This is a genomic window from Streptomyces sp. NPDC039465 (assembly GCF_055639315.1).
Genome location: NZ_JBVKAP010000009.1, coordinates 168394 through 226064 on the forward strand (window position 1 = coordinate 168394; position 57671 = coordinate 226064).

The 57671-nt window shown below is 73.8% G+C and carries 34 protein-coding genes (2 of these 34 only partly in view); 14 read left to right on the forward strand and 20 right to left on the reverse strand.

The annotated features are described in order from the left end of the window. A protein-coding gene (locus ACZ7LT_RS27535; RefSeq protein WP_019884204.1) for a phage tail protein crosses the window boundary here: on the reverse strand, positions 1-33 show its 5' portion. The gene continues 411 nt to the left of window position 1, outside the view; only the first 33 of its 444 coding nucleotides appear in the window; it begins with the start codon at positions 31-33; its stop codon lies off the left edge, out of view. Positions 34-94: 61 nt separating this feature from the next. After that, positions 95-1690, reverse strand: coding sequence for a phage tail sheath subtilisin-like domain-containing protein (locus ACZ7LT_RS27540; RefSeq protein ID WP_471238799.1), 1596 nt, complete (start codon positions 1688-1690; stop codon positions 95-97). Between the two features lie 245 nt (positions 1691-1935). Between ACZ7LT_RS27540 and ACZ7LT_RS27545 the strand changes: the two genes are divergently transcribed. Both ACZ7LT_RS27545 and ACZ7LT_RS27550 read left to right on the forward strand, forming a co-directional pair. Then, a complete protein-coding gene (locus ACZ7LT_RS27545) occupies positions 1936-3345 on the forward strand; it encodes an eCIS core domain-containing protein (protein ID WP_471238800.1) in 1410 nt (469 codons plus the stop codon). 142 nt (positions 3346-3487) lie between these two features. Next, positions 3488-4870, forward strand: a complete 1383-nt coding sequence (locus tag ACZ7LT_RS27550; RefSeq protein WP_471238801.1) for a ricin-type beta-trefoil lectin domain protein — start codon at positions 3488-3490, stop codon at positions 4868-4870. A gap of 10 nt (positions 4871-4880) precedes the next feature. Here the strand turns inward: ACZ7LT_RS27550 and sigJ are convergent, their stop codons facing one another. Beyond that, entirely contained in the window at positions 4881-5816 is a 936-nt protein-coding gene (gene sigJ / locus ACZ7LT_RS27555; protein ID WP_471238802.1) for an RNA polymerase sigma factor SigJ, read from the reverse strand. Between the two features lie 141 nt (positions 5817-5957). On the opposite strand from sigJ, the gene ACZ7LT_RS27560 reads away from it, so the two are divergent. Further along, positions 5958-6398, forward strand: a complete 441-nt coding sequence (locus ACZ7LT_RS27560) for a YybH family protein (RefSeq protein WP_471238803.1) — start codon at positions 5958-5960, stop codon at positions 6396-6398. Between the two features lie 60 nt (positions 6399-6458). Continuing rightward, a complete protein-coding gene (locus tag ACZ7LT_RS27565) occupies positions 6459-6926 on the forward strand; it encodes an allene oxide cyclase barrel-like domain-containing protein (protein ID WP_471238804.1) in 468 nt (155 codons plus the stop codon). A gap of 41 nt (positions 6927-6967) precedes the next feature. On the opposite strand, the gene ACZ7LT_RS27570 is transcribed toward ACZ7LT_RS27565, so the two are convergent. From ACZ7LT_RS27570 to ACZ7LT_RS27580, 3 genes are all read right to left on the reverse strand, one after another. Beyond that, positions 6968-9034, reverse strand: a complete 2067-nt coding sequence (locus ACZ7LT_RS27570; RefSeq protein WP_471238805.1) for an ATP-binding protein — start codon at positions 9032-9034, stop codon at positions 6968-6970. Continuing rightward, positions 9031-9741, reverse strand: a complete 711-nt coding sequence (locus ACZ7LT_RS27575) for a Pvc16 family protein (RefSeq protein ID WP_471238806.1) — start codon at positions 9739-9741, stop codon at positions 9031-9033. Before ACZ7LT_RS27575 ends, ACZ7LT_RS27570 begins: the two co-directional genes overlap by 4 nt. A 157-nt stretch (positions 9742-9898) precedes the next feature. Next, on the reverse strand, positions 9899-10546 hold the full coding sequence (locus tag ACZ7LT_RS27580) for a helix-turn-helix transcriptional regulator (protein ID WP_471238807.1): 648 nt from the start codon (positions 10544-10546) through the stop codon (positions 9899-9901). A 416-nt stretch (positions 10547-10962) separates the two neighbouring features. Here ACZ7LT_RS27580 and ACZ7LT_RS27585 point away from each other — a divergent pair, with 416 nt between their 5' ends. Beyond that, positions 10963-11343, forward strand: a complete 381-nt coding sequence (locus tag ACZ7LT_RS27585) for a hypothetical protein (protein WP_471238808.1) — start codon at positions 10963-10965, stop codon at positions 11341-11343. Between the two features lie 125 nt (positions 11344-11468). After that, positions 11469-11657, forward strand: coding sequence for a hypothetical protein (locus tag ACZ7LT_RS27590; RefSeq protein ID WP_471238809.1), 189 nt, complete (start codon positions 11469-11471; stop codon positions 11655-11657). A gap of 95 nt (positions 11658-11752) precedes the next feature. On the opposite strand, the gene ACZ7LT_RS27595 is transcribed toward ACZ7LT_RS27590, so the two are convergent. Next, entirely contained in the window at positions 11753-12508 is a 756-nt protein-coding gene (locus ACZ7LT_RS27595; RefSeq protein ID WP_471238868.1) for a sensor histidine kinase, read from the reverse strand. On the opposite strand from ACZ7LT_RS27595, the gene ACZ7LT_RS27600 reads away from it, so the two are divergent. Together ACZ7LT_RS27600 and ACZ7LT_RS27605 are read left to right on the forward strand one after the other, a co-directional pair. After that, complete coding sequence (locus ACZ7LT_RS27600; protein ID WP_471238810.1) at positions 12393-13040, forward strand: response regulator; 648 nt, start codon at positions 12393-12395, stop codon at positions 13038-13040. The genes ACZ7LT_RS27595 and ACZ7LT_RS27600 overlap by 116 nt on opposite strands. A 466-nt stretch (positions 13041-13506) precedes the next feature. Beyond that, positions 13507-14679: a 3-deoxy-7-phosphoheptulonate synthase gene (locus tag ACZ7LT_RS27605; RefSeq protein ID WP_471238869.1), complete on the forward strand. Its 1173-nt coding sequence runs from the start codon at positions 13507-13509 to the stop codon at positions 14677-14679. 79 nt (positions 14680-14758) lie between these two features. Here the strand turns inward: ACZ7LT_RS27605 and ACZ7LT_RS27610 are convergent, their stop codons facing one another. The 5 genes from ACZ7LT_RS27610 to ACZ7LT_RS27630 all read right to left on the reverse strand — a co-directional run bounded on the left by ACZ7LT_RS27610 (position 14759) and on the right by ACZ7LT_RS27630 (position 19559). After that, positions 14759-15628, reverse strand: coding sequence for a 3-hydroxybutyryl-CoA dehydrogenase (locus ACZ7LT_RS27610; RefSeq protein WP_471238811.1), 870 nt, complete (start codon positions 15626-15628; stop codon positions 14759-14761). Further along, on the reverse strand, positions 15625-16617 hold the full coding sequence (locus ACZ7LT_RS27615; protein WP_471238812.1) for a 3-oxoacyl-ACP synthase III family protein: 993 nt from the start codon (positions 16615-16617) through the stop codon (positions 15625-15627). Before ACZ7LT_RS27615 ends, ACZ7LT_RS27610 begins: the two co-directional genes overlap by 4 nt. Beyond that, positions 16614-17975 (reverse strand): crotonyl-CoA carboxylase/reductase, encoded by a 1362-nt coding sequence (gene ccrA / locus ACZ7LT_RS27620; RefSeq protein WP_471238813.1) that lies wholly within the window; start codon positions 17973-17975, stop codon positions 16614-16616. The genes ACZ7LT_RS27615 and ccrA overlap by 4 nt, the downstream gene beginning before the upstream one ends. Before the next feature lie 133 nt (positions 17976-18108). After that, the gene (locus ACZ7LT_RS27625; RefSeq protein WP_471238814.1) at positions 18109-18336 is read right to left on the reverse strand and encodes a ferredoxin; all 228 of its coding nucleotides are present in this window, start codon (positions 18334-18336) and stop codon (positions 18109-18111) included. Next, positions 18333-19559: a cytochrome P450 gene (locus ACZ7LT_RS27630; protein ID WP_471238815.1), complete on the reverse strand. Its 1227-nt coding sequence runs from the start codon at positions 19557-19559 to the stop codon at positions 18333-18335. The genes ACZ7LT_RS27625 and ACZ7LT_RS27630 overlap by 4 nt, the downstream gene beginning before the upstream one ends. 169 nt (positions 19560-19728) lie before the next feature. Here ACZ7LT_RS27630 and ACZ7LT_RS27635 point away from each other — a divergent pair, with 169 nt between their 5' ends. The 3 genes from ACZ7LT_RS27635 to ACZ7LT_RS27645 are packed head-to-tail and all read left to right on the forward strand — an operon-like array spanning position 19729 to position 27649. Beyond that, positions 19729-20154, forward strand: a complete 426-nt coding sequence (locus tag ACZ7LT_RS27635) for a group II truncated hemoglobin (protein WP_471238870.1) — start codon at positions 19729-19731, stop codon at positions 20152-20154. Next, complete coding sequence (locus tag ACZ7LT_RS27640; protein ID WP_471238816.1) at positions 20151-26834, forward strand: amino acid adenylation domain-containing protein; 6684 nt, start codon at positions 20151-20153, stop codon at positions 26832-26834. Before ACZ7LT_RS27635 ends, ACZ7LT_RS27640 begins: the two co-directional genes overlap by 4 nt. Continuing rightward, positions 26831-27649, forward strand: coding sequence for a thioesterase II family protein (locus tag ACZ7LT_RS27645; protein WP_471238817.1), 819 nt, complete (start codon positions 26831-26833; stop codon positions 27647-27649). Before ACZ7LT_RS27640 ends, ACZ7LT_RS27645 begins: the two co-directional genes overlap by 4 nt. Here the strand turns inward: ACZ7LT_RS27645 and ACZ7LT_RS27650 are convergent. The 6 genes from ACZ7LT_RS27650 to ACZ7LT_RS27675 form a co-directional block, all read right to left on the reverse strand. After that, positions 27615-28841: a beta-ketoacyl synthase N-terminal-like domain-containing protein gene (locus ACZ7LT_RS27650; protein WP_471238818.1), complete on the reverse strand. Its 1227-nt coding sequence runs from the start codon at positions 28839-28841 to the stop codon at positions 27615-27617. The two genes, ACZ7LT_RS27645 and ACZ7LT_RS27650, sit on opposite strands and share 35 nt — an antisense overlap. Further along, entirely contained in the window at positions 28838-29092 is a 255-nt protein-coding gene (locus ACZ7LT_RS27655) for a phosphopantetheine-binding protein (RefSeq protein WP_471238819.1), read from the reverse strand. The genes ACZ7LT_RS27650 and ACZ7LT_RS27655 overlap by 4 nt, the downstream gene beginning before the upstream one ends. Positions 29093-29128: 36 nt before the next feature. Next, the gene (locus ACZ7LT_RS27660) at positions 29129-30379 is read right to left on the reverse strand and encodes a hydroxymethylglutaryl-CoA synthase family protein (protein ID WP_471238820.1); all 1251 of its coding nucleotides are present in this window, start codon (positions 30377-30379) and stop codon (positions 29129-29131) included. Beyond that, complete coding sequence (locus ACZ7LT_RS27665; protein ID WP_471238821.1) at positions 30376-52047, reverse strand: SDR family NAD(P)-dependent oxidoreductase; 21672 nt, start codon at positions 52045-52047, stop codon at positions 30376-30378. Before ACZ7LT_RS27665 ends, ACZ7LT_RS27660 begins: the two co-directional genes overlap by 4 nt. 94 nt (positions 52048-52141) lie before the next feature. Further along, positions 52142-53677: an amino acid adenylation domain-containing protein gene (locus ACZ7LT_RS27670; RefSeq protein WP_471238822.1), complete on the reverse strand. Its 1536-nt coding sequence runs from the start codon at positions 53675-53677 to the stop codon at positions 52142-52144. A gap of 3 nt (positions 53678-53680) precedes the next feature. Then, positions 53681-53926, reverse strand: a complete 246-nt coding sequence (locus tag ACZ7LT_RS27675; protein WP_471238823.1) for a phosphopantetheine-binding protein — start codon at positions 53924-53926, stop codon at positions 53681-53683. Positions 53927-54057: 131 nt separating this feature from the next. On the opposite strand from ACZ7LT_RS27675, the gene ACZ7LT_RS27680 reads away from it, so the two are divergent. Further along, positions 54058-55281 carry an alpha/beta fold hydrolase gene (locus ACZ7LT_RS27680; protein WP_471238824.1) on the forward strand — a complete coding sequence of 408 codons (1224 nt, stop codon included), beginning with the start codon at positions 54058-54060 and terminating at the stop codon, positions 55279-55281. Positions 55282-55324: 43 nt separating this feature from the next. After that, positions 55325-56122 carry a class I SAM-dependent methyltransferase gene (locus ACZ7LT_RS27685; RefSeq protein WP_471238825.1) on the forward strand — a complete coding sequence of 266 codons (798 nt, stop codon included), beginning with the start codon at positions 55325-55327 and terminating at the stop codon, positions 56120-56122. 101 nt (positions 56123-56223) lie between these two features. On the opposite strand, the gene ACZ7LT_RS27690 is transcribed toward ACZ7LT_RS27685, so the two are convergent. Continuing rightward, positions 56224-56934 (reverse strand): PIG-L deacetylase family protein, encoded by a 711-nt coding sequence (locus ACZ7LT_RS27690; RefSeq protein WP_471238826.1) that lies wholly within the window; start codon positions 56932-56934, stop codon positions 56224-56226. A gap of 160 nt (positions 56935-57094) precedes the next feature. On the opposite strand from ACZ7LT_RS27690, the gene ACZ7LT_RS27695 reads away from it, so the two are divergent. Further along, entirely contained in the window at positions 57095-57457 is a 363-nt protein-coding gene (locus tag ACZ7LT_RS27695; protein WP_471238827.1) for a VOC family protein, read from the forward strand. 68 nt (positions 57458-57525) lie between these two features. Here ACZ7LT_RS27695 and ACZ7LT_RS27700 read toward each other — a convergent pair whose 3' ends face one another. After that, a protein-coding gene (locus ACZ7LT_RS27700; protein WP_471238828.1) for a DUF6039 family protein crosses the window boundary here: on the reverse strand, positions 57526-57671 show its 3' portion. Its footprint extends 784 nt past the window's final position; 146 of the gene's 930 nt are visible here — the last part of the coding sequence; the start codon falls outside the window, past its right edge — the gene reads right to left on this strand; its stop codon occupies positions 57526-57528.

Genomic DNA, 57671 nt, shown 5'->3' on the forward strand with positions numbered 1-57671 from the left:
TGAGGTGAGGGCGTCACCCGGCTGGAGACTCATCTGTTCTCTGTCCTTCTAGGGCTTGTGGCTTGACTCGTACGGCGGGGTCGAGACCGGAGGACTACTCCTCCAGCTCGCCGTTGCCGCTGGAGAACTGCGCCAGTCGGAAGATCACGAACTCGGCGGGCTTGACCGGGGCGATGCCGATCTCGCAGATGACCCGCCCGAGGTCGACCGACTCCTGCGGGTTGGTCTCCTCGTCACACTTGACGTAGTACGCCTCTTCCGGCCGGGCGCCGAAGAGGGCGCCGTTGCGCCACTCGTTGACCAGGAAGGCCGAGACGTTGCGGCGGATCCGGGCCCACAGCGCGTGGTCGTTCGGCTCGAACACCACCCACTGGGTGCCGATCAGGATCGACTCCTCCAGGTAGTTGAAGTACCGCCGCACGTTCAGGTAGCGCCAGGCTGGGTCGGAGGAGAGGGTGCGCGCCCCCCAGACACGGATGCCGCGGCCCGGGAAGGCCCGGATGCAGTTGACCCCGATGGGGTTGAGCAGGTCCTGCTCGCCGCGGGTGATCTGCATCTCCAGGTCCACCGCGCCGCGGACGACCTCGTTCGCGGGCGCCTTGTGCACGCCCCGCTCGGAGTCGTTGCGGGCCCAGATACCGGCGATGTGGCCGCTCGGCGGGATCGTCCGGGTCTGGCCGGTGGCCGGGTCGAAGGCCTTGATCCAGGGGTAGTAGAGGGCGGCGTACTTGGAGTCGTAGCCGGCGGTCTCCTGGCGCCAGACCCGGATCTGGCGGGCGTTCAGGCCGGGCGGCGGGTCGATGACGGCGACCCGGTCGCCCATCAGTTCGCAGTGGGCGATCAGTCCGAGCTGGACCGCCTTCACGGCCTCCAGGTCGATCGCGCCACGCTGGTAGGCGGCCATCAGGTCGGGCACGGCGACCATCGACACCTCGTCGACCGCCTCCAGGCCGCCGAAGCCTGTGCGGTCGGCCGAGTCGCCGAGGTACTCGGCGGGGCCCGGGTGCGCGACGGCCCCGCCAGAGGGGACGGCGGGGGCGGCCGTGGCGGGGGCCGGGGCCACCAGCGCCACGGTCTGGTTGTCGGGCCGGGCGAGCTGCGCGGCGGGCGCCGCCTCCTGGACGGCGATGAGCCGGGAGCGCTCCTTGACCTGCGTGACGACGTAGTTGCGCCCGCTCTTCTTCGCTGTCACATCGAAGGTCTCGGCGACCGTGTCGCCGTCCTTGACGATCAGCTTGAACCGTTCGGCCGGGCCGTCGCCCTCCGGGTCGGCGACCTCGACGCTCAGCGAGCCGGGGGCGATGGCGCTGACGGTGAAGGTGCCGAGCTGCCGGGGCTCCCCCGGCGGCAGGGCGGCCGGGGCCGCGGAGCCGGTCACCTGGGCGCCGTTCGCGGCGGCCGGGGCGCCGTCGGACGCTCCCCCGGGTGCGCCACCGACGCGTACGACATAGGCGGCCGTGCCGCCGTTGTTGAAGAAGCCGTAGACGCTGTGCGCGAGGTAGTACCCGTCGGTGAAGTCACCGAAGGCCGCGACGTACTGGGTCCAGTTGGTCACCAGCGTCGGTTCGTTCAGCGGACCGGAGGGCGCGAGCCCCACGAAGGCCGCCACCGAGGTTCCCACCCCTTCGATGGGGCGTGAGCCACTGGCCACCTCCTCGACGTATACGCCGGGCGACAGGTAGGACGGCATGCTCTGCTCTCCTCGGGTACGCGACAGGACGGCTTCCACCCTCACGCGCGCGGCGTGTCACCGGAAACGTCCTGCGGTACCTGCTCGGGGGCACCGCCGTTGCCCGCAGGGGCAGTTCACCGCGCCTCCGGCGCACCCGCGGGACCTCACCACCCGCGAGCCTGCCCCCGGGACTGCCCTCAAGGCTCTCCCGAGGGCCGCCGCCAACGGGTAACGCTGGGATGCCAACGAGCGAGGAGAGCATCGTGCGCGCACACGACCAGCGGGCCGGCCAGGCCGGTGACCGGGACAGGACCCGCCCGAAGGCGCCGTTGACCACACCCGCGCTCCAGCTCCTGGCGCTCCAGCGCGCGGCGGGCAACGCGGCCGTGGCCAGGGCCGTCGCCGAGGAGCGTCATGAGCACGGCGCGAACTGCGGGCACGGCCCCGGAGTCCAGGACTCCGCGGTGCAGGGTTCCGCGGTCCAGCGTTCGGCCGTGCACGAGGTACTGCGTTCCCCGGGCCGCCCGCTGGACGGGCCGCTGAAGAGCGAGATGGAGGCGCGGTTCGGCGGCGACGACTTCAGCGGCGTACGTGTCCACACCGACGCGGTCGCGCAGCGGTCCGCGACGGAGATCGGCGCCAAGGCGTACACCTCGGGCTCGCACGTGGTCTGGGACGGCCAGGACAAGCACACCCTCGCCCACGAGCTGGACCACTACCGCCAGCAGAGCCAGGGCGCCGTCCCCGGCACCGACAACGGCTCGGGCCTGAAGATCTCCGACCCGTCCGACTGGGCGGAGCAGCAGGCGGAGGAGACGGCCCGGCGGGTGATGAGCGGGGCGCCGCCGGTGCAGCGCGCCCGTGCCACCGCCGAGGACCGAGGGGGCGGCGGCAGGGCGGCGGAGGCGGGCGGGCACGCTCCCGTGCAGCGCGCGCTGGACACGGAAGTGATCAACAGCGCCCGGGAGGCGCTCGGCATCACCGGGACCGTGAAGATCGTGGAGGTGCCGGAGGGCGTCCGGGCGGACACCCCCTTCGCCGACTACCCGTCGGGGCACTGCGTCGGCCTGACCGCCCAGGACGGTCAGCTGAGCATCCACGCCCTGAACGGCGGCGATCCGGCGCAGCCCGCCGCCGAGGCGGTCAGGAACGCCGGCGGCGGCGGATACTTCCCCGAGCACGGCATCATCGCCACGAACAGCAATCCGTCCCCCGGCTTCACCGTCGCGCAGACCATCCAGCACGAGATGGGCCATCTCCAGCAGCACGAGGCCGGGTTCAACGTCGACATGTCCGGCGGCAGGCGGGCGCTGGTCGAGTACCACAACGTGCTGGTGAACGAGAACCGTCTCACGGGCGAGATGCGCAGTTTCTACACCACCGAGGACAACACCACGCCCTCCTCGATCAGGGCGGCGGCCACGGCGCAGGGGATCAACCTGGGCAATCCCTGGAAGGCACTCAACGACTATCTCGCCCAGCAGGGCGTCGACCCCGACGGCTCGCAGAAGCGGCTGCTGGACGCGATCGTCGAGGAGCTCAAGGACGAGAAGTACGACGCGATCGAGGGCAAGGGGATGGCGAAGGCACCGATGCGCGAGAAGATCAAGACACGGGTCGGCAGGATGTACTTCAACAAGCTGCTCGCCCCGCCGCCTGCCGGCACCGCCTAAGCGTTCCCGCCCCTTCCCCGCGGCTTCCGCCGCGAAGAGGGGCACCTGCGCGAAGACGGGGCATGGCACGCTGCCCCTGCGGGCAGCGACCGTACCCCTGCGGCTCCTGCCCCGGCGCCCGCCCCGCGGCTAGCGTCCGAACGTGAGCCTTTGGACTTCTCTGGAACCCGCGTCGGCCACGGTGGACCCCGGCGGCACGACGACCGTACGACTGCGGTTACGCAACACCGGGGACGTCGTCGACGAGTACCGCTTCGAACCCGTCGGCGACATCGCCCCCTGGACGGCGGTGGAGCCGCAGACCCTGCGCCTCTACCCCGGCACCACGGGCACGGTGGAGCTGACGTTCTCGCCGCCGCGCTCCCCCGACGCCGCGGCCGGACCGCATCCGTACGCCGTACGCATCACGCCCACCGAACACCCGGAGGCCACGACCGTCCCCGAGGGCAACCTGACGGTCACGCCGTTCACGGAGGTACGGGCCGAGCTCGTGCCGCCCACCGTGAAGGGGCGGCTGCGGGGGCGGCCGAAGCTGGCGATCGACAACGTCGGCAACACGAAGCTGACGGCGTCGGTCAGCGGCAGCGACAACGGCGACCACCTCTCCTACGAGATCCACCCCTCCAGCGTCCAGATCGAACCCGGCCGCGCCGCGTTCGTGAACACGACGCTCAAGCCCCGCGAGATCATCTGGTTCGGCTCGAAACAGCAGCGGCCGTACACCCTGGCCGTACAGCGGTCCGGAGTGACACCGCTCGACGTCGAAGGCACCTACGTCCAACGCGGGTTCCTCCCCGGCTGGCTCGCCACCTTCCTCGGCGTCCTCCTGGCACTCGCCATCACCTTCGTGATGCTCTGGATCGCCTACAAGCCCCAAGTCCGCAGTGCCGCGCTGGAGAAGCCGGTGGAGGCCGGTGCCTCCGCGCTGCCGAGCCCCACCCCGTCGGCCCCGGCCGCGAGCTCTCCGGCGGCGAAGGACCCCGCCCCGCCGGAACCCCCGGAGGAAGACCCCCCGCCGCCGAGCCAGGACACGGGCGGCGGCGAACCGGACTCGGATGGTTCGGCATCCGGTGGCGGGACGACCGGTGGCGGTTCGGGCGGCGCGCCCCAGAAGCCCGAGCAGCCGGCCGCGGTCGGCTCCATGATCATCGGTCAGGGCTCGAACCGCTGCATCGACGTGCCGGACGCACAGGACGGCGTCGGCCGCGACGGCACCAAGCTCCACCTCTGGGACTGCAGGGGCACCGCCAACCAGAAGTGGGACTTCCGGGGCGACGGCACGGTCCGCTCGCTCGGCCTGTGCATGGACGTCGCGAACGGTTCCCGCGACAACGGCGCCGCCATCCAGCTGGCCCGGTGCAGCGGCAACCCGGCCCAGCAGTTCGTGCTGAGCGGCGCCGGCGACCTGGTGAACCCGCAGGCGAACAAGTGCGTGGACGCCGACAACCACGGCACCGCCAACTGGACGAAGCTCCTGCTGTGGACGTGCGCGGGGACCCCGAACCAGAAGTGGCGCGTGGAGTGACTTCCGCGCGTCAGTCCCTCTTCCACGGCCGGAGCTTCTCCGGGTTGAGCACGGCCCAGATCCGTCGGATCCTGCCGTCCGCGATGTCGAACGCGTACACCGACAGCACGGCGCCGTCCACGTGGGCTGCCAGACCCGGCTGACCGTTGACCGTGCACTCCTGGACCGCCAGCCGACCCGGAAGGGTCCGGTCGGCGAAGAAGCGGGCGATCTGCCCGGCGCCCTCGATCGGGTGGAGCGACGCCGTGACGAGTCCGCCACCGTCCCCGACGGCGGTGGCGTCGGGGTCGAGCAGGCCGAGGAGGGCGTTGATGTCCTTGGTCTGCCACGCCAGCTTGAACTCCCTGACGACACTGGCCTGCTGGGCCGTCGGCGACGAGGGAGCCCGCGAGGCGTCGACGCGGCGGCGGGCCGAGGTCGCCAGCTGGCGGCAGGCCGCCGGGGTGCGGCCGACGATGTCGGCCACTTCGGAGAAGGGGTAGCGGAAGACGTCGTGGAGGACGAACGCCACGCGCTCCGCCGGGGTCATCGCCTCCAGCACGACGAGGAAGGCCATACTGACCGACTCGTCGAGCGTGACGCGATCGGCCGGATCGGCCGTGCTGTCGTCCATCGCGCCGGCGGGCCAATCGGTGCGCGCGGGCAGCGGCTCGGGGACCCATTCCCCCACGTAACGCTCCCGCCGCACCCTTGCCGAGCGAAGTACGTCGAGGCAGATACGGCCGGCGACCTTGGTCAGCCACCCCTCGGGGGACGCCACCGCCTCCTGCTGCCGCTGGGACATCGCGTACCAGCGGGCGTACGTATCCTGAACGACGTCCTCGGCCTCGGTCAGGGAGCCCAGCATCCGGTAGGCGAGGTTGATCAGCCGGCGGCGTTCACCCGTGAGCGCGCTTGCCATCGGGGTGAGTCGGCCGTCCTGCGGCGCGGTCGAACTGGGCGTCATGTCTTGAGGCTCCCTCGGTCAGATCTTCCCTCACCTCTATGACGAGGCAGCGCCCCTGAATGTGAGATCGGCGCCCCGCCTCACACTTCGCCGGGCCGTCTCGTCGTACCCATCGGCACACCACAACCGAAGGAGTACGCGATGACCACCCACGAGTCCGAGATCCGGGCGCTTCTGGCGAGCCGCGCCGACGCCCAGCAGACCAAGGACATCGACCGGCTCATGTCGTTCTACGCCGCCGACGCCGTCTACTACGACGTCGTCCCCCCGCTGCGGTTCACGGGAACCGACGAGATCCGGCGCAACTTCCTGCGCTGGTTCGACGGATACCTCGGCCCCATCAGCCTGGAGACGCACGACCTCACCCTCGCGACCAGCGGGGACATCGCGTTCGCGCACATGCTCCATCTGGACTCGGGAGAGCGCAAAGGCGGGCTCCAGGCCTCGATATGGGTACGGGAGAGCGTCTGCCTCCAGCGGTCGAACGGCACATGGTCGATCACCCACGAGCACATCTCGATCCCGATCAACCCGGCGACCATGACGGTCTGGTTCCCGTCCGACAAGGACGACCTCGCCTGACCCTCAATCGACCTCGGACAGAACACCACCCGTGGAATTCACAGTTAAGGAGCATCCACCATGTTCATGAGGTTCGCCGCGGCAGCGCTCGCCACAGTTACGGTCGGGGTGTGGGCTGTTGGCAGCGCAAATGCCGGAACTCCGAAGAAGGGGGGCGTCGAGGTTCTCGAACTCAAGGTTCAGAACGATCAGTACACCGCTGTCGATCTCGGCCCCGCGGGGCCCAGCTTGGGTGATATGGACGTGTACTCCGGCACTGCCATCAAGGATGGGCACCGTGTCGGACGTGGAGGCGGATCCTGTCAGGTCATTCATGTGAAGGGCGAAGAACTCACGTCGCAGTGCCTGATCACGATGGAGGTCGAGCAGGGTTCTGTGACGATGCAGTCACTGTGGACGAAGGGAGCAGCCTCCCTCGACATGGCCATCACCGGCGGTACGGGCGTTTACCGTAACGCGCGGGGCATCGCCCGCTTCTGGGACATCGCGACGCCGAATGAGAGGGCGCGGCTCGAAATTCGGCGCTGAGAGCGCGACGTCATGCCGGGCGCGGGGGATGGGCAGGCTCGTTACCAGCCGCCCTCGCCCGGCACCAGGCGTCCCGCCTTGCGGTACTCGCGGCGGGCGCCCTCCAGCAGGTCGGCCGTGGTGACCGGTTCGCCGCGGCCGGCGGCGGCGTACGCCGCGGTGACGACGGCGCTGCGGATCGATCCCCCGGCCAGCTCGAAGTCGCGGGCGCACACCCCGGCGTCGGTGCCGTCCGCGCAGGGCACGCGTGTGAGAGCGTGCCGCCACAGGGCCAGCCGCTGCTCCGCGTCGGGGAACGGGAAGTCGATCACCAGATCAAGGCGCCGGGTGAACGCCTCGTCGATGTTGGCCCGCAGGTTGGTGGTGAGGACGGCGATGCCGTCGAAGGACTCCAGCCGCTGGAGGAGGTAGGCGCTCTCCATGTTGGCGTAGCGGTCGTGCGCGTCCTTGACCTCGGAGCGCTTACCGAAGACGGAGTCGGCCTCGTCGAAGAGGAGTACGGCGTCGGTCCGGTCGGCCTCCGTGAAGATCCGTTCCAGGTTCTTCTCGGTCTCGCCCACGTACTTGTCGACGACGGACGACAGCTGCACCACATAGAGGTCGAGGCCCAGTTCGGCGGCGACGACTTCGGCGGAGAGGGTCTTGCCGGTGCCGGACTCGCCGGCGAAGAGCCCCAGCACGCCGCGCCCCCGGCCGCCGCCGGCGCTGAGCCGCCAGTCTCCGAGGACCCGGTCGCGGTGGCGGGCGCGCAGGGCGAGTTCCCGGAGTTGGTCGCGGGGCCGCTCGGGCAGGACGAGGTCCTCCCAGCCGACGTCCGGCCGGATCCGGCGGGCGTGCCGCTCAAGGCCGGACGCGGACTGCCGACGTGCGGCCAGCCGGACATGGGTGGGGCTCAGCGGTCCGCCGTCGAACGCGGCGAGGTCCAGGGCGGCGCGCGCGGCCCGGGTGACACGGTCCGCGCCGAGGCGGTACGGGGCCACGGTGGCCGCCAGGTCGAACCCGGCACCCCTCGCCGCGTCGCCGAGGGCCGCCGCCCACGCCTCGGCGGCGCCCGCGGGCAGCCTTGGCGCGTCGAGGACCAGCGGGTCGCGGTCGCACCACTGGGGGTCGTACGGTCCGGTGCCGGTGAACAGCACCGGTACGTCGTCCGTGGCCAGCGCTCTGATCAGCGGCCCGGCCTCGTCCGGCAGCGGTGACACGACGAGCGCCTGGCCCCGCAGCCGGACCTCGCGCAGCAGCGCGGCGAACGGCTCGGAGCCGGTGTCGGAGCCGGGGCCAGGGACGGCGGGCGTGTAGTGCAGGGCGTCGAGACCGGCCGCGGCCAGCGCCGCCGCGGCCCAGGTGAGCCCGTCGCCCTCCCGGTGTTCGCGCAGGTGGACGGTGGCCGGACCGGCGGCCAGCCGGTCGGCGAGCCTGCGGGTGAACTCCTCGTCGTACGGGCCGCGGGGCGCCGCGAGCGGGCGTACGCGGCCGGCGAGCGCGGCGTCCGGGGTGTCGTCGCCGAGGAGATGGGCGACGAGCCGGTCGGGGACGCGCAAGGACCGGCTGAGGAAAGGCCGTTCGGGCTCCTCGACCTCGACCAGTCCGAGGGCGGACAGCGGCGCCGCCGGGTGGAAAAGGGCCCGCGCCTGGGGCTGGTGCGTGGGGAGGCCGCAGAGGTCGAGGGCGAGCCCGGTGGTGGCCCGTCGCCTGCTGACGTCGTCGTTGAGGTAGGCGTACAGCGGCTCGAAGTCCCGGTCGAGATCGGGCGCGAGGGCGATGAGCAGCAGCTCCGCCTCCAGCTCCCCGAGCCCGAGCCGCTCGCCGAGCCGCGCCAGCCGGTCCGACGCGGAGGTCTCGAGGGCGGGGCCGCGGGCGGCCTCCTGCGGACCGTGTTGCCGCCCGGCGGAGCCCAGTACGTGACGTACGGCCTCCGTGGACAGGTACAGGCCGCGCAGGGGGTCCGCGGCCGTGGGATCGTCGGCGCCGCGGAGCTCGACCAGCCGGGCGACCCGCTCGCGCAGCCGGGCCAGGCGGGCCAGGAGCGCGGCGGCCGGGTCCCGCTCCGGGTGGGGGGCGGGACGGTCCGGTGCGGATCCGGCCGGGTGGGCGGAGGCGTACGTCGTCATCGCCGCCGCGTCTCCCCGCTCGCGCGCCCGGTGTCCGAAGGGCTGGTGTCCGGGAGGACGGTGTCGGCGCCAGGGGTGTCGCCACCGGGCGCCGGCGGGCGGTGCCGCCGCTCCGGTGACCCTTCCAGGGTGCCGTCGATTCCGCGTACCCGCACCGCCGCGCCCTCGGTGACCGGCGGCCCTGCGTCGTACTCGGGGTACGCCGGGAAGGGTGCGGTCACCACCACGTCCAGGGACGGCTTGAGTTCGCCGCCGAGCGCGGACCAGATCTCGGCCAGCGACCGGGACTCGCTCAGGATCCCTGCGACGGTGAGGGGTACGGACAGCCCCAACGCACCCAGCGAGCCTGGGAGTTCCTCCGGGGGCAGGATCTCGCGGGGCAGCAGGGTCGCCAGCACCGCCGACAGCAGGCGATGTTCGTCCTGGGGCTGCTTCGTCCAGGCGGTGACGAGGTACGACAGCCGGAACCAGCGGGGTGGCTGGCGCCGTTTGAGGACCGCGCCGCGTTCGTCCCTGACCGGCACCGTGCCGCGCTGGCGGCGGGCGACGTCTTCGCGGATGTCGTACAAGTAGGCGTTGATGGCAGGGGCGTTGCGCCGGGCGGCCCAGTCGCGGGTGGGGGCCTCCAGGGAGACGTCGATGCCGGAACCGGCGAGTGCGCCGCCACCGAGCATCCTCTTGAGGACGTCGTCCACCTCATGGATCACAGAGTGCGCTCCCGCCTTGCCGTGTACGTACTGTCCCGCCTGCTGACGATTCTTCACCGCGTCGCACCCGCTGCCGCAGGCGCTCCGGGGAAGGCGAAGGGGCGGATCAAGGGGGCCGCGCGGACCCCCGCGGCTGCCCCCGGGTCTGCCCGCACGGTCAGATGTAGCCCTCCCGCAGGGCGTAGGCCACGGCGTGGGCGCGGTTGCGCAGATGCAGACGGGTGGTCAGCCCGTGCATGACGTTCTTGACGGTGCGCTCGGAGTAGGAGAGCTTGCCCGCGATCTCTCCGGTGTCCAGGCCTTCCGCGACCAGCCGCAGGACGTCGACCTCGCGTGCCACGAGGCCCGACGTGGGGGTGCCGGGGTGGCCCGCCGCGGAGCGCTGGAGCGTACCGACCTGGCTCATGAGACGGCCGAGGAGGTCGGCCGGGAGGTCGCCGTCACCGCGGGAGGCGGCGAGCACGGCCTGCAGCAGTCGGTGCGCCGTCGCTTCGTGACGCCAGACGACGGCGCCGACCCCGCACTCGATGACGTCGAGGAGTTCGGACTCGCGGACCGCGCTCACGACCAGGACGGCCCGGGCGCCTTCGCTGCGGACCAGTCTGCGCAGCTGCGCGAGCATGGGCTCGTCCGGTGTCTCACCGATCAGGACCGCCACGGTCCCGGGCCTGACCTCCGTTCCCTCGCGGAGCTCGACCACCGGGTGCTGGCGCAGCTGACTGACCGCGCCCGCCCGGGAGATGGGATCCGCGGTGTGGACGACGACCGGGATCCGCTGCCCCGGTTCCGCGCCGCCGGCCTCCATGGTCCGTAATGAACTACGCACTCGAATTCCCCCCCATATCGGCGCGCCCACGCCGTGGCGGGGCCTGCCAATCGCAGGCACAAATCGGATACATGTGCCCATCAATGGTTCGCACAATCGTAGGGTCGGGCCGGGCGCCGCAGGCGGTCGAACACGCCGCGTCCGGGGCGGGGCGGCACCGAAGTGTCCGAAAGGAAGCGGGCGTTCGGCGAGACCGAGGGGCCGGGCACGCGGGGCCGCAGGGGTGGGGCATTGCGCCCACCCCTGGACGTTTCCGCTGGTCAGATGGGTTCGTACGCCCTGCCCGCACCGTGCCATGGAGGCCGTCCACACGCCGTGCGGGACGACACTCGTTCTGAGAGCGCTCCCAGCCCGGGTCGACCGAATGTCGATCCCGACCACGTCGGGCCGGCGGCGTGCCCGCCCTGGGCCCGCCCGGGCCCGAGGCGGCGGCCGGCCGGCCGGCGCGCGCGGTGCTGACCGGGTTCGAGCTGGAGACCGTGCTGCCCGCGCGCGGCCTGCGCCGCACGGCGCATCTGAGCGGTGCCCAGGGAGTCCAGGCCCGGCTGCCGTTGGCCCCGCGCCAGGCGTGGGCCGCCGGGGCGCCGTACACCACGCTGCCCGCCCGCCGAGAACGCTCTCAGCGAGCCGTACGCCGCGGGGCCGACCCCGTACCCGCCGCCGCGAACCCTCCTCGCCCTGGGCGGCCCGCTCACCGACCTCGTCCGGGGCATGCGCGCCGGGCGCAGAGCCCGGCGGACCTGCCCGCGATGGGCCGCAGGACCGTCGCCCTGTAGCCGGCGTGCGCCTGCGCGAAGGGGGGGTCGCTGTGGGCCATGTGCCTCATGCGACCGGGACACCTCGTATCGGAACCTTGATGAGGAATTCGCACACGCGGACGCCGAACAGGAAGAGACCACAGATGAAACGCAAGATCATCGGATCCGCGCTCGCCCTCACCGCCCTCGCAGGTGCAGTGCTCTGCGGGTCCCGGGGCAGCCGGAAGGCCCTCACGGCCGCGAAGTCCTTCACCGCCCCGGCCCGCAGGGCGAAGGCGGGGCAACACCTCACCGATTGCCACGCGGCCAACTGCCCCGGCTGCAAGCCCTAGGGTCGCGCCCTCCGCCCCGGACTCCCCCGGCGCCCGCCGCCCCACGGCGGCGGGCGCCGCCGTGGGGCGAGGGTCCCGGCGCCCGTACCGAGCCGTCAGCCCGACTCCGCCTCGCCCGTCACCGCCACCGCCACCGTCGAGCGAGGCAGTACCGCGAGGACCCGGGTGCCGCGCCGCAGGCGCTCGATCGTGCACCTGCCGCCGATTTCGGCGGCGCGGTCGGCCATCGAGCGCAGGCCCACGCCGCGGGTGCGGGAGCCGTGGGCAAAGCCGATGCCGTCGTCCTCGACGGTGAGGGTGAGAGCGCGTTCGTCGACGTCCACCCGGAACTCGGCGCGGCGGGCGCGTGCGTGGCGCAGGACGTTGTTCAGGGCCTCGGCCGCGATCCGGTAGGCCGCCACCTCCACGGCCGCCGGGAGGGGCGGCAGCGGGGAGGGGTCGAGGATGGCGCCGACGGTGAGCGGGGCGCCGTCGAAGGCGGAGACGAGCTGGCGGAGGGCTCCGCCGAGGCCCAGTTCGCCGAGGGGCGCGGGCCCGAGCCGGTCGGTGATGCGCCGTACCTCCTGGATCGCCATGCCGAGGTCGCCGGAGACGCCGCGCAGCTGGTCGCGCAAGGGGTCGCCGTCCGCCAGCCGGGCGGTGGCGTTGTCGACACGCAGCCGGAGCCCGGCGAGGGCCGGGCCGAGGCCGTCGTGGATGTCGCGCCGCAGACGGCGCCGCTCCTCCTCTCGTGCGGTGACGATCCCGATGTTCCTGGAGGGGCTGCGCGGTGCCCTGCTTCCGCAGGACGGCTTCCAGGTGGTGGGTGAGGCGTCTTCCGCCGAGGAGGCCTTCGCGCTGAGTGCGCGCAGCGCCCCGCAGGTCGTCGTGCTCGACCTGGGGCTGCCCGACGCGTCCGGGATCGAGGTGACCCGGCGGCTGCTGAGCGAGCGGCCCGGGACGCGGGTGCTGGTGCTGAGCATGTCCGAGGACGACGACAACCTGCTGGCGGCGGTACGGGCGGGAGCGAGTGGCTATCTCGTCAAGGGCGCAGGGCGTGCGGAGATCATCGCGGCGATCCGGACCGTGGCGGGAGGCGGCGCGGTGTTCGGTCCGCGGATCGCCGAGCGGTTGCAGTCGTTCTTCGGGGCGCTGGCGGCGGCCCCGGGGCGACAGGTGTTCCCGGAGCTGACCCCGCGCGAGCTGGAGATCCTCGACCTGCTCGCGAGCGGCCTGGACTACCGCCAGATCGCACGGCGGCTGACGATCTCGGACAAGACCGTCCGCAACCACGTCACCAACATCTTCACCAAGCTTCAGGTGAACGACCGCGCCCAGGCGATCGTCCGGGCGCGCAACGCGGGCCTCGGCACCGACGGGGCGCCGCCGCCCTCGCACGGCTGAACGGAGGCCTCGCCGGGCCGGGCGGGAGACGGCCACGCGCCGGGCGGTGTGCGCGGCACGACGGGCGGTACGACGGGCGGTGTTCCCAGGTCGACGGGCGCTACGACAGGCCATGGCGTCGTCCTCCTCGCATACCGGGCCCGGTGCGGAAAGGGCCCACTCTCGTCCGCCCGGGGTCCCCGGCGCATGAGGCCCCTGGCCCGTTCGTGTCCCGCCCTCCCCGGGGGCCGGCGCGCCCGGGCCCGGCTGGGCGGTGGAGCGGTCACCGGGCTCAGGTTCCCGGGGCGCCGGGACGCGGACAGTTGGGGCATCGAAGCCGCTTCCCGAGCACGACAGGAGGGCCCTGATGTCCGGCACCACGCAGAGGCGGGGATTCCCCGACCCGAGAGAGCTGCGCCGCCGCAACCGCCAGACCGTCGAGACGGATACCGACATGACCCGCGCGAGGCCCGGTTGGGCGAGCGTCGTGGAAGACGTCCTGCAAGAGCTGTGCCACCGGGGCGCCGAGCAGCAGCCCGAGTGGCCCGACCCCGCACAGGTCCGGCGGATACGCGCGGTCCTCGCGGCCCGCCCGGCGCTCGTACGGCCCGAGGACCTGAGCGCGCTCGGTGTCTTCCTGGCCCGGGTCGCCACCGGCCAGGCCCTGGTCGTGCAGAGCGGTGACTGCGCCGAGGACCCCGAGGAGCGCGGCCCGGGCAGCGTGGGCCGGCGCGTCGCCGTACTGGAGCTGCTGGCGGGCGCGCTGCGCACGGCGACCCGTAAACCCGTGGTGCGGGTGGGCCGCATCGCCGGCCAGTACGCCAAGCCCCGCTCCAGCCCCGTCGAGCGCGTGGGCGCTCTGGAACTCCCCTCGTACCGGGGGTACTTGGTCAACGGTCCCGAGCCGGATCCGGAGAGCCGCCGGCCCGATCCGCTGCGGATCCTGGTCGGCTATCTGGCCGCCGGAGACGTCATGGAGCATCTGGGCTGGCGCGGGAGCCGTGCGGCGCGGGGCTTCGAGCCGCGGGTCTGGACGAGCCATGAGGCGCTGCTGCTCGACTACGAAGTGCCTCTGCTGCGCCGGGACGACGAGGGGCGGCTGTTCCTGGGGTCGACGCACTGGCCGTGGATCGGCAAGCGGACCCGCCGGATCGACGGTTCCCATGTCGTCCTGCTCTCCCGGGTGAGCAACCCGGTGGCGTGCAAGGTCGACGCGGAGCTGACGCCGGCGGAACTGCTCGCCCTGTGCGAGAAGCTCGATCCGGGGCGCCGGCCCGGGCGCCTCACCCTCATCGCCCGGATGGGCGCCGATCAGGTGCTGGACCGGCTTCCGCCGCTCGTCACGGCGGTCCGGGCGGCCGGGCATCCGGTGAGCTGGCTCACCGACCCCATGCATGGCAACACCGTTACCGCGTACGACGGGAGGAAGACCCGTGTCGTGGGGACCGTGCGCCGGGAGGTCGCCCTGTTCCAGCGGGCCGTCGCGTCCGCGGGAGGCGTCGCCGGCGGGCTGCACCTGGAGACCACCCCGGACGACGTGACCGAGTGCGCCACGGACCGGGCCGGGCTCGGCCGGGTCGGCGACCGGTACACGAGTCTGTGCGATCCGCGGCTCAACCCGTGCCAGGCGCTCAGCGTCGTCTCGGCCTGGCGCGGCTGACGGACCGTGGAACTCCCCCTGGAACACCAGGGCTTGATCGTGGCGCCCACGCCGTGAGGACTCGAGAGAAGGCCTCGATTCAATGGTCGTACGTGAAGAATCCGCGGCCGCTCTTCTTTCCGAGCATTCCCGCCTCGACCAGCCGCAGCAGCATCGGCGGCGGCGCGTACAGCGGTTCGGCGAACTCCTGGTGGAGGGCGTCGGCGACCGACTTGATGACGTCGAGGCCGATCAGGTCGGCCAGGCGCAGGGGTCCCACCGGGTGCCCGCAGCCCAGGGTCATGCCCTGGTCGACCACGTCGGCCGTCACCTGCCCGGACTCGACCATGCGGATCGCGCCGAGCAGGTAGGGGATGAGGAGTCCGTTGACGACGAAGCCCGCCCGGTCGGGGGCCTCGATGACGGTCTTGCCGAGGGTGCCGGTCAGCAGGTCGCGGGTGCGTGTGCGGGTCGCTTCGGTGGTGTGGAGGGCGCTGACCAGCTCGACCAGGGGCATGACCGGCACCGGGCTGAAGAAGTGGACGCCGATGACCCGCTCCGGGTGGCGGGTCGCCCCGGCGAGCCGGCTGATCGGGAGGGAGGAGGTGTTGGTGGCCAGGACGGCGTCCTCGTCCTTGAGGATGCCGTCGATCCGGTCGAACAGCGCGGTCTTGAGGTCCTCACGCTCGGGAACTGCCTCGATCACGAACTCGCGGTCGGCGAGCTGGTCGAGGTCCGCGGTCACCTCGATGCGGCCGAGGGCGGCGTCGCGGTCCGGCTCGGTGAGCCTGCCCTTGCGGATGCCCTGGTCGAGGGAGCGGCGCAGGCGGCTCAGGGCGGTCGGTACGGCGTCGGCGCGGGCGACGACCACGCGGACGTCGAGGCCGGCCCGGGCGGCGATGTCGGCGATGCCCGCGCCCATCACTCCGCAGCCGACGACTCCCAGACGGACGATCGGTTCATGGCTCATGACTGCTCCTGCCAGCGCATCAGGGTCGCTCCGAGCGACATGCCTCCGCCGAATCCGGCCAGGAGCACCAGGTCGCCGTCGCGGATCAGGCCGGAGCGGCGGCCGTCGTCCAGGGCGACCGGCACGGAGGCGCTGCCGACGTTCCCGTACTTCTCGAGGGTTCGGTGGGTGTGGGCGTGGGACATCCCGGCCTTCTCCACCAGGCGTCGCAGCAGCACTCCGTTGGGCTGGTGCGGCACGAAGTGGTCGACATCGGCGGCCGGGACGCCGGTGCGGCGCAGCAGCCGGTCCAGGGCCGGCGGGACGTTGTCCATGACGAAGTCGCGGACGCCGCGGCCTTCCATGCGGAAATAGTGGCCGCCGTCCTCGACGATCCGCGGTGTGAGGGGGATGCGGCTGCCGCCCGCCTCGACCCGGATGAGGTGGTGCGCCTCGCCGCGGCTGGACAGTTCGGTGCCGAGGAAGCCGTGGCCGTCGCGGACCGGGCCGACGACCGCGGCGCCCGCGCCGTCGCCGAGGAGGACCGCGGTGCGGTGGTCGCCGTAGTCCAGGATGCGGGAGTAGACGTCGGCGCCGATGACCAGCGCGTAGCCGTCGGAGCGTCCGGCGAGGAGGCTACGGGCCAGTTCGAGGCCGTAGACGAAGCCGCTGCACACCACGTTGATGTCGAAGCAGGCGGCGGAGGAGGCGCCGATGGCGTGCTGGACCAGGTAGGCGGTGGGGGGCTGGGGCGAGTCGCCGGTGGACGTCGACACGATCAGGTGCTCGAGCCGGCTCGCGGGGATCCCTGCGGCGTCCAGCGCGTTGACGGCGGCGCGCGCGGCGAGGTCGGAGGTGGCCTCGCCCGGTGCCGCGTACCGCCGGGTGAGGATCTCGGTCCGTTCCTCGATCCATTCGGCGGTGATGTCGCACCACTCGGCGAGCTCTTTGTTGCTGACCTCCCGCTCGGGCAGATGGGAGCCGGTGCCGACGATGCCGAGCGCGTTCATCGGCCCGTACCCGTCGCCGCCGGGATCGGGGCGTGGCGCCGCCAGGCGGTGAGGCGTTCCTCGCCGATACGTTCCCGGGCGGCCGGGTCGGTGACGCCGAGGCCGTCGCACGGAGCCAGGCAGCGGACGCCGACCTTGCCGATGTGCCGGTTCTCCTGGACGAGCCGTGCGGCGTCCGCGACCTGCTCCAGCGGGAAGACGGTGCTGAGCACCGGCACGAGTCTTCCTTGGTTGAACAGCCGCAGGCACTCGGTCTGCTCCTGGAGGTTGGCGATATGGCTGCCGACGACCCGCTTCAGGTTCATCCAGAGGTAGCGGTTGTCGTACTGGTGCTGGTATCCGGTGCTGGACCCGCAGGTCACCACGGTGCCGCCACGCCGGACGACGTGCACGGAGGTCCCGAAGGTGGACCTGCCGACGTAGTCGAAGGCGATGTGCGGGTCCTCGCCGATCTCGGCGCGGATGACGCGGCCGAGGCGGCGGCCCAGTTCGGCCGGGTCGGCGGCGCGGTCGGCGGTGTCGTCCATGCCGATCTCCCGGCGGTCGACGACCACGTCACAGCCCTGTCGGCGCAGGAAGTCCGCCTTGGCCTGGGAGCTGACCACGCCGACCGCGATGCCGCCGCCGCTGCGGACCATCTGCACCGCGTACGCGCCGAGGCCGCCGGTCGCGCCCCAGATCAGGACCACGTCGCCCTGCTTCATCCGGGCGCCGTGCTCGCCGACCAGCATGCGGTAGGCGGTCCCCGCGCACAGGGTGACCGAGGCCGCCTCCTCCCAGGTGAGGTGCGGCGGTTTGGCGACGAGCTGGCTGGCGCGGACCACGGTGTAGTGGGCCAGGCCGCCGAAGTTCGTCTCGTACCCCCAGGCGCGCAGGTGCGTACCCATCATCCCGTCGTCGTGGGAGCCGGGGTCCTGGTCGTCGACGTAGGCGGGGCTCACCACCACGTGGTCGCCGGTCCGCCAGTGCCGTACGCCCGCCCCGACGCGCACGACCACGCCCGCGGCGTCCGAGCCGACCACCTGGTGGGGCAGGTCGTGGCGGGTGGCGTAGCCGCCCTGCCGGGCGAAGCGGCGCAGTGCCGTGAAGGTGGAGATCGGCTCGAACTGCGCGGACCAGACCGTGTTGAAGTTGATCGAGCTGGCCATCACCGCGACCACGACCTCGTCGGGCGCCAGTTCGGGCATGGCCACGTGCCCCACATGGAGGGTCCGCCGTACGTCCTTGTCGGCGAGCCCGGCCAACGACTCGGCGTCGTCGGCCCGCAGGTGCCCGGCCAGGAACTCCTCGGGCAGGGGAATGTGTTCCAGTTCCTCGGGGGGCGCGCCGTTGAGCACGGCCTTGCTGAGCAGGTCCATGTGGGTTCCTCGCGATCAACGTCGAGATCCTGCCGGCGGCGGGCGGCGCCGGACGGTGCGGGAGGCGACGGGGGGTCGTCGGACGGCGATGGGGGGTCTTCCGACGGCGACGGGGTGTCTTCGGACGGCCGGGTCACTCGGGCGGCGTTTCCAGCTGGATGGCCGAGACCGGGCAGTAGTCGGCCGCCTCCTCGGCCGCCTCGCGCAGATGGGCGGGCGGCCGGGGGTTCTTGAGCAGCACCTTGCCGTCGTCGCCCTGGTCGAAGAGGTCGGGCGCGACCAGGGAGCAGGCGCCGGAGCGGCAGCAGGCCCCGGAGTCCACCCGCAGCAGCAGGGGACCCGGCCGGTCCTCGGCGCTCACGCGGAGGCCTCGGTGCGCGGCTCACCCCAGGTGACCGGCAGGTCGACGGTGCCGAAGACCAGGGTTTCGGTACGGAAGGGGACCTGCGAGTCCGGTACGGCGAGGCGCAGATCGGGCAGGCGGGTGAGCAGCCGCTCGAAGGCGATCTGGAGCTCGATCCGGGCCAGGGTGTGGCCGACGCACAGGTGCGGGCCGTGGCCGAAGCTGAGGTGGGGGCGGCTGCGGCGCCGGACGTCGAGGGTGTGCGGGTCCTCGTAGACGCTCTCGTCGCGGTTGCCAAGGAGCGGCGAGACGACGATGCCCTCGCCCGCGGCGACGGTCTGGTCGCCGACCCGTACGTCCTCGGTGGCGATGCGGGTGATGCCGAACTGGAAGATGCTCAGGTAGCGCAGGAGCTCCTCCACGGCGCCGCGCAGCAGCTTGGGATCGTCCCGGACGAGGGCGAACTGCTCGGGGTGCATGAGCAGCGCGGCGGTCCCGGTGGTGATCATGTTGGCGGTGGTCTCGTGACCGGCTGCGAGCAGCAGGTACGAGGTGAGCAGCAGCTCCGGCCGGTCCACCTTGCCGGGCACCAGGTAGTCGGCGACGAGCCGGCTGATCATGTCGTCGCCGGGCTCCTTCTGCTTGCGGGTGACCAGCTCGTCGAGGTACGCGCTGAGCGCGGCCTTGCTGTTGGCGATCCGCTCCGGCGCGCCGGCCCGGTGCGGGTCGAACAGCGCCTCCAGGTGGGTGGTGAAGAACTCCGCGTCCTCGTACGGCACGCCGAGCAGCCGGCAGATGGAGCTGGACGACACCGGGATGCCGTACGACTCATGGAGGTTGGCCGGTGGTCCCTGGCGCACCATCTCGTCCAGCAGCTGGTCGCAGGCCTGCTCGATCTCCGGGCGCATCGCCGCGACGCGCTTCACCGAGAACTCCCCGGCGAGCATGGTGCGGTAGAAGGCGTGGTCCTCGCCGTCCATCCGCATGAAGGAGCCTTTGAGGACCGGCCGCATCTTCTGCCGGTACAGCGTCGGGAAGCCCTCCCTGCCCATGTCCGAGCTCATCCGCGGGTCGTCGAGCAGGGCCCGCGCCGCGTCGTAGCCGGTCACCAGCCAGGCGGGCCCGGTGGGCAGTTGCACTCTGACCAGCGGCGCCTGCCGCTGCAGTTCCAGCAGCCCGTCGGGCGGGTCGTAGGGACAGGTGCGGTCGGTGATCGGGTATGCGGGCAGCTGCTCAGCCACTGCGACCTCTTCTCCTGCTCGGGCGGCAAGATCCGGAACCTCCGCGGTACGGCCCGAGGTTGGCACAGGGCCGCGGCGGCAGACGCTCAAACGTGAGCGGGCGCCTTTGATCGGTGCGCCTATCGTCGGGGCGGTTTCCCAGCGCACGAGCCTGGAGGTCGCGGTGACGATGTACGACCACGTCGGAGGCGAGGGCCCGCTCCGGCGCCTGGCCGAGGTGTTCCACCGGAGCGCGGTGGCCGACCCGCTGATCGGGCGCCTTTTCGACTACGCCGGTGACACGCACGTACGCCATCTGACCGCGTACCTCGTCGAGGTGTTCGGGCACGGCAGCGCCTTCACCGACGAGATCGGCGGGTTCGAGCACGTCAAGAAGATGCATGCCGACCTGCGCATCACCGACGAGCAGCGGGACCGGTTCGTGGAGCTGATGATGGCCGCCCTGGACGAGGCGGAGCTGCCCGGGGACGAGAGGTTCCGCACCCGGTTCGAGCAGGAGCTGCGCCGGGCGGCGGCGATCACCACCCGGGCGTCCCGGATGAGCCAGGCCGAGCTCGACACCCGGCACGGCCGGCTCGGAAGGTGGACCTGGTGACCCGCGCGACGCATTCCGCTCCGGTCGACGAGGTGGTCGCCGCGGTCCGCGACGCGTTCGACGGACGCGAGCCCTCGGCCGGGGAGCCGGTCCTGCCGCCCGGCGCCGATTCGATGACGGCGGTCCGCCTGGCCCTTGCCCTGGAGGACCGGCTCGGCGTCGCCGTGCCGCTGAGCTGGCTGCGCGCCGGGCATGACGCGGCCGCGCTCGCGGCACTGGCCGCCGAGGCCGCCGAGGGCGGTGGCGGGACGGGGCCCGGGCTGCGGCTGACGGCGGCCGCGGAGTCAGCCGGCCCCGAAGTCCCCTTCTCGCCCACGGCACTTCAGCAGGCGTACCTGGCGGGCAAGGAGGAGGAGCTGACGCGCGACGCCGTCGGCTGCCACCACTACCGCGAATTCGCGGTGCCCGCGCTGGACGTCGACCGGCTGCGCCAGGCGTGGTCGGCCGTACAGCACCGGCACGCCATGCTGCGCTGCGCCCTCACCCCCGACGGCAGGCTGCGCATACGGCCCGCTCAGGACCGGCCGGTCCCTGTGCATCCGGCCGGTCACGACCCGGCCGAGGTACGGGCGCGTCTGTCCCGGCGCCGGTACGCCGCCGAGGACTGGCCCCTGCACGAGCTGGAGGTCACCCGGCTCCCCGGCGGGGACGGGGTGATCCACCTCGCCGTCGACGGCCTGATCTGCGACGGCCACAGTCTGTTGGTGCTGATGCGGGACCTGTGGCGCGCGTACGACGGCTCTCCCGGGGACGTGTCGTCCGAGCCCGCCCCGACGCCTTTCCGCGCCTTCGCTGCCGCCGTGGCCGAGGAGGCCACCGGCGCGCGGTACGCCGAGGACCTCCGCCACTGGGAACGGCGGCTGGCCGACCTGCCGCCGGGACCCGGCATCGTGCGCGCCCCCGCCCGCGAGGCGGGCGACGTGGGCGGCGGGCCTGAGCGGCGCCCGCTGACCGGATCGCTCGACGCGGCCGCATGGGCGGCCCTGCGGGAGGTGGCGGCACGGCGGGGGGTGACCGCGACCGCGCTGCTGCTGAGCGAGTTCGCGACGACCCTGGCCGACGCCGGGGCGGAGCTGCCGTTCAGTCTCGTCCTGACCACCAGCGACCGGGCGCGGATGCGGGGCGCCGACGACACCGTCGGCACGTTCACGTCGACGCTGGTCTTCCGGGTCCTCGACACGGACGCCGACGCCGTGCACCGGCGGCTCGCCGAGGACCTCGACCACGCGACGGTGCCGGGGGTGGCCGCGTTGCGCCGCCGCCGCGGGCGCGTACCGGACCTGCCCGTGGTGTTCACCAGCATGCTCGACGACGCGCCGCCCGCGTCCGGCTTCACCGAGCGCCACGCGGTCGGCCGGACCTCCGGGGTGGCGCTCGACCACCAGGTGTGGGAGGCGGACGGCGCGCTGCACTTCCGCTGGGACGTGGTCGAGCGGGCCTTCGCCGCGCCCGGCGCGCAGGCCCTGCACGAGGCGTACACCGCCCGGCTGCGCACCCTGGCAGGCGTTCCCGAACCGGCGGCGCCGGCCGCGCTGAACGACCTTCAGGAGGCGTATCTGGTCGCCCGGGCGCTCGGTCCCGACGACGCCGGGGGCTGCCGCATGGTGCTGGCCTACGAGGTCGCGGACCTGGACCTCGCCCGCCTGCGGCAGGCGCTGGACCGCCTGGTGGCCCGGCATCCGGTGCTCCGCGCCTCCATCGACGCCGAGCAGGGCCCGCGGCCGGCCCCCCGGCCGGCCCCGCCGCCCGTGGCGGAGGTCCCGCTCACGCCGGAGATCCGCGAGCAGCTGCTGCGGCAGCCGTTCCCGCTGGGCGAGGGCCATCTCGACGTCCGGTTGGGGCGCGGCGGGGACGGCCGGGACGTCGTGTTCCTGACGGTCGACCTCGCGCTGATCGACGCGCGCAGCATCCACCTGGTGGGGAGGGAGTTGATGGGGCTGTACGCGGGCGGCGTGGACGACGACGTCGCGCCTCGGGACCGTTCCGACGCAGCACCCCCTCGACGGGCGCCGGGCGAGGCGCGGGAGTACTGGCGGCGGCGGGTGGCCGCGCTGCCGCCTGGGCCCCGGCTTCCGGTCGTACCCGACGACGGCTCCCGCAGGCGGCTGCGGGGCACGCTGCCGGGGTGGGACACCGTGGTGGCCGCCGCCGCGGACCACGGCTGTTCGGCCGACGGGCTGTTGCTGGCCGCGTACGCGCGGGCCCTGTCGCCGGGGCTCGGCGATGTGTTCACGATTCCGGTGGTCCGCTGGCCGGACGGCACGGACGCGGCCCGGCCGGCCGAGCGGACCGCCCTGAGCTGGGTGACGGTCACGGCCGAGGGGTGTCCGCTGTTGGACCTGGCCCGCCGTTACGACGCCGTGCTGGCCGAGGACCGGACCGCCGACGCGGCCGGCGGACTGGCGGAACTGCGCCGTTCCCGCCGTGCCGGCTCCGCCCTGCCCGTCGTCTACACCAGCCTCTTCGACCTGGACGAGCACCCCCTGCCCGACGGCGTCACGGCCGGGGACTGGATCACCAGCACGCCGGGCGTGGCGCTGGACTGCGTCGCGGTCCAGGACGGCGACGTACTGGAGTACGCCTGGGACGCGCTGCCGGAGCAACTGCCCGAGGACTGGCTGGAGGAGGCCTTCGCGCGGTTCGCGGCCGACCTGGCGAGTCTGGCCTCGCTCCCCCGGACACCGCTCGACGACCCGCAGCTGCCCCCGGCGCGCTGGAACGACACCACCCGTCCCTTCCCGGCCGACCTCCCGGTGCAGGCCCTGATCGAGGACCAGGCCCGGATCCGGCCGTCCGACGTGGCGGTGCGCTGGGCCGGTGGCGCGCTCACCTACGCCGAACTGGACCTGCGTGCCAACCGGCTGGCGTGGACGCTGCGCGAGGCGGGCGTGGGCCGCGGTGACGTGGTGGGGGTCTCGGTGCGCCGCGGCCCGGACATGGTGGTCGCGGTCCTCGGCATCCTCAAGGCGGGCGGCGCCTATCTGCCGGTGCTGCCGTCCCTGCCCCGCGACCGCGCCGCGGTGATGCTCGGCGACGCGGCCGCCTCCTTCCTGGTCCGTGACGCGTCGTGCGGGTGGGCGGCGTCGGTGCCGGAGGTACGGCCGGTCGATCTGGACGCGGTGCTCGCCCGGCCGCACGCGCGGGAGGCCACCGCGCCGGAGCCGGTGAATGACGTGGACGACCTGGCGTACGTGATCTTCACGTCGGGCAGCACCGGGCGGCCCAAGGGGGTCGGCGTCACCCACCGCCCGATGCTCAACCTGTTCGAATGGGCCCGCCGCACCTTCGGTTTCGGCCCCGGCGACCTAGGCCTCTGCGTCACCTCTCTCGGCTTCGACCTGTCCGTCTTCGACATCCTCGGACTGCTCAGCCTGGGCGCGGCGCTGTACGTCGCCGACGAGGAGCAGCAACGCGACCCGCGGCTCCTGCTGCGGGTGCTCCAGAGCGAGCCGGTGACGTTCTGGAACTCTGCGCCGACCACGCTGGCGAATCTGGCCCCGGACTTCGACGACCTTCGCGACTTGTCCGGCGGTGACACGCTGCGTCTGGTGTTCCTCAGCGGCGACTACACCCCGCTGTGGCTGCCCGACCGGCTCCGGACGGCGTTCCCCCATGCGACGCTGGTCAGTCTGGGCGGGGCGACGGAGGCGACCGTCTGGTCCAACTACTTCGTGGTGGACCGGGTGGATCCGGGCTGGCGCAGCATCCCCTACGGCCGCCCGATCGACAACTCCCGCTACTACGTCCTGGACGAGCGCCGCCGCCCGGTGCCGATCGGGACCGAGGGCGATCTGTACATCGCCGGCGAGTGTCTGGCCGTCGGCTACTACCGGCAGCCCGAGCTGACGGCGGAACGGTTCGTCACCGGGGACTTCCCCGGGCTGCCCGGGCTGCCGGAGACCCGGATGTACGCCACGGGCGACCGGGCCCGCTACGGGCCGGACGGCGTGATGCACTTCCTCGGCCGCCGCGACGGGCAGGTCAAGGTGCGCGGGTACCGCGTGGAGCTGCCGGAGATCGAGCACCGGCTGCGGACGCATCCCGGTGTCGCGGACGCGGTGGTGCTGTTGCGGAAGAGCGCGGCCGGGGAGGACCGGCTGGTGGCGTACGTCCTGCCGGACAGCACGCCCCCGCCCGCGGAGGAGCTGCGGGCCCACGCGGCGGCGGCACTGCCCGACTACATGGTGCCGGGCGTGGTGGCGTTCGTCGCGGAGTGGCCGGCCACCGCCAACGGCAAACTGGACCGCGACGCCCTGCCGTGGCCGGTCACCGGCCAGTCATCCGCACCAGCCGCCACCGCCGACGCCGCACCTGCCGCGACGGCCGCCGACGCGGCACCGGCCGCATCTGCCGCACCTGCCGCACCTGCCGCACCTGCCGCCGAGGACGTCGAGCGGATCGGCGCGCTCTTCGGCGAATTGCTCGACCTGCCGCCGGTCGACCCGAGGGCGGATCTGTGGGAGCTGGGGGCCACCTCGTTCACCATGGTGCGCGCCAGCCGGGTCCTGCGGGAACGGTACGGGCGCGAGGTGCCGGTGTCGGTGCTGCTGGCCGAGCCGACGGTCGAGGCCATCGCGTGGCAGATGTCCGGCACGTCCGGTCCGAAGCAGGAGCCGGAGGCGGCAGGCGCGGCCCAGCCTCAACCGGAGCAGCCTCAACAGGCGGTCGAGGCCCCGCAGGTGGACTTCTTCGCCGCCGACGACCGGCGCCGCTTCAAGGACGGCGACTTCGGTCAACGGCCCGCCTCTGATCGGGTCCGGCCGTTGCCGCTGGCCGGTGACCGGCCGACCGAGGGGCAGCGACGCTGGCGCGCCAGCCGCCGCCCGCTGGCGGGGCGGCAGTTGGACGCCGAACGGCTCGGCGACCTGATGAAGGTGCTGGCCCGGACGAGCGGACAAGCCGAGTCCGGTGCGCTGTACCCCTCCGCCGGTGACACCTACGCCGTGCAGGTCTACGTGCTCGTACGCGACGGAGCCATCGACGGACTGGACGGCGGCGCCTACTACTACCGGCCGCGCGAACATGTCCTGGAGCCGCTCGGGACCGGCGCCGACGTGCCGGTCACCGCGCACGTCTTCTACAACCGGCCCTTCGCCGCCCGCGCGGCCGCCGAGATCTACCTGGTCGGCGAGTTGCGGGGCATCGAGCCGCTGTACGGCGCGCAGGCGCCGCGCTATCTCGCCCTGGAGGCCGGACACATGGCCCAACTGCTGATGCAGCAGCAGGTGCCGTCCGGCGTCGCCGTCTGCCCGGTGGGCGACCTGCGGCAGAGCGACCTCGCCGAGGCGCTGGGGCTCGGGCCGTCCCACACGTTCCTGCTGGGTCTGCTGTGCGCGCCGCTCGACGCGGCCGGTGAGGACGATCCCGGCGAGCCGCTGTGGACGGTTGCGGGCGGCGCGTCCAGGCCGCGTACGAGCGAGATCGCGGTGGTCGGGATGGCGGGCCGGTTCCCCGGCGCCGTCGGCCCGGACGCGTTGTGGCGGCTGCTGCACGAGGGCCGCTCGGCCCTGCGCCCCATGCCGCCCGCCCGTACCGCCGCGCTGGGCTGGTCGGGCCCGCCTCCGATCGGGGGGTTCCTGGACACGCTCGGCCCGGTCGACCTGCGGCCGTTCCGTATCTCCCCCGCCGAGGCCGACGCCCTGGACCCGCAGCTGCGGCTGCTGCTGCCGACCGTCTGGCAGTGTCTTGAGCAGGCCGGGCACACGCCCCGGTCCCTGACCGAGGACGGGGGCCGGGTCGGCGTGTTCGTGGCGTCGATGTGGGACGACCATCTCGCCGCGGCCGGGGACGGGTGGGAGCGCGGTGACGCCGTGGAGGTCGTTGCCACTCGGGCGACCGCGCCGAACCGGCTCTCCCACACGTTCGGCTGGCAGGGGCCGAGCCTCGCGGTGGACACCGCCTGCTCGTCGTCGCTGACCGCGCTGCACCTCGCGATCGAGGCGCTGCGCGCGGGCGAGTGCGACAGCGCGGTGGTCGCCGGGGTCAATCTGGTGACGCACCGCCGGCACGTGGGGCTGCTGGCCGGCCTCGGTCTGCTCGCCGCACCGGACGACGGACGCCCGCGCGGCGCGTACGACGAGGACGCGCCCGGCTGGTACGTGGGCGAGGCCGTCGGCGCCCTGCTGCTGCGGCGCGCCGACACGGCCGTACGGGAGGGGGACCAGCTGCACGGCATCCTCGAGGCGTCGTTGTGCGGTCACGCGGGCGGGGAGGGGCGCTTCGGGGCGCCGGGCCCGGCGCCGCTGACCGCTTCGCTGCTGCGGATGATGACGGACGCCGGGCTGGATCCGGCGACCGTGTCCTACGTGGAGAGCGCCGCGGCGGGCGCCGGACTCGCCGACGCGGCCGAGTTCGCGGCCTTCGCCGAGCTGCTGGCCGGCAACGGCGGGCCGGTGCCGATGGGCACGCTCAAGCCGAACCTCGGACACTCCGAAGCGGCGGCTGGTATCGGCCAGTTGATGAAGGTGATGCTCCAGCTGCGGCACGGCCGCATCGCCCCGACCCTGGTCTCCGACCGGCCAAGTCCGCTGGTCGACTGGGACGGCAAAAGGCTGTTCGTGCCCCGACGGGCGATGGACTGGACACCGGCCGACGGGCCACGGCGGGCCGTCGTCAACGCCGTCGGCTCGGGCGGCTCCTACGGCCATGTGGTCGTACGCGACGCGGGAGGGTCACGATGAACGGGCACGGGACGGCGAACGGGGACCGGCCGGCGAACGGGGACTGGACGGCGAACGGGGACTGGACGGCGAACGGGGACTGGACGGCGGGCACGCGCGATCCGCAGGCGGCGGTGCGGATGCTCTGCTTCGCCCATGCCGGCGGCGGCAGCGCGCTGTTCCTGCCCTGGCGCCGCATGCTGGCGCCGGACGTCGACGTCGTCCCGATCCTGCTGCCCGGCAGGGAACGGCGCCTCCACGAACCGCCGTACACCCGCATGGCCGACCTGATCGAGGATCTCGTACCGGCCCTGGAGCCGTTGCTCGACCGGCCGTACGTGCTGTTCGGGCACAGCATGGGCGCGATGGTGGCCTACGAGGTGGCGCAGCGGCTGCGCCCCGCTCCGGGCATGGTGTTCGTCTCCGGCCGCCGGGTGCCCGGAGTGACGGGCGAACGGCATCTGCTCGGCGACGGGGACCTCCTGCGGGTGGTGACGGGGCTCGGCGGCACCCCGACGGCACTGCTCGACTCCCCGGACCTGGCCGGGCTGTTCCTGCCCGCCCTGCGGGCCGACTTCCAGCTGGTGGAGACCTACCGTCCGCAGGCCACCCCGCCGCTGGGCTGCCCGCTGACCGCGCTCACCGGCGACGCCGACCCCGAGGTCACCCCGGCGCAGATGGCGCGCTGGGGCGACCTCACCGCCGGCGGCTTCGGCCTGCACGTCTTCCCCGGCGACCACTTCTATCTCAAGGGGCTGCCGGAGGCGCTGCGCCGCACCCTGCTGGAGGGGATCGGCCGCGTCAGCCGGCAGCCCGCCACACCACGGTGGAGTTGAAGCCGCCGAAGCCGAAGGCGTTCGACACGGCCCAGCGCAGGGGGGCCTTGACGGCGGTGTCCCCGGCCAGGCGCGGGGCACCGTCGATCGGATCGCGCAGCCATGGGTTGGGGTGCACGAATCCCTCACGCAGCTGGACCACGACGGCGACCGCGGACAGCATCCCGGCCGCGGTGAGCGCGTGCCCGGCCAGTCCCTTGAGGGCGTTCACCCACGGCGACGCCGCCGCGAAGACCTCGGCGACGGCGTCTGCCTCGGCCCGGTCGCCGAGCGGGGATCCCGTGCCGTGCGAGCTGATCAGGTCCACGTCAGCCGGGGTGATCCCGGCGTTCTCGATCGCGCGGGCCATGACGGCCGCCTCCCCGGCCACGGTCGGATCGGGCTGGCTGTTGGCGTCGAGACCGGCCGCGTATCCGGCCAGCTCGGCCAGGGCCACCGCGCCGCGGCGGTCCGCGGAGGCAGCCGACTCCAGCACCACCGCGGCCGCGGCGGGGCCGTGGACGAAGCCGCGGTGGGAGCGGTCGAAGGGGCCGCCGGGGCCGCTGCCGACGGTGGGCACCATCGCGCCCAGGTTCAGAAAGCTGCGCAGCTCGGCCGGTGCGGGCTCGGCCAGGGCGCCGACGACCAGACAGGCGTCGACGACACCCCAGGCGATGAGGCGGGCGCCCTGACCGAGGGCGAGGTTGCCGCTGGCGGAGGCTCCGCCGACGGTCAGCCCCTCGCCCCGGATGCCGAACGCCTCGCTGAGCGTGGCCACATGGTCGGTGTCCTGGAACTGCAGCGCCAGCCGGGGCGGCACCAGCATCGGGTCACGGTCCATGCGCCCCGCGGCCGCGGCGCTCTGGGCGCCGTTGAGGTTGTTGCCCGCGACGACCACGCCGATCCTCCGTGGGTCGAGGCCACGCCGGTCCAGCCCAGCCGCCCGCCAGGCCTGGCCCGCGACCGCCAGCGACGCGCGGACCGGCCGGGAGGTGCGGCGCGTCGTCCCGGGTGGAAGGGCCGCCGCCGCGAGCGCCTCGCTCAGCGCGGTGTCCGGCAGGGCCGCCCGGTACGGCACGGTCTCCTCGGCGGCGGTTCGGGCGATCGCACCGCGGCCGGCGCGCAGCGCCCGGGTCAGCCGCGGCACGTCGGGCCCGAGCGGCGACAGCACGCCCAGACCGGTGACGGCGACCCGGACTCCGGAGGAGGTCACCGGTACCGCTCGAAGAGGCCGACCAGGTCGGCGACCGGCATGCCCTGGCGGAATTCGGTGATCGGGACGAGCACGTCCAGGTCGTCCATCACATTGGTCACGACCTCGCTGCGGTCCACGCTGTTGAGGCCGAGCTCGGCGAGGGTGCGCTCGGGCACCACCTCGTCCGGCCGGAGGTCGGGCAGGATGGCGGTGACGTGGTGGCGGATGGCGGCCAGTACGGCCCCGTCGGTCGGGTGGATCCGGTGCATGCGATGTCCCTTTCCGGGTCGGATCGTTCGGATCGGTCAGATCCAGTCGTAGCGGCGGTGGTAGTCCTCGATGCTCCGCAAGGCGAGCAGCGGCGGGCGGGCGGCCGTGCTGGGGAGCCAGTCGGGCGGGTCCGCGACGGTCAGCCGCCGCCGGGGCAGCAGGCAGGCCCGGCTCGCGGGCAGCAGGTCGCGGTACTCGTCGAAGCCGAGGCGCCGGCGGGCGGCCAGCCGCGGCCCGATCTTCCGGGCGGCCACGGCCCGCCGGGCCGCGTCGCCCAGCGTGCCGCTGAGGAACTCGGAGGAGCAGCCCGACCCGTACGAGAACAGGCCCACCCTGGCCCGTTCCGTCATCGGGGGCAGTTCGTCCACGAGGCTGCTCAGCGCCAGGTAGAGGGAGCCGGAGAAGAGGTTGCCGACCTGTGCCGGGTAGCGCAGGCCCGGCTCCACCCGGCGGGTGAAGTCGGCGGCGATCGCGGCCGGATCAAGGCCGGTGAACTCGCGCATCGCGCGCCGGTGCGCGGCCCGGACCATCCCGGCGAACGGCGTGTGGAAGGCCAGGTGGTCGAAGGTCTCGTCGAGTTTCACGTCGTCGACGCGGCGGCAGTAGTCGGCGAAGCTGCGGATCGTGCATTCGAGGTAGGCGACGAGCGACTGGTCGGCGTCGGCGAGTTCGATGTCGGGGCCGGGCCGGGCGGTGTCCATGGTTTCGAAGCTGTGCAGGCCGAACGCGCCGAGGTCCAGTTCCAGGATGTCGGGGTGCTCGCTGAGCAGCAGGGCGACCGCGCCGCTGCCGGTGGCCAGCTCGGCGTACTCGGCGCGCTCGTCGGCGAGGCCCACGTCGGTGGCGATCAGCAGGACACGGGCGTCGGGCGAGGCACCCGAGGCGAGGTGGCCGGCGGCCAGCTGCAGCGCGGCCGTCGCCGCGTAGCAGGCCTGTTTGACCTCCAACAGGCGGCAGTGCGGGGGCAGTTCGAGATACCGGTGGACGTAGGAGGCGATCGACTTGCTGTAGTCCACGCCGGACTCGGTCGCCACGAGCACGACCTCGATCCGGTCGCGTACGGCAGGGTCCAGGTCGTCCAGCATGCCCTTGGCGGCGTTCACGGCGTGGGTGACCGGGTCCTCGAAGGGCAGCGCGACGGAGCGTCCGGTCAGCATCAGGTTCGCGACCCGGCCCGGGTCGAGGCCCCGGCCCTCGGCCAGGTCGTCGGCGCTGATCCAGGCACTTCCGGCGTAGACGTCGAGCGCCTCGATGCCCACGGTCACGGGTCGCGGGTCGGCGGTCATGCGGTCTCCTCGGTGGGCCGGTCGGGGGTGGTCTCCCCGGTGACGGGCTGGCGGGCGACGGTCTCGCGCAGGAGCCGGTTGATCTCGTCCGCGTGGGTCACGCAGGGGAAGTGGCCGGCGTCGGGCAGTTCCTCGTACCGCGCTCCGGGGATGGCCTCGGCCAGTCGGCGGGCGGTGTCCAGCGGCACCACGGAGTCCAGCCGGCCCTGGATCACCGTGGCCGGCAGGTCCAGCTCCGGCAGCCGGCGCAGCAGGTCCGGTTCGCCGGCGAACAGGTCAAGGTAGGACAGGCCGACGTACGCGTCCATGCTCTCGCAGCGCAGCAGCTGCGCCGCGAGGCCGGGCAGCCGCCCGTCGTCCCCGGTGGCGGCGGCCACGGCGGCCATGTCCTCGGCCACGATGACTTCGAGCCGGTTCACCTCGCCGACCCGGTTGGCGTAGCGGTACGAGCCGCCGATGGTCGTCAGCGACGCGGCACGCCGGGGGTGGCGCAGGGCGAAGCTCTGGGCCAGCAGTGCGCCCCAGGACGCCCCGACCAGATGCACCGGGCCGTCGATGCCGAGCCGGGTCAGGGCCTCGGTGTACAGGTCGACGATGTGGTCGAGCGACATGTCACCGCGCGTGCGGGTGGCCCCCACGCCGGGGTGGTGGAGGACCACCAGGCGGTGGTCCGTGCCCAGTTCGGCGAACTGGCGGGCGAACATCCCGGCGCCGATGTTGAACGGATGCATCATCAGCAGGGTGGGGCCGGTGCCGTGCACGAACGCCTCGACCGTCGCGGTGTCCAGTGTGAGCAGGTGCCGCCGCACGTCCGGGGTGTGTTCGGTGAGCACGGTCAGGTTGTCCCCGGTCCGTTCGTAGCCGTCGGCGACCGCGGTCCGTACGTCGTCGGGGATACGGTCCGCCGGCTCGAACCGGGCCCGTGCCAGGGCCATCGGCGAGCCTGCCGCCTGGGTCGGCAGCAGGTCCACCACCCCGCTGCGGTCGGCGAAGCAGTCGGCGAGCCGGCCGGTGAGCGCCTTGGCGTCGGCGTCGGTGAGACCGGCCGGCACGGCGAGCCGCAGCAGCCCGGCCGGGTCGTCGCCCACGTGCGGACCGCCACGGACGCCGGTGCGCCGGTAGAGCCAGGCGAGCATGGCCGGTCCGGGATGTGCCAGGCCACCGAACGCGTCGTCCCGCCGCGGGTCGAGCAGGACGCAGTGGGTACCCGGCCCGCCGTACACGGGCGCACCGGCCTTGACGAGCCGCTGGTGCAGGGTCCGTACGTGCTCGGCGCGGCGCCGGACGAGGGCGCCGGCCACCTCGGTGTCCGCCAGGGCGGCGGCGAGGACGGCCTGTTGCTGGGAGCTGAGGTGCCGGCCGTAGGCGTCCTCGTCCTCGGCCATGCGCTCGGCCAGGTCGGCGCGGCGGGTGGCGACCAGACCTCCCATGCCGACGGCGAAGTTCTTCGACAGACTCATGGTCACGGCGTCGGCCGTGTCCAGCAGCTCGCGCACGGTCCGCCAGAGATCGGCGCCGTTGGCCTCTGCGATCGCCCAGGCGTTGTCCACCACCCGGGTGGCGTCCAGCACGAGCGGTATGCCGCGTGCGCGCAGCGTACGGGCCGTGTCGCGGAGCACGCCGAGGGAGAGGGGTGTGCCGCCCGCGGCGTTGGTGCTCAACTCCAGGCAGACGAAGGAGACTTCGACGCCGTGTTCGTCCAGCAGGGCCGCCAGCCCGGCGAGCCGGCCGTCGCCGGACGCCGGCCCGTCGTCCTGTCGGGGGATCCGGATCGGGCGCAGTCCTGCCTCGGCCAGCGCGAACTGCCAGGTGGGGAAGGCGTCGTTGTGCAGGACCACTCCCCGGCGGCCGGGCCAGGACCGGCACATCCGAAGCTCCGCGGACCGCCCGGACGCCGTCCACGACGCATGCGGGAGCGGCAGCCAGTCGGGCGGTGCGGTCGTGGCGCCGCGCGGGTCCGCGACCTGGGCGGCCAGAGCGGCCATCCGGTCGGTGACGAACGCGTCGGCGCGCTCGAACCATGAGTCGGTGAGCAGGTCGAACTCCACGTCCGCGTGGTCGAGGAGGACGGGGTTGTGCCCGGCGCGGGCGAGCAGGGTGGTACGGGGCGAGGCGGGGGCCTTGGTTTCGGTTTCCGTCCCGGTCTCGGTCACGGTCTCGGCCTCGGTCTCGGCCGAGTTGGCGATCATCATGATCAGGTCGACGGCGTCGGTACGGCCCGTGGCCGGCTGGCAGAGGTACAGCGGCACCTCGACCGGCCCGAACTTCTTCTTGAACCGATAGTTGCCCTCGTCGAAGATGCCGACCGAGCGCAGCTCGGCGAGGGCTTGTCGCACGTCCTGCGCCGGGTTCGGGGTGGAGGTCACCTCGACGCCGAAGCTGCCGCCGAAGCTGAGCACCTCGGCGCCCTCGGCGGCGAGCCGCCGGACGATCTCCACCAAGGTGTACTCCAGTCCGCCCAGCGGCATGTCGCGGGGATAGAACTCGACATCGAGGAGATAGCCGTTCTCGGCGGGCAGGGCGGCCAGGACGATGGCGCTGAGCAGCCGGTCGTCGCGGTAGGTCAGGAAGATCCGGTGCCGGTCGGGGAGCTTGCCGGCCCTGATCAGCTCGCGGGCTTCGGCGACGTACGCGTTCACCATCTGCTTGCCCTCGGACCACCGGTCGACCAGATCGGCGACGGCCGCGTCGGTCCCGGGGTCCGAGCCGCTGACGTACTCCTCGACCCGGTTGTCGCCGTCCCGGCCGAACTTCCTGACCAGGTAGCGCAGTTTGCTCCGGCGGCCGCCGTCGAGTGTGAACGATCCGATGTCCTCAAGACGCTGTACGACCCCGAACGCGGTGGCCAGCATCGGCGTACCCGCGAGGTCGGTGAGCGGATCGGTGGACAGCAGGTTGAGCCGAAGCCCGTTGGTGACGCAGTGGTTCAGCAGTTCGCCGGCCGCGGCGGCGAAGCGCTCCGGCGCTCCGGTGTACCGCCACACCAGCACCGAGTCCCCACGGCGGCCGACCGCCAGGTACCCGTCACGGGTGGAGGGGAAGAACAGCAGCGGGGCGATGCTCAGTCCGGCCAGCCCGGATTCCATGCCGTGGCGCTGCTCGACCTCCTCCACCAGGTGTTGAAGGTCCGGATGGTCGGCCAGTTCGGAGCGCGGCACGATGAGCGCGCCGGGTCCTGAGGGGGCGGAGCCATGCGGTGCGGCGGGTGTGGCGGGTGCCTCGGGCTCGGCGAGTCGGGCCACCGCCGGTGCGCCGAAACGGTCGACCAGGTGGTCGGCCAGGGAGGCGCAGTCCGGGTGGTCGAAGAGCAGGGTCTTGGGCAGGGTCCCGAGCACCGTCTCCAGGGCCCGGACCGACCGCAGCATGTCGAGGGAGCTGAGCGCGCCCTCGGTGAATCGGCCGTCGGGTCCGAGGTCGGTGCGCACGGCCCGCTCGACGGCCGTGCGGACGACGGCGGCCAGGTCGGGCTCGGGGCCCGGGTCGGCCTCCGGCGCGGTGGACGAGTCGGCACCCGCCCCCGGCCCCGCGGCGGGCTCCGCCGCCGGGGCCGTGTCGACGTCAGCCGACCGATCCGGGCTGGGCTCCGGCGCCGTGGACGTATCGACATCCGCCCCCGGCCCCGCGGCAGGCTCCGCCGCCGGGGCCGTGGCGACGTCAGCCGACCGATCCGGGCTGGGCTCCGATGCCGTGGACATATCGACATCCGCGCCCGGGCCCACGGCAGGCTCCGCCGCCGGGGCCGGGGCGGGCTCCGCCGGCGCTTCCGTATCGACGTACTCCACCCGGCCCGGGACCGGCCCCGGCGCCGTGCCGAGGTACGCCGTCAGGTCGGCGAGCGTGTCGTGCTCGTAGAGCTCGCTCGTCGGCACGGTGATGCCGTGCTGGTCGTGCAGCCAGCGGACCAGTTCCACCCGCATGATCGAGTCGAGGCCGAGGCCGGTCAGCGAGACCTGGTCTCCGATCTCGTCGGCGGGCACGCCCAGGGCCGCCGCCACCCGGTCGCGGAGGGCTTCCGCGCTGAGGCCGGCCGGGGTCGCGGGGGCCGGGGGCTCGGGCGCGGCGACGGACGGCGGAGGGGGTTCCGGTACGTCCCGTCGGCGTACCGGCGTCAACTGGACCTTGCCCGCGGCCGATCGACGGGGCGCCGCACCGGTAACCGGGGCCGCGGTCGCGGCCGGCGTCGGGTCCGCGGGGCGCGGGAACCAGTAGGACGTGCGGGTGAAGACGGGGCCGGGGAGCGGTGTCCGGCCAGGTGTGGCGGGCCAGAGGCCGGCCCAGTCGACCGTCCCGCCGCCGCACCAGGCCGCGGCGAGGTCCCGCGGGCCGGTGCCCGTGGCGGCGGCGGTGGGCCGAGCGGTCACGACACCGCGCTGCACGCCGTGCGATGTGTCGCCGCGCAGGGCGGCGACGAGCTGTGCCCGGTCGGAGGCGACCACGGCGAGGCGGTACGGCAGTTCCTCCCGGCCCACCTGCAAGGTGTACGCGACCCGGTCGAGGCCCACGTCGGGCCGCTGGTCGAGCGCGTCGGCGAGCCGTGCACAGTAATCAGTCAGGGCCTGCTCGTCGCGGGCCGAGACCGGCACGACGAGGGGGCCACTCACCACGGGCGGGGCCGCGGCCGGTGCCACTCCCCCGGTCTGCAGTACCACATGGGCGTTGGAGCCGCCGAAGCCGAACGAGCTGACCCCGGCGCGGCGTACCGGCCGCCCGGACGCGTCCGGCACCGGCTCCCACGGCCGGGCGCCGTCGGCCAGGGTCAGCGGGGTGCCGTCCAGGCGGAGGTGCCGGTTGGGCTCGCGCAGATGCGGGTTGGGCGGAATCAGGCCGTTGTTCATCGCCAGGACGGTGGTGAGCAGACCGGCGATCCCGGCGGCGGCCTCCAGGTGACCGATGTTGGCCTTCACGGAGCCGACCGCGATGTGCGGCTCGGCGGGGGCCGGGAGGTCCCAGTCCTCGTACAGCGTTGCGTACGCGTGCTTGAGGCCTTCGATCTCGACCGGATCCCCGAGGGGCGTGCCGGTGCCGTGTGCCTGGACGTAGCCGATGGTGCGCGGGTCGACGCCCGCGTCCCGGACCGCTTCGACGATCACCTGTGCCTGGGACCGCGGGTTGGGCGCGGTCAGCGACGGTGACCGGCCGCCGTGGTTGACCGCGCTGCCGAGGATCACCGCCCGCACGTGGTCGCCGTCCTCCAGCGCGCGGTGCAGCGGCTTCAGGACGACGGCGCCGACGCCTTCTCCGCGGACGTATCCGTCGGCGGAGTCGTCGAAGGCGGCGCACCGGCCACGCGCGCTGAGCATGCCCGCCCGGGTGAAGGTGGCGAAGAGCGCGGGGCTCAGCATCAGGTTGACGCCACCGGCGACGGCCAGGTCGCAGTCGCCGTGCCGCAGCGCGCGGACGGCGTGGTGCAGGGCGACCAGGGAGCTGGAGCAGGCGGTGTCCAGCGCTTCGCTGGGGCCGCGCAGGTCGAGCAGGTGGGAGACCCGGTTGGCGAGGACGGCGTGGGCGACACCGGTGGCCATGTGGGCCTCGGGCGTGCCGCCGTGCGCCGCCATCAGCTCGTTGTAGTCGCCGGTGGCGACGCCCACGAACACCCCGGTGGCCGATCCGGCCAGCTCCCCCGGGCGGCGGCCCGCGTCGTGCAGGGCCTCCCAGGTGACCTCCAGGAAGTGCCGTTGCTGCGGGTCCATGAAACCGGCCTCACGCGGGGAGATGCCGAAGGCGGCCGCGTCGAACTCCGCGACGCGCTCCAGGAATCCGGCGCGTACCTCACGCATCCGCGGGTCGGCGAACAGGTCGGCCCGGTCGGCGGGGACGGGTCCCACGCCGTCCTCTCCGGCCGACACCATGTCCCAGAGCGCGTTCAGGTCCTCCGCGCCGGGGAACCGCCCGGCCATGCCGATGACGGCGATGGGCATCCCGGACGCCCCGGTCGGCCCGTACGAGGCCCCGGAATCCGGCGAGACGGTGACCACAGGCTCCGTTACCGCCACAGGAGAAACCGGAGCCACAGGGACCACTCTGCGCCCGACCTCCGGATGGTCCCGGACCAGGCGGTCGGCCAGGGCCTCCAGGGTGGGCGCCTCGAACAGGACGGTGGGCAGCAGGTCGAGGCCGTACCGCGCGTTGACCTGGGTGATCAGCTCGGTCAGCGAGATCGAGTCGAAGCCCAGCTCCATCAGATTGGTGGCGATGTCGACGTCCTCGTCCGGCACCATCAGGAATCCGGCGGCGAGGGAGCGCAGCTCCTTCTCGACGGTCTCGGTCCGCTCGGCCTGGTCGCCCGGGTCGGCCGGCGGTGTCGCCGGGCGCTCCTGCGCTGCCGGCGCGCGGAACCCGGGGTCGTACGCGACCACTCCCGGCCGGGGCTCGTCACCGGCGAGGAAGGCGTCGAAGGCGCGCAGGGCGTCCGCGCTCGGCAGCGGCACCATGCCGGAGTGTTGTGCCATCAGGGTGCGGCTGGCCGCATGGACCGCCATGCCGCCGTCCGCCCACAGCGGCCATCCCATCGAGACCGTGCGCCCCGGGCGCAGCCCGGCGGCGTGAAGGGCGGTCCGCTCCTCGGCGAAGGCGTCGAGGAAGGCGTTGGCGAAGGTGTAGTCCGCCTGGCCGAGGTTGCCCGTGGTGGCCGCCACCGAGGAGAACAGCGCCAGGAATTCGAGCGGTTCGTCCCGGGTGGCCTCGTCGAGGTTCACCGCGCCCCACACCTTCGGGGCCAGGACCTCGGCGGCCTCCTGGGGTGTCTTGCGCACCGCCAGCGAGTCGCGGGTGACACCGGCCGCGTGGACGACGCCGTGCAGGGCGCCGAACCGCTGCCGGATCGCCGCGATCAGCTCACGGACCTGTCGCGGGTCGCCGACGTCGGCCGGGTGGTACATCACCTCGGCGCCCGTCGAGCGCAGCTCCCGCAGCGTCTCCTCCACCGTGGCGTCGGCGGGTCGCCGGCCGCACAGGACGAGGTGGGCCGGTCCGCGCGCGGCCAGGTGCCGGGCGACGGTCGCACCGATCCGTCCCGCACCGCCGGTGATCAGGAACGTACGTGCCGGGCCCGCGGTGCCGGCCGGGGCGGCGAGCCCCGGGGCGTACTCCTCGTACTCCAGCACGAGGCGTTCCGCGCCGGCGCGCCGGACCTCGCCCTCCTCCGCGCCGAGCAGTTCGTCGATCAGGAGCCGGGGGAGGTCGGAGAGAGAGCCGTCGATGCGGACGGTCAGACCGGAGAAGTCGCTGTGCTCCAGGAAGAGCGTGCGCAGCAGGGCGCCGAGGGCGGCGTACGCGGGCCGGGCCTGGCCCGTCCGGTCGTCGCCGTGGTGGGCGACCAGTACCCGCAGGCCGGTACGGCCCGCGCCCAAGTGGCTTGTTGCCAGCGGCAGTACGGTTTCGAAGCCGTCCCGCAGTTGCTCGGCGAGGCCAGTCGCGGCGGCCGGGCAGACGTGGAGGATGGCGTCGGTTTCGGTGTCTTCCGCGTTGGTGCCCCAGGGGATGCCGCGCCGGTCGAGTTCGGCGCCCAGATCGGCGCGTAGGCCCGGCTCCTGGCAGCGCAGCAACACGCGCTGCACCGCACGGCCGGCCTCCGGCGGACCGGCAGGCCGCCAGCGCGGCCGCCGGTGCCGGACCTCGACGGCCCCCGGAGCGGGGGCCTCCGCAGGGACGGGAGCGGCGGCCGTCTCCGTACGGGCGGCAGTGACGGCAGCCCCCGCACCGACGGCGGCCGGAACGGCGCCCCCTGTACGAGCGGCATCAGCGGCCGAATCTGTACGAGCGGTCCGCGCGGCAGCCTGCGCCGGGACGGCGGCCCGCCCAGCGCCCTCCCTACGGGCGGGCGTCGCGACGGCCTCATTCCGTACGGCGGTCAGCCGTAGCCCCCGCACAGCAAGGATGTGCTCCTCCCCGTCGAAGATGTCGAGGTCGACGGTGCGTGAGCCGGTGTCGCCGGACGGTGTCACGTCGCGGGCGTGGACGCGGCAGCGGGCCGGGAGCGGGCGGCTGCTGGTCAGTTCGGCCATGGAGGTGGGCAGATAGCCGGTGGTGGTGGCGTCGAGTACGGCCAGGGCCTGGAACGCGCCGTCCAGGACGGCAGGGTCGAGCCGCTGGCCGGGGGCGGGCGCCGCGGCCACGTCGGCCAGGCACTCCCCCGGCCCGGCCCACAGGGCCTGGAGCACCTGCATGCCACCGTCGTGCCGTACGCCGCCCGCGGTGAGGCGGGCGTAGACGACGGCCGGGGCGACCGGCGGGCCGACCTGCTCGGGGGTGGGGACGGTCGCGGGCGGGAGGGCCGGTGCGGGGAGGGCTTCGACGGCGCCGGTCACGTACACGGCCCCGCCGGGGTCGGTGATCGTGAAGGGGGCCGGCTCCAGGGGGCCGTGCTCGCCCATGACCACCCGGACCTCGTCCATGCTGTCGAGATCCAAGGGCCGTTGCCAGGTCAGGCCGGTGAACCGCACAGGTCCGGACAGGTCGGGCAGGGCGGCGTGGACGAGCTGGGGTGCGGCGGCGCCCGGCAGGATCCGGCGCTCTCCGACGTGATGCCCGCGGACGGTCTCGCCGAGGTCCCGCAGGGGGACGGTCACGGGCGCGGCGGGTGCGGTCTGGGGCCGCCACCAGATCCTGCGGCGGTGCTGCGGATGCCCCGGGAAGGCGGCCACGCGCGGCGACCGCGGCCAGTGGGCCGCCCAGTCGACGCGCTCACCGTCGACCCAGCGGCGTGCCAGGTCCGCCCACTGCCCGATGCCCTCGACGGGGGTCGCCTCGCGGCCGGAGGCGGCGCTGCCGCGCCACACTCCCGGCGCGCTCTCGCCCTTGGCGACCTCGGTCAGCCGGGCCGCGAGTTCCGGCACGCTGCCGCAGAGGACGGCGACCCGTTCCCGGAAGGCCGGTCGTCCGACCTGGCTGGTGTGGGCGAGTTCGCGCAGGCCTGTGCCCTGGGGCAGTGGCTCCGACAGGGCCGCGGCGACGTCACCGGCGTACTGCGCCAGCAGCTCGGGCGAGCGGGCCGACAGGACGAACAGCTGGTCACCGCCCACCGGTTCGGGCCCGTCGGCGACCGGGGTTCGGTACTCCTCCAGCACCACGTGCGCGTTGGCGCCACCGGCGCCGAACGAGCTGACACCGGCCCGGCGCGGCGTGGGCCCGGCGTCCCAGCGCCGTAGCTCCCGCGGCAGTTCCAGCCGGCCGCCGAGGTCGATGCGGGGGTTGACGCTGCTCAGGTTGGCGCAGGGGGCGATGGCGCCGTGCCGCAGCTGCAGCAGCGCCTTGGTGAGTCCGGCAATGCCCGCGGCCGCCTCCAGGTGGCCGATGTTGGCCTTGACCGAGCCCACCGCGAGCGGTCCACGGCCGCCGTCGCCCTCACTGTCACCGTCGAACACCCTGCGCAGACCGGCCATTTCGATCGGGTCGCCCAGGGCGGTGCCCGTGCCGTGCGCCTCCACGTAGCCGATCGTGGCGGGGTCGACGCCGGCCCGGGTGAGGGCCTGGGTGATGACCTCGGCCTGGGCGTTCGGATTCGGCACGGTGTAGCCGGAGGTACGGCCACCGGCGTTGACCGCGCTGCCCTTGACCACGGCCCAGATGTCGTCGCCGTCTGCGATCGCGCGGCTCAGCGGCTTCAGCAGGACCGCGCCGACGCCTTCGCCGGGCACGAACCCGTCCGCGTCGGCGTCGAACACCCGGCAGACTCCCTGCGGCGACAGCATGCTCAGCGAGCAGAGCGAGACGAAGTGCGCGGGGTGGATGATCACGTTGACGCCGCCGGCGATCGCTGTCTCGCACTCGCCGCGGCGCAGACTCTCACAAGCGAGGTGCAGCGCGGTCAGCGAGGACGAGCAGGCGGAGTCCACGGCGTAGCTGGGCCCGGACAGGTCCAGCAGGTACGACACCCGGTTGGCGACCGACCAGTATGACGAGTGTGCGCCGGTCAGCTCGCCCTGCGGCCACGCGGTCGCGCCGAGCTGGCCGTACGTGCCGTACATGACGCCCGCGAAGACGCCGGTGCGGCCGGTCGCGCGGTCTCCGAGGTTCCCGGTCCGTTCGAGCAGGTCCCAGCAGGTCTCCAGGAACAGGCGCTCCTGCGGGTCGGCCTTGACGGCGTCCCGGGCGAGGATGCCGAAGAAGCCGGGGTCGAAGCGGTCGACGCCGTCGATGAAGCCGCCGCTCGCGGTGTAGAGCCGGTTCGGGGTGCCCGGCCGGGGGTCGTAGTGCTCGCGCCAGGCGAACCGGTCCGCCGGGACCTCGCTGACGGCATGGTCGCCGGAGGCGAGCAGCCGCCAGAAGGAGTCCAGGTCGGGGGCGCCGGGGTAGCGGCCGCTGACGCCGATGATCGCGATGTCGTCGGGGCGCGAGCTCGCCGAATCGGGGCGTGCAGCAGGCGAGTTGACGCGCGCGGCGGACGTCTCGGCGGGTACAGCGGACGAGTCGGGACGCGCGGCCGACGCCTCGGAACGTACGACGGACGAGTCCGGATGGGCGGCCGGACGCGCGGCCGGTGAGTGGGCGCGTACGGCCGATGGCAGGTCCGGCGACTCGATGGCCACCGCGGCGGCCACCGGCTCGGGCCGGGCCGTACCCGTCGCCGCCGCCAGCCGGTCCGCCCGCTCGGCGCGCAGGTGGTCGGCGAGGGCGGCGATGGTCAGGTGCTCGAACAGCAGCGTCGACGGCAGCGGCCCCAGGTCGGCCTCGAACCGGGCGACGAGGGTGAGGCTGACCAACGAGTCGACGCCGAACTCGTCGAACGCGGTGTGGTCGCCGAGGTTCTCCGGGTCGTGCCGGAGGACTTCGGCGAAGACCGACCGTACGTACTGGCGGGCCGCCTCCGGCGTGACACCCGTCGGCCCGGGCAGTGCGGTGGACGTGGCGCGCCGGGCGGTGAGCAGGCAGGGGCCCGCGGATCCGGTCGCCGTCTCGGTGCGGACGCGCACATCGTCGAGACCGGCGCGTTCGGCGACCGTACGCCAGGTGTCGGAGGCCAGCAGCGGGGAATGCGGCAGGCGCAGATCGGGGTCCTGGTAGCGCCACCAGCCTTGGGTCAGTCCGAACGTGAGGGTCAGGAAGTCGGAGTGGCCGGTGGTCTCGTGCACGAGAAGCAGCCCGCCGGGGCGCAGCAGCGCGGCCGCGTGGCGCAGGGCGCCGGTCACGTCGAAGGTGGCGTGCAGCACTCCGGCCACGACGACCGCGTCGTAGTCGGCGCCGAATCCCTGCGCGGCTGGGTCCTCTTCCGCGTCGAGCCGGGCGTACCGCAGGGCGACCGACGGCGGCGCGTCCGCCCGGAGCGCTTCCTCGGCCTGGCGCAGGAAGGTGGGCGACAGGTCGGTGAAGGTGTACGTGACGGGTCCGGCACCGGCCAGGGCGGAGAGGACGACACGGGTGGTGGCGCCGGTGCCCGCGCCGATTTCCAGTACCTGCGCGCCGGGGCCGCGTTCGTCCACCTGGCGGCGTACGAGGGCGGCGAGGGTCTCGTTTGCGGCGCGTTCGGCGCGTCCGCCGCCGTAGAACCGTGCGAGCAGGTCGGTCGAACCGCCGGGGAAGAGCACCTCCAGCGGGTTGCGCCGCCCGGCCAGTACGTCGGGCAGCGCGGACACGCACCGCCTCAGCAGGCGCTCCTCCGCTTCGGGGACGGGGTGCGCGGGTACGGAGACGGGGGCCGTGGCCACGAGGTCCATACCGTCACGGCGTACCGCTCCGGCGCGTTCCAGGATGGGCGGCAGGGCGTCGAACAGCCTCTGGTGGGCGGGCACCACGCCGAGCCGCTGGGCCACCGCCGCCGCGGCGCGCCGTTCGCCGGGGGCCGGCAGCGCCCCGGCGGCGGTCAGCTCGGCCGCCAGCAGGGCGCCGGCCAGGGCGTCCAGGGGGTCGTCGGCCCGTTCGCGTTCTTCCCGCACGATCACTCCGAGGCCGTGGAGCGCCTCGGGGGTGGCACGCGCGACCAGGGCCTGCGGTACGCGGGCGGCGAGGATGTCGCCCAGCGCGGCGAATCCGTCGGCGGGTTCGATCGAGCCCACTCCGGCCTCGGCCATCGCACGGGCCCGTTCGGGATCGGCGACCACGCCGACGCTGCCCCAGTAGCCCCAGTTGACGACGGTCACCGGCACGGGTCCGGCGGCGTGCAGCGCCCGGCCGAGGGCGTCCTCGACGGTGCTGGCGGCGGCGTACGCCGCCTGGCCGGGCGAGTCGATGACGGATGCCGCCGAGGAGAACAGCACGAAGTGGTCGAGGGGTTCGCCGCGCAGGACGTCGTGGAGCACCCTGACTCCGCGGTCCTTGGGGCGCATGGCGGCGAGCAGGTCGTGCGGCTCGGCGAAGGCCAGCGTCCTGTCCCGCAGGTCCAGGGCCGCGTGCACCGCGCAGGTGACGGGGCCGAACGCGGCGTGGGCCACCGCCAGCGCGGCCCGGACGTCGTCGGGTTCGGCGACGTCGCCCTGTACGTACCGGGCGCGGCCCCCGGCCGCCTCGACCGCGGCCAGCCGTGCGGCGACGGTGACGTCGGTGGCGGGTCGGCGGCCGAGCCAGACCACGTCGGCGGCGTGGTGGCGGGCCAGGTGCATGCTCAAGGCGAAGCCGATGCCTCCGGCACCGCCCGCGATCAGGTGGACACCGCCGGTGCGCCACGGGGAGCCGGTGTCTCCCGGGGAGTCGGCCGCGAGGGGCTGGAAGACCTGGGTGAGCCAGCGGCCGTCACGCCGGGCGAGGACGGGGTGACCGGCGGGGGCGCGCAGCAGCGTGTCCGCGTCCGCGCCGCCGGCGTCGAGGCAGCGGACCTGCCAGCGGGGGTGTTCGGCTCCGGCGGCGCGCAGGACGCCGAGGACGCCGGCGCGGGCCGGGCGGGTGACGGCGGCACCGGCGGCGGGGACGACCCCGTCGAGGACCGCGGTCAGGCTCAGGGCGCGGCGGGCCGCCGGGCCGCTCGCCAGCGCACGGACACAGTCGAAGACCTGCGCGACGGTGGGGTCGGTGTCAGGGGCGTCGGCCGCGCCTCCGGTCACCACCAGGTGGACGGTGTCCAGTTCGGTACGTGCCAGCCGGTCCGGCCCTTCGGCCAGGGGCGCGATTGGCCCGCCGCACCGCGCGGCGAGGTCACGGGCGAGCGGTTCCGCGCCGCGCGCGTACAGCACCAGCGTCCGCCCTGCCCCTGCGGGCAGCGGGGCCTTGTCGTCCTTGTCGTCCTTGTCGTCGGACTCTGTCCAGTGGGGTACCAGCACGGACACCGGCGGCTTCCCGGCCTGCTGTCGTTCGCGGGCCGCGCGGGCGACCAGGCCCTCGATACGGGCCTGTTCCCGGCCGTCCGCTCCGGCCAGCCGTACGGTTATGCCGTCCGCCGTCCGGCGCACATGCGCCCAGACCGGCGGCCCGGCGGCCGGGCGTACGAGAACCCGCGCCGCGGCGAACGGAAGCAGCAGCTCGCCCTCACCGGCCAGCACGGAAGCGACCTGGATCGCGCCGTCCAGCGCGGCCACGTCGACGACGGTGCTCCACGACGGGCGGTTCACGGCGGTCAGCCGGCCGAGCGCCTCGTCCTTGCCCACCCACACCTCGCTGACGACCTGGAAGGCCGGGCCGTAGTGCAGTCCGGCGGAGGCGAACCGGGCGTAGAGCTCCCCGCCCGGCCGGTGGCCGGTGCAGCGGCGGGTGATCTCGTCGACGGGGAGCGTGCCGGCCGGTTCCGTGGCGGGCCGCACCGCACCGGTCGCGAGGTCCGTGTCGCCGCACCGGAGGGTGAAGCGGGGGCCGTCCATCTCGACCCGTACTTCCTTCGCCGACTCGGCGTGCAGCGGCCGCAACCAGCGGATGCCGGTCATCTCCAGCGGCCCGTCGTCGCCGGCCGCGACGGCGGCGAGCGCCAGGGCCCCGGTGCCGGGCAGCACGGGCGTGTCGCCGATGCGGTGATCGGCCACCTGCCAGGCGTCGGGGGTCACCCACCAGGTGAGCCCGGGTGCGGGCGCGGCCGACGGCCAGTGCCGGGTGCCGCGCAGAGGGTGCGGCGGCAGGGGCGTACGACGGGCGTCGACCTGCCGGAACTGGACGTCGAAGTCGGGGCGGCCGCCGGAGAGGTACTCCTCGGCGAGGCGGCGCTGCTCCGAGGTGGCGCCCGCCAGGGAGGGCGGCGTGCCGTCCTGTGCGGCCCGGAGTTGGGCGGCGAGATCGTCGAGGGTGTGGGCGACGACCACGGCGCGCGCCGGGTGGTGCCGTCGCCCGGCGCAGAGGGTGTAGGCCACGTCGGCGAGGTGCGGGGCGGCGGTCACCGCCCCGGCCAGGGCGCCGAGTTGCTCACCGAGCTCCTTGGGCGTCCGGGCCGACACGGGGACGACGAAGGATCGCGCGCCGACGTGCCGCGGCCGGCCGGGCTCCTCGGGTGCCTCGGCGACGACCAGGTGGCAGTTGGTGCCGCTCACGCCGAAGCTGCTCACGGCGGCGATCCGCTGCCCGCCCGGGCCCGTCGGCCAGTCCTGGACCTCCGTGACCACACGGAAGGGGCTGTCGTCGAGGTCGAGCCGCGGATTGGGCGAGCTGAACCCGGCGGTCGGCGGCAGCTGCCGGTGACGCAGCGCCAGCAGCACCTTGATCAGGCTGGCGATGCCCGCCGCCATGGTGGTGTGGCCGATGTTGCCCTTGACCGATCCGATCGCGCAGGACGCCGACGCCCCGCCCATCCGGCCGAACGCCTCGGTGAGCGCCTTGGCCTCGATCGGATCGCCCAGCGGCGTACCGGTGCCGTGCGCCTCGACCAGGCCGATCTGGTCCGCAGTCACGCCCGCCCGGCGCCAGACCCGGGTGAGCAGGTCGGCCTGGGCGCGTCCGCTGGGCGCGGCGATGCCGTTGCTGCGGCCGTCGCCGTTGGCGCCGCTGGCGCGGATGACGCCGTGGATGTGGTCGCCGTCGGCCAGCGCCCGGGCCAGTGGCTTGAGCACCACGGCACCGACGCCCTCGCCGAGCACGATCCCGTCGGCCGTGGCATCGAAGGGCGCGCTGCGGCCGGTCGGCGACAGGATGCCGGCGGCGCTGGTCTGTACGTGGATGTCGGGGCCCAGCATCAGGGCGACCCCGCCCGCGACGGCCATCTCGCAGTCGCCGCTCAGAATGCTCTGGCAGGCCAGGTGCACCGCCAGCAACGACGACGAGCAGGCGCTGTCGACGGCGGCGGTGGGCCCGGTCAGGTTGAGGAAGTAGGAGACCCTGGCGGCCAGTACGGAAGGAGCTCCGCCGAGGAAGCTGTGCGCGGTGTCGTGGCGGCCGGCGGCGTGGCGGACCTGGCGGTAGTCGCTCTGGGTGCAGCCCACGAAGACGCCACAGACCAGGGGCGTGTCGGGCCCGACCGCGTACCCGGCGTCCTCCAGCGCGCGCCACGACTCGGTGAGGAACAGCCGCTGTTCGGGGTCCATGTCCTCGGCTTCGAGCGGGGACATGCGGAAGAACGGCGCGTCGAAGGCGTCGATGCCGGAGAGGGAGGCGGCCCACTTGCTCACCGTGGTGCCCGGACGGCCGGCCGGGTCGTAGTGGGCGCGGACGTCCCAGCGCTCGGGCGGGACTTCTTCGGTCCGCTGCCGCCCGGCGGCGAGGTCGGCCCAGAAGTCGTCCAGGGTGGGCGCGTGCGGGAACTGGCCGGACATCCCGATCACCGCGATGGCGTGCTCGTCGTGCCGCAGCGGGGCGGGGCGGGACGGCTGTGGGGCCACGGCGGGTGTGGCCTCCGGCGCCGGCGAGTTGGCGGGGGCGGGCTGCCTGTCGCGTACGGAAGCACCGCGCAGCACGAGTGGGGGCGCGGCGGTCGGGGGCACGGGAGGGGCCGGGGGCTGCGGTGCGGGGGCCGGGGGACGTTCATCCGCGACGGGCTCGGGCTTGGTCTCGGGCTCGGGCTCGGGCGCCGGGGGTGGTTCCGGCGTTTCGGGGCGCGGGGCGAGCGCGGCCTCGGCGACCTGCTGCTTGTGCCGTACGGCGGCGGCCACGGCGTCGGCCAGTTCGGGGACGGTCGGGCGCTCGTAGACCAGCACCGATTCGAGGTGGACGCCCAGCCGGGTGGCGAGCGTGTTGGTGACCTCCACGGCGCCGATCGAGTCGAGGCCCATGTCGGAGAACGTCTGGCGCTGGTCGACCTCGTGCGGCGCCAGATACAGCTGCGCCGCCACGGCCTCGACGACCACGTCCCGTACGTCCTCACCGGTCGGGCCGGTCGGCGCGGCGGGGGCGGGAGGGGCGGCCGGAGGCGGGGCGGAGGGAGGGGCCGTGTCGCGGCCGAGGCGGCTGTGGACCCGCTCGACGGCCTCGCCGCCCAGCACTCGCTCATGCATACGCAGTTCCCGTTCGATCACGTCGGACAAGGCGGCGGCCGTGCGACCGGCAAGCTCGCGTTTGAGCTCGGCGGCGGCGGCACGGGACTGGCGTGCGATGGACTGGGCGTAGTCCAGGGCGGTGGGCAGGACCTCCGCGCGCGGCCGGACGTCTACCGGGACCCCGCGCTCGCGCAGCTGCGCGCCGGTCAGCGGGCGGCCCGTGTAGAAGAGCTGCTCGGCAACGGCCGTACCGAGCTTGCGCTCCACGAAGTAGGTGGCTCCGGCGCCGGGGGTGAAGCCGTAGGTGAGGAACGGCACGCCGTAGCTCGCCTCGCGCGCCAGCACGACCACGTCGGCGTACAGGCCGAACACCAGGCCGCCGCCGCTGGCATGGCCCTGGAGAGCGCTGATGACCGGCTTGTCGCAGGCGAGGACGAGTTCGTGCAGGAAGGACACGTCGGCGAAGGTGCCTTCCTTGGCCGCCAGCCGGGCCATCGCCTCCGGCGTGGCGCCCATGCTGAACACCTCACCGCTGCCGGTGATCACCACGCAGGACACCGTGGAGTCGGCGGCGGCCGCCGTGAGCGCGTCGCGGAATCCTTCCAGCAGCTCGTCGGTGAACGTGGTCCGGCCGAGGGTGATCAGAAGGATCCCGTCCGGCAACCGGCGTACCTCGCAAGCCGGTACGTCCCCCCGGGCCGGCTCCGGCTCCGGCACCGGAACGGCCACCGGCTCCGGACCAGCCATAGGCTCCGGCACCGGCTCGGAGGTGGTATCCGCCAGGACGGCGGTCTCCGGCGGCGACGTGGTGTCCGTCTGTGCGGTCGTCTCCGAGCGCCACAGGCCCGGCCAGCAGCGTTCCCCACGGAAGGGGTACGGCGGCAGCGGAACCCGCTGCCGTCCCGGCGCGTGGCAGAGGTGCCAGGGGACGTCGGCTCCGGCCATCCAGGCCTCGGCGAGCCGTTCCGCACGCCGCTCGCGGACGGCCTCGTCGAGGTCGGCGGGAGCGACAGCGGCTGGCACCGGCCCCCAGAAGGCGCCGGGCGGCGGCGCCTCGCCGGCCAGATGGGCGCGCAGCGCCCGCCGCGCGGCGGGGATGTCCTCGCAGACCACCGCCAGCCGGTGGGCCCGCGGGGTCCGGCCGACCTGGGAGGTGTACGCGATGTCGTGGAGCCGTTCCGCGCCCCGGCCCGGGTCCAGGTCGTCGAGGGTCTGCCGGGCCAGCTCGTCGGCGCGCAGCCCGGCGGAGGCCGCGAGCAGGTCGAGATCCACCCGCTCCAGGCCCAGGTCGCGCAGGGGCACGGTGGAGGGTACGTCGTCGGGGCGCACGCCCAGCAGGCCGGCCACTTCGCTGCGTACCGCGTCGCCGTCCCGTTCGAGGGGGGCGAGCATCTCCTCGGCCACGCGGGCGAGTTGGCCGTCGTCCTCGGCGGACAGCACCAGCACGGCGGGCCCGGAGGGCGGGGCCGGGACGGGGCGAGGCGGTGCCTCTTCGAGGACGAGGTGGGCGTTGGAACCACCGGCGCCGAACGAGCTGACGCCCGCCCGCCGGACCCCTCCCGGTCCGGGATGCCAGGGCTCGGCGGTGCGTTGCAGACGGAACGGACTGTCGTCGAGGCGCAGTGCGGGGTTGACCTCGTCGCAGTGCAGTGTGGGGACGAGCGTCCTGTGCCGCATCTGCAGCAGCACCTTGGTCACCGCGGCGACCCCGGCAGCGCTCTCCAGGTGGCCGATGACCGACTTGACCGAGCCGAGCGCGCAGGTGGTGTCCACTCCTGCGTACGCGTCACGCAGGCCCTGGACCTCGATCGGATCGCCGAGCGACGTACCGGTGCCGTGCGCCTCGACGTACGTAACGGTGGACGGGTCGACTCCGGCGGCCTCCAGGGCGCCGGTCACGACCTCGCTCTGGGCGCCCGGGTTGGGGACGGTGAAGCCGCTGGCCCGTCCGCCGTGGTTGAGGCGGGAGCCGCGGATCACGCCGTAGACGTGATCGCCGTCGGCCCGGGCGGCGGCGAGCGGTTTCAGGACCAGCGCCCCCACTCCCTCGCCGGGGACGTAGCCGGTGCCGCCCTCGCCGAAGCTGCGGCACCGGCCGTCGCGCGACAGCCACTGTCCGGCGGCAAGTTGCAGGTACTTCTCCGGGTGCGGCATGGCGTTCACGCCCCCGGCCAGCGCCCAGCTGCACTCGCCGGAGCGGATGGCCTGGGCGGCGAGGTGGATCGCGGTCAGGGACGACGAGCACGCGGTGTCGACGGCGATGCTGGGCCCGCGCAGATCCAACCGGTAGGACACCCGGTTGGCGACGGACGAGTGCAGGGCCAGGGGCAGGGGTTCGTCCGGTGCGTCGTCGACCAGTTGGAAGTGCGACGACATCACGCCGACGTAGACGCCCATCTGCCGGTCGGCGAGCCGGTCGGGGCGGTAGCCGGCGTCCTCGACGGCCTGCCAGGCGGTGGTGAGGAACAGCCGCTCCTGGGGGTCCATCCGCTCGGCCTCCCGTCGGGAGACGCCGAAGAAGGCGCGGTCGAAGCGGTCGATGCCGTCGAGGAATCCTCCCCACTTGCCGTACGTACGGCCCGGGGTGTTGGGCCGGGGGTCGAAGTACCGCTCGTGCGGCCAGCGGTCGGCCGGCACTTCGGTGACGCAGTCGCGTCCCGCGCGCAGGTTGCGCCAGAACTCCTCGACGTCGGCGGCCTGCGGATAGCGGCCGGCGAGTCCTACGACGGCGATGGCGTCCTGGTCGTCGTCGTGGTCTTCCTGGTCCTCCGGGTCGGTCTGGTCGTCCTGGCCGTCCTGGTCGGAGGCGAGGTCGTCGACGGGCTCCTCGGCAGCCCGCTCGAACTCCCCCTCGGGCGCGAGGCCCAGGGCGGACTGGATCCGTTCCGGCTCCCCGTAGCCGATCAGGAGATGAGACTCGCCGGAGGCCAGGGCGGCGCCGAGAGCGTGGAGTCCGGCGGAGGTCGGCATGGGCGCCAGACCGTGCGTCTCCAGGTCGTGCCGCAGCGCGTCAGCCGGGGCGGTCATGCCGCCGTCCGCCCAGTAGGGCCACTCCACAGCGAGGCCGCGGCCCGGGCCGGTGCGCGCCCGTATCAGTTCGGCCAAGGCGGCGTTGGCGTAGGCGTAGTCGCACTGTCCAGGGCTGGGCAGGGTGGCGGCGAGCGAGGAGAAGACCACGAACAGGCCGAGATCGTCCGCCGTGGTGGCCTGGTCGAGGAGGGCGACCGCGTCGATCTTGGCGGCCAGGACGGCGGCGGACCGGTCGGGCTGCTTGCGGAAGAACACGCCGTCGTCGACGACACCGGCGCAGTGGAAGACGCCGTCGATACGGCCGTGTTCCCGCCGGGCGGTGTCGGTGAGCCGTGCCACGTCGGCCGCCGAAGAGAGGTCGGCCCGCACATAGCGGGCCGTGACGCCGGTCTCGCGCCACTCGGCGATGCGCCGGGTGACCTCGGGAGGTTCCTCGCGCCGGGCGGCCAGCGTGAGGTGGGCGGCCCCGTGCTCGCGGGCCAGCCAGTCGGCGACGTGCAGACCGATCCGGCCTGCTCCGGCGATGAGGTACGAGCCGCCCTGCCATATCGGAGCCTGTATCGGAGCGTGCTCCGGGTCCGGGAGGACCACGGGCCGGTGGCGGCGCACCAGGCGCCGGCCGCCGCGGAGCCGGACTTCCGGCTCGGGAGTGAGGTCGTCGGCTTCGGCGAGCAGGGCCGCGATGTCAGGGGGGCCGTCCGGGAGGGCCACCGACCGGCAGCGCAGGGCGGGCACTTCGGTGCTGATGGTGCGCAGCAGCGCGCCGAGCGCCCGGTGCTCGGCGCCGGCGCCGGGACCGTGTACGACCAGCAGTCGGTGCGGGCCGGGCCTGCGGCTGTCGACGATCGCGCAGGCCAGGGCCCAGAGTCGGGGGTAGGGGTCGGGCGCGGGCCAGGTGGCGTCGATGAAGACTCCGGGGTCGATCCCGTCGGCGGTCATCTGCCGCAGCAGGCCGGCGAGGGCTGCCCGGTCCCGGGGGTCGACGCGGTATCCGCCGTCCGGGACGGGGCCGTCGTGGACCACCGGAACGATCCTGCGGCCGGGACGGGCGGCACGCAGCGCCTCGGTCAACTCCGCTCCGAAGACGACGAGGTCGCTGTCGGTACGGGCGGCCGGGACGGGGGCGGGCGCCGGGGCCCAGACAGGTGCGAAGGCGCAGAGCTCGCCCGGCGGGGGCATCTCGCCGTACTCGGAGGCGAGGTGGGCGGCCACGGCGGCCACGGTCGTGTGCTCGAAGAGGAGGGTGGGGTAGAGCGTGGAGCCGACCAACTCTTCCAGCCGTTCGGTGACCTTCAGTACATCGACGGAGTTGAGGCCGAGCTCGTAGAAGCCGACGTGGGTGGGGACCTCGGCGGCGGGCCGGTCGAGGTGCTCGGCGACCACCGCGCGTACGCGCTCGGCCATGGCACCGCCGCCGACCGCCGTTCGCTCGACCGGCGCTTCCTGGATCGGCAAGACCGGCAGGACCGGCAGGACCGGCGGGGCCGACGGGGCCGACGGGGCTACCGGCGCCCGTACGGTCTCCGAAACGTCCCTCGTCCCCACCGCCCGCGGAGCCATGACCTCCGCCCCCGGCCGCAGCCGCTTGGACGCGAAGCCGACGATCTCGGCCACCGGCCGGCCGTCCCGGTCGTAGACGTACACGTCGTTGCTGAGCAACTCGCCGGAATCGGTCAGCTGTTCCGCTGCCGGCACGTGGACCAGTGCCGGGCCGCGCAGGGGCCGGACCGCGCGGAAGCGGCTGACGAACATCGGCACGAAGGGGTCGTCCTGCGCGGGCGACTGGCAGAAGCCGAGCAGCGTGGCGGCGTCCAGGCGGGCGGGATGCAGGTGGTAGTCGTCGCCGTCGTGTCCGGCGGCGAGGTCGATCTCGGCGAGCAGGCCGTCCCGTCCGCGCCGTACGGTTCCGGTGCAGGTCATGCGGGCCCCGTGGTGCACCTGCTGGGCGCGTGCCCTGGCGTAGACGTCGGCCATCTCGCCGTCGGTGCCCGGGGCGTCGCGGATGTCCCTGGCGAGGGCGGAGAGTTCCTCATCGGTCCAGCCGAGTTCCGCGCGGAGGTTCTCCACCCACGGCTCGTCGGGTCTGTCCGCGCCGACCGGACGGCTGGTGGCGCGGACACCGGCCGTTCCGTCCGCGTCGGCCTCGATCACGACCCGTACCTGCCGGCCGGTGCCTGGGGCGGTGGTGACGGGGTCGGTGAACAGGACGTTGGTGAGCACCGCCCGCTCGGGGCCGAGGTCACGGGCCGCCAGCATCCGCCAGATCACGTCGAAGAACGCGCTGCCCGGCAGCAGGCAGACGTCCCGGAGCCGATGCTCCTGGACGACGAAGTCGGTCGGCTCCAGAGCGACCTCTGCCTCGACGCGGGAACCCGGACTGAGCATTGACTACCTCCCGTGCGCGATCCGTTGTGCCCCGGACCGGCTCAGCTTCATGGGCGTGGGGACCGGCGCCCGCTCAGATCTGAGCGGACCGGTGTCACGATGACTGCATCGACGCCAGGCGCCGTTCGGCGATCCGGCGCAGACTGGGGCGATCGACCTTGCCGTTGGCGTTGAGGACGGGCGCGGGTACCCACCACAGGAGCCGGGGCAGCATGTAGGCGGGCAGCCGGCGGGCGGCCCTGCGCAGGACGTCGGCCTGGGTGACGGGCTCCCCGCCCATCAGGCAGGCGACGAGTTGCGGACCGGAGTCGCCGGTGACCGTGAGGACGGCCACCTCGGCGCCGGGGGCGGCGGCGCGCAGGGCCTCGGCGACCTCTCCGAGCTCCACGCGGTAGCCCTGGATCTTGACCTGGGTGTCGGTACGGCCGAGGTGGACCATGCCGCCGGGTCCCTGGCGGACCAGGTCGCCGGTGCGGTACCAGCGCTGCCCCTGGTGGTCGAGGAACCTGCCCTCGTCCTCGGCCGGGTCCCAGTAGCCGGTGAACACCTGCGCGCCGCGCAGGCAGAGTTCGCCGGTGCTCGCCGGGGTTCCGTCCTCGTCGAGGAGGAGGGTGCGGACGCCGGGGAACGGCGCTCCGATCGGCACGGTGGCGTCGTCCGGCGCGTCGTCGGCGGCGTCCCAGAGGTGTCCGGTGCAGGCGACGCTCGCCTCGGTCGGGCCGTACAGGTTGTCGATGACGGAGCCGGGGGCGGCCTCCTGCCAGGCGCGGGCGGTGCCGTTGGTGAGCGGCTCGCCGCAGAAGATCGTCGTCCTGACGTCGGGCAGGCAGCCGGGGCTCAGCTTTCCGGCGATGCGCAGTGAGGCGGCCAGGCTCGGGGTGGCGTGCCAGACGGTGATGTGCTGACCGGTCAGCCGGGCCGGTGCGAGCGCCTGGAGACGGTTGAGGACGTGGAGGCAGGCGCCGGAGCCCCAGGCGAGGAAGAGCTCGCTCATGGACAGGTCGAAGGTGAGCTCGTAGATCTGGCTGAACCGGTCGCCGGGCCCGAAGTCGTGGCGGTCGAGGGCCGCGCGGACGAAGGCGCTGACGTTGCGGTGCCGTATCGGCACCCCTTTGGGCACCCCGGTGCTACCGGAGGTGAACATGAGGTAGGCGAGGTCGTCCGGGCCGCGCGGGGGCGCGTGGACCGGGCCGGGCCGTCCCGGGCGGCGCACGGGGATCCCCGGGGGCGGGTCGGGCAGGTCGGCGGCGAGCACCGCGTCCGGTCCGAGGAGCGGCAGCAGGGCGGGCAGACCGGCGGCGCCGGCGGCGTCCACCACGACCGCGTCGAGGCCGGCGGCCGTGGCCACGGCGGTGAGGCGGTCCGGCGGCGCGTCGGGAGCGAGGGGTACGGCGCAGGCGCCGGCGCGCAGGGCGGCGAGGAACCCGGCGTAGGCGGTCACGCTCTTGGCCGCCAGGATGCCGACGCGGCGCCGGCCGTCGGCGGCGAGCGGACCGGCGAGCGCCGCCACCTCGCGGTCCAACGCGTCGTAGGTCAGGGTCTGTTGGCCCACGCGCAGTGCCGGGCCGTCAGGGGCGAGGGACCGTCCGCGGTCGAACCAGTGGTCGAGCAGCGAGCCGTCGGCGGTCATCCGTCAGCCGTTCGACAGCCGGCCCAGGACCGCCCACAGCGAGCCCGGGGTGCTGAAGGTGGCCGGGGCGATCGTATGGTCGGGGAAGGTCACGCCGAGGATGTCCTCAAGGGTGTCCATCAGCACGACCGTGGCGACCGAGTCGAGTCCGACGGTCGCCAGCGGCAGGTCCTTGGGAACCTCCGGCTCGTGCTCCAGCGCGGGCAGCTGGGCACGCAGGATCTGTTCCAGGGTCTCGTACGCGATCATTCGACGACGCCCTTTCACTCGGTGACCCCCACAGCGAACCGGCGCCCGGCGCACGGTGCCGCTCACTACTGAGCGGCACGGCCGCAGCGGCCCCGATCATGCTCTGAGCGCGGCCCGAGAGTGGGAGGACCATGCCCGAGACCGTCGAGTCGTTCCTGTCCGCCGTGTACCGGACGTTCATGGAGGTCACCCGGAAGGCGCCCGACTACTTCGCCGCCCGTCCGCTGCGCGCGTGCGCCCCGCCGACGGGGGCGGCCGAGGCGGTGGCGGCGGCGTTCGCCGTGACGCTGGAGGCCACGGACCGCGAGGAGTTCACCGCCGTCGACGACCTGCTGGACCGGCGGCGCGGCGCCCCTGTCGACGGCGGCTCCGATCGCGACCCCGCGGGGGGCTGGCCGGGGTGGCGGCGGCGGCAGGACCGGCGGCTCACCGTACGGGCCGCGCGGGCCGCGCATCTGGCCCGGGTCATGGACCGCCGGGTCGTACGGTCCGCGGGGCCGGTCCCGTACCGGGCCGGCGGGCGGGGGCCGCTTCTCGTGCTGCTCACCGCCCTGGGGCACACCGACGAGGTCTGGTATCCGCTGGTCGAGCGGCTGCTGCCCGGCCGGCGGGTGGTGATGTGGGACGCGGAGGAACGCCCCGGCTCGGATCAACCCTGGTCTACGGAACGGCACGTGGCGGCTGTCGACGCGGTCCTCGCCGCGGAGGGGGCGGACTCGTGCGACCTGGTCGGATGGTGCTCGGGGGCGCAGCTCGCGCTGGAGTACGCGCACAGCCGTCCCGGCGCGGTCCGGGCGGCGGTGCTGCTGCACGGCTCGTATCCGCGGGCGGGCACGGATCCGGTCTCCGACTACGAACGCAATCTGGGCGCGGTGTGTGCGTCCGTCGCGGCGCGGCCCGGGCGGGCGGCCAGGGCACTCCGGATGCTCACCGGCGAGACCGAGGCGCCGCCGCTGCCCGCCGACGAACACCGCGCGGCCGTCGAGGTGCTCGCCCGTACCCCGCCTGGTCTTGGGCCGGTGCTGCGCCATCCGTTCCGGGACGCCGACGCGCTGGTCCGTTACAGCCGTCAGCTGGCCGAGCTGTGGCAGCGGCCGCTGCCGGAGCAGGGCCCCGGGCTGCCGCCGCTGCTGTCCCTGTCGGCGGAGCTGGACCGGGTCGCCGCGCCCGAACCACCGGCGGCCCTGAGGCCGCTCCTGGCAGGCCGGCACGGTCTGCTCGTCGGCGCGACGCACTACAGCATGCTCGAACGCCCGGAGGTGGTGGCGGCCGCCTGCCGGGGTTTCCTCGACGATCCGGCGGGCGGTGTGCCCGCCGCCGACGGCCCGGAGGAGATCCGATGGGCCACGACCTGACGTCCGTAACCGTCTTCGAACCGGTTCCCCTGGGAGTGACGCGATGAACCCGTCCGTGAACCAGCCCGAGAAGCAGTCCGAGAAGCAGTCCGTGAACCAGTCCGTGAAGTTCGACAAGCTCGCCGCCACCTATGACGCGGCCCGCGGGGGCGAGGGCCGCGGGCACATGACCGCGGCCACGATCTCCAAACACCTCGCCCCGGGCTCGGTGCTCGAAGTCGGGGTGGGTACGGGCGTGGTGGCGGCCGGGCTGGCCGCCCTTGGGCACACCGTGCGCGGTGTGGACGTCTCCCAGCCGATGCTGGACGTCGCCGCGACCCGCTTCGACGGCGAGCTGACGATCGGCGACGGCATGGCGCTGCCGTACGACGACGCCTCCCAGGACAACGTGGTGTACGTGCACGCGCTGCATCTGATGCCGGACATGGCGGCCGCGCTGACCGAGGCGGCGCGGGTCCTGCGGCCGGGCGGGCGGGTCGTCGTACGCCACGGTGACCCCGTGTCCGACGCCGACGACCTCGTACTGATCCTGCGTCAGGTGCAGTCGATGCAGCCGGCCCGCCCCGACGAGCCGGACGCGGTGCGGGCGGCGGCCGAGGCGGCCGGACTGCGGCTCTGCGAGCAGGCCATGGCGCCGGAGTACGAGAGCGGGATGAACCCGGAGACCTTCATCGCGCTGATCACCAACCGGCAGGTGCCGTTCTTGCAGCGCCTGTCCCCCGAACGCGCGGCGGAGGTCGTGGCGCCGATCCTGGAGCAGCTGCGGGCGCTGCCGGATCCGGAGCGGGTGCGGCGCCAGGCGTGGTCGTGCTGGCTGACGGTGGCCGAGAAGCCGGCCTGATCCCGCCCGAGGCCACGGTGGCCCCGGCCCGAACCGGGTCGGGGCCACCCCCGTCGGCGGTTAATCAACAGCCGGCAGGGGATTCCGAAGGGAATCAGCGGTCAGCAGGGGATCACTTCGAAGGCCACCGCGGGCACTCCGCCGAAGCGCGCGCCGATCGCCTGCGCCTGCCCGCTCACCGCGGGGCGTACGGCTTCCCGGGTGTAGCCCAGACCCTTGAGGTAGGTCTCGTGGGACTCCAGCGAGGCGACGGCGGCGTCCAGGCCGGTGGAGATGTCCACGGCGTGGGTGGGCTGGGGCGAGTTGGCCACCGCGATGTACTTCACCGACCACGGCTCGCCGGCCGCCGGGAGGATCCAGCGGTTTCCCGCGTCGACCAGAGCGTCCAGCGCGCACCGGCCGAACTCCCGGTGGTCGGGGGCGTTCCAGCGGCCGGTGGAGGTGCGCTCGTGGTGGTTGAAGACGACCACCAGCTGCGGGCGGTGGCGGCGGATCGCGGCGACGAGATCGCTCCGCAGCGCCTCGTCCGCGCGCACGGCGCCGTCGGGGTGGTCGAGGAACTCGACGTCGTCGACGCCGACCCGGCCGGCGGCCTCGCGCTGCTCGGCCTCGCGCACCGCCGCGGCCTGGGCGGGGGGCATGCCGTCGATCCCGGCCTCGCCCCGGGTGGCCAGCAGATAGGACACAGCGTGGCCCTTGCGGGTCCACACCGCGACGGCTCCGGCGGAGCCGAACTCGACGTCGTCGGGGTGCGCGGCCAGGACGAGGGCGTTCTCCCAGTCCTCGGGCATACGTTCCAGATTCTCGCTCATGATCCGACGGTAGGGCCGGACAAAGGCGCCGAACGCTCAATAGTGTGCTGCCTGTTCGGCGACACCCGGCAAATCGTGGTGCGGTCCGATCGGCATCCTCGATATGCAAGACTGCGTGCGGGGAAACCCGTTGAGAAGTACATCCCTGAAAGGTGGATCGATGACAGCGATTGCTGAGCCCGGCGCCATCACTTTAAGTTGTTCCGACCCGGAATCACTGGCGGAGTTCTACGCCGCGACGACCGGCTGGCAGAAGATCTTCAGCAGTGAGTCGGCGGCCTATCTCGCCGGCCAGAACGGCATGCGCATGGGGTTCGTCAAGATCGACGGATTCGAGCCCCCGTCCTGGCCGCAGGCCGGGAACCGCGTGCATCTCGACTTCAGCGTCGCGGACCTGGACAAGGCCGAGGCGGAGCTGCTGGCGCTGGGCGCCAGCAAGCCGGAGGACCAGCCCGGCGCGGGGAAGTGGACGGTCCTGCTCGACCCGGCCGGCTACCCCTTCTGCATCACCGTGATGCCCTGACCGGTGCCTGACGGCCGCGTCCCCCGGCGAAGGCGAGCCGGGGGACGCGGTCGAGCCGTGCCGGGTGGTCAGGCGAAGATCCTCGGAGCCAGGAGGCTGTCGCGGGTGGAGTCCTGGAGGATGATCTTGTCCCAGGTGCCGCCGCCGCGCTCCGGCGAGATCCACTCCTGGATGTAGGACGCTCGCGGAGCGCTCGGGTCCGGGCTGGCGTCCA

What these genes read in the sequence shown, in the direction of transcription:
- ACZ7LT_RS27540 (WP_471238799.1), bottom strand. Translation starts at nt 1,690, where the DNA reads ATGCCGTCCTACCTGTCGCCCGGCGTATACGTCGAGGAGGTGGCCAGT.
- sigJ (WP_471238802.1), bottom strand. Translation starts at nt 5,816, where the DNA reads ATGACGCCCAGTTCGACCGCGCCGCAGGACGGCCGACTCACCCCGATG.
- ACZ7LT_RS27560 (WP_471238803.1), top strand. Translation starts at nt 5,958, where the DNA reads ATGACCACCCACGAGTCCGAGATCCGGGCGCTTCTGGCGAGCCGCGCC.
- ACZ7LT_RS27565 (WP_471238804.1), top strand. Translation starts at nt 6,459, where the DNA reads ATGTTCATGAGGTTCGCCGCGGCAGCGCTCGCCACAGTTACGGTCGGG.
- ACZ7LT_RS27570 (WP_471238805.1), bottom strand. Translation starts at nt 9,034, where the DNA reads ATGACGACGTACGCCTCCGCCCACCCGGCCGGATCCGCACCGGACCGT.
- ACZ7LT_RS27580 (WP_471238807.1), bottom strand. Translation starts at nt 10,546, where the DNA reads ATGGAGGCCGGCGGCGCGGAACCGGGGCAGCGGATCCCGGTCGTCGTC.
- ACZ7LT_RS27590 (WP_471238809.1), top strand. Translation starts at nt 11,469, where the DNA reads ATGAAACGCAAGATCATCGGATCCGCGCTCGCCCTCACCGCCCTCGCA.
- ACZ7LT_RS27610 (WP_471238811.1), bottom strand. Translation starts at nt 15,628, where the DNA reads ATGAGCCATGAACCGATCGTCCGTCTGGGAGTCGTCGGCTGCGGAGTG.
- ACZ7LT_RS27615 (WP_471238812.1), bottom strand. Translation starts at nt 16,617, where the DNA reads ATGAACGCGCTCGGCATCGTCGGCACCGGCTCCCATCTGCCCGAGCGG.
- ccrA (WP_471238813.1), bottom strand. Translation starts at nt 17,975, where the DNA reads ATGGACCTGCTCAGCAAGGCCGTGCTCAACGGCGCGCCCCCCGAGGAA.
- ACZ7LT_RS27635 (WP_471238870.1), top strand. Translation starts at nt 19,729, where the DNA reads ATGTACGACCACGTCGGAGGCGAGGGCCCGCTCCGGCGCCTGGCCGAG.
- ACZ7LT_RS27645 (WP_471238817.1), top strand. Translation starts at nt 26,831, where the DNA reads ATGAACGGGCACGGGACGGCGAACGGGGACCGGCCGGCGAACGGGGAC.
- ACZ7LT_RS27655 (WP_471238819.1), bottom strand. Translation starts at nt 29,092, where the DNA reads ATGCACCGGATCCACCCGACCGACGGGGCCGTACTGGCCGCCATCCGC.
- ACZ7LT_RS27660 (WP_471238820.1), bottom strand. Translation starts at nt 30,379, where the DNA reads ATGACCGCCGACCCGCGACCCGTGACCGTGGGCATCGAGGCGCTCGAC.
- ACZ7LT_RS27665 (WP_471238821.1), bottom strand. Translation starts at nt 52,047, where the DNA reads ATGCTCAGTCCGGGTTCCCGCGTCGAGGCAGAGGTCGCTCTGGAGCCG.
- ACZ7LT_RS27670 (WP_471238822.1), bottom strand. Translation starts at nt 53,677, where the DNA reads ATGACCGCCGACGGCTCGCTGCTCGACCACTGGTTCGACCGCGGACGG.
- ACZ7LT_RS27675 (WP_471238823.1), bottom strand. Translation starts at nt 53,926, where the DNA reads ATGATCGCGTACGAGACCCTGGAACAGATCCTGCGTGCCCAGCTGCCC.
- ACZ7LT_RS27680 (WP_471238824.1), top strand. Translation starts at nt 54,058, where the DNA reads ATGCCCGAGACCGTCGAGTCGTTCCTGTCCGCCGTGTACCGGACGTTC.
- ACZ7LT_RS27685 (WP_471238825.1), top strand. Translation starts at nt 55,325, where the DNA reads ATGAACCCGTCCGTGAACCAGCCCGAGAAGCAGTCCGAGAAGCAGTCC.
- ACZ7LT_RS27690 (WP_471238826.1), bottom strand. Translation starts at nt 56,934, where the DNA reads ATGAGCGAGAATCTGGAACGTATGCCCGAGGACTGGGAGAACGCCCTC.
- ACZ7LT_RS27695 (WP_471238827.1), top strand. Translation starts at nt 57,095, where the DNA reads ATGACAGCGATTGCTGAGCCCGGCGCCATCACTTTAAGTTGTTCCGAC.